This window comes from Zavarzinella sp. (genome assembly GCA_041399155.1).
Taxonomy (GTDB): domain Bacteria; phylum Planctomycetota; class Planctomycetia; order Gemmatales; family Gemmataceae; genus JAWKTI01.
The window spans coordinates 57,672-109,141 of the sequence record JAWKTI010000008.1; the positions used below are offsets into that span (position 1 = coordinate 57,672).

Here is a 51,470-nt window from a genome sequence, read left to right on the forward strand (position 1 = left end):
TAGCCACCCCTTTACTGGACCCGGAAACAGTTACCAGAACGATCCCACCATACCACCTGATTCTGCTGAACGATGACCATCACACAATGGAATTTGTGGTGATGGTGCTGCAGAAAATCATGGGCTTCACGTTAATCAAAAGTTTTGAGCATACCCTGCAGGCCCACCAGGAAGGTCAGTCAATTATCTGGACAGGCAGCAAAGAAGTAGCAGAACTGAAAGCAGAGCAGATTGCCACGGTGCGGGAACAAAAAGGCTCCCGCGATATCGGTCCGGTGGATGTGGTGATCGAACCAGCAAGCTGATCGATTACCGCACGCGTTGCAGTTTTTCTCGGAACAATTGCACCTTGGCGGTGTCGTTATCCTGTTCAAAAATACTGATCAGGCGGGAAAGAGCTTTACTGTGCTCGGAGCTATCCTGATTGTAAACCACATCGACCCACAGATAAGACCACATCGCATCGCGGTTGCGGCCCATCGCCTTGTAGCTATCGCCAATGACGTTGTAGCCCAGTCCACGCAGCCCTTTATCCTGTGTTTTCGCAATGGCGGCATTGATTCTGGCAATCGCGGCAGTGGTCGCTTTTTCGTCTTTGTTTTTCGCTGCTTTCGTAGCAACAATACCTAATTGATACATATCCAGTCGATCTTTCATGCTCGCTGGTGTGGTGCGGTCGGCAATCATCTCTTTAACGCGGGTATCTGCCTCATCCAGTTCCCCTTCCTGAAAATTGACGTTAATCAGCCCCACTTTAGCAGTTAACTTCAAGTCTGCGGGCACATCAGGCGACTTGACGACCTGCTCCAGATACTTTTTCGCGTCTACATAACGGCTCTGGTCGGCATAAAGCAACGCCACTTTTTCAGAAGCGAGTGCGAACATCCACGACTGATCATTGCTGGTAACAAAATCGGCCAGGTTGCGGGTGGCTTCCTGAATCTCATTTTCCGATTCTGCCACTTGTGCTTTCAAGGTGACATCCCAGTATTGCAAATATGCTTTGACATCTGGGGGACATTTCGCGTAATCGGGTGATTTCAGCACTTCTGCCATTTCGGTGTTTGCTGTTTCCAGGTCGCGATCGTTATAGGCATCGTATACTTTCTGCAACTTAAACTGCAGTGCAGAAGGCATGGTCGAATAGTTCACGCGAACAATATCACTGGGGTGCACGACTTCCACTTTGCCTGCTACGCTGATTTTGATGCCAGCAGGTGATGCACCTTCAATCTTGCCGGAAATCGATGAATTCTTGTCCGTCTTCCGATCAATCCGAAAAACAGAATCCTGGGCATCACAGAACACGACACTGCCAAACAAGGCCAATGTGGTGAACAAACTCTTATACATATGCATCTGGTTGTCGCTCCTTATTCGTTTGCTTTCGTTTCTGCTGCTTTCAATAATTCTTCGTAACGTTTTTTCATTGGTTCATTCTTGTTGACCAGGTCTATTACCCTTGCTTTGATGTCATCGCCAATATCCGGATTGGCCGTGACCGCTTCATGTAGCTTATTGGTAATATCTGCCAGTTTGGCATCCCGTTGCTCGGCAGTCATTTTGAGCTGCATTAAATTCAATTCTGTATAAGCACGCACGCTGGCCCGATACGTTTCAAAGAACAGATCGAAGTAAAGCTGGCGCTGGCGGGAAACTTTGTTTCGCTCAGCAATTTTTGCCGGATCATTGGCATCAGCCGCTTCAGCAGGTGGCAATGGGGGAAGTTGTGGGACAAACTGCCTGGTTAACAGTTGCCAGTTCTTGATTGCCACACCGAACTGACCCATGTCTTCCTGCAGCATGTTATATTCTTTGCGGATTTCGATGGAAGAAAAGCCCCAGGGACGCTTGGCGCCGGGAGTAGCTTTTGCCATGGGATCGCCCATGATTTCCATAAAGATTGCTTTCGCTTTCGCAAAGTTTTCCGTACCTTTCGCCTGGCGATAAGCCCGTGCCAGCAGGTACTTCGTTTGCTGAATGAACTGATTGTGGGCAGCCTGTAACTTCGGCAATTCTTCCGGATCAGCCTTTTCCGGTGCTACAAACGGGCGTGCAACCAGCGATTCATACAGAGCAATGGTTTTGTCGTGACGATCTACGGCAGCATACCACTGACCTGCGGAGAGAATCAGGGTATTGGACAGCTTGAGGGGGTCGGCAGTAATTTTATCCACAAACTCAGCGAAACTATTCGACAGTTCTGTGGCTTCATCCGTCTTACCCTGTTCTTTTGATTCCTTGATCTGCAGTGCGACGTTATTTCCTAATTGACGCAGCACGCGAATGTTGGAATCGAGGTCGCCCCCCAATGCCTGCAACAGATCAAGCAGTTCGCCTGCTTTATCAATCTGGCGTGCCTGCACCGCAGCAAACATCCCCGTGGTGATCAGGTTCTTTTGTGCCAGGCGCATCCGGTCAAACCCGGGAGGTGCTGTGGCAGTACCCAACTCTTTGGGCGGCTCTGTGTTGGCGGCAATGTCTTTCAATTCCGCATCCAGCAGTGGGGTCAATTTGGCAAAATCTTTCGTTTTCGCCATTTCGTAGATCCGGCTTTGCTGCACCCCATAACGAATGCTGCGTGCGGAGCAAACCAGATCGACTTTCTTCTGGATGGGCAACTGTGCCACGGGAAGTGGCTCCAACACTTTCAACAGATTTCCGATCGTCAGGTCGGCATTGTTATAATCTTTTGCAAGAATGTAAATCTGTGCCAGCAAGAGTTTGGTGTTGGCGTAAGTATCAATCTCCAACAGAGTGGGCGTTTCTTTCAGAGGAGCGAGATTTTCCAGCAATGCCCGTGTTTGTTGCCACTGAGCACTATAGTTGGTGATATTTTTCTGCACTTCCGCAGTAAACGTCTCCGAGTCCGTCGTGGTGGGACGCAGCACCAGATACATCATCTCGGCCATTTCCCGACGAACTTTGTAAATCTCTTCGTAGCTGGAGGTAATCTCGCTGAGCACCTGCCAGGCCTTCAAATACTGTTTCATCCGCCGTAAATGAAACGCATGCAAGTGGCGGACCGAATTAATCGAAGGAACGTTCTTCCAGGTGGTTTCGGCAAAGTTAGCCAGCGTAAAAATCCGACTGACGTCGGCATTTTCTCCCACGGTATCCAGCCCACCTGTTGAAGTGCTGAACTTCACGAGTGCGGCCTGATAACAGAAGATTGCCAATTGTGCCGCTTTCGCACCCTTGCTGGAACCGCTATGATTGCGGGCAATCGCTTCCGCCATCACCGCTGCTTCCAGGGTTCGGTCCAGTCGATACAGGTTGAAGGCCAACTGCAACTGGGCATTGAACACTTCATTGGGTGGGTCTTTCGGTGAAACAAACTTCAGCCCGCGTTGCAGATAAGCAACCGATTTGGCCGATCGTTCATTGAGTTCCTTTTCAATATCTTCTGCTGTGGCATCTTTGTTTTCCGTCTTGAAACGGTTGAATTTTCCAAGCTGCAATAGTGCCGCTGTCAGTCCCGCATCAAGCGAATTGATGCTGGCAACGGCGGGATCTTTTCCTTTCCCTTCAGCTTCAAAAATCAACAGCAAGTTCTGCTGCCGCTTCTGATTGGCACGCTCGGTATATTCGTTTTCGGTTTCTGCAATCAGCTTGTAAACCTGGTTCGCCAGTTGTAAACGGCGTTTGGCTTCTGCAGGAAACGAGGTGAACTTTTTGGCTTTCTCATCATACTTCACCAGCATCTTACCACGATTTTCGCGCACCTGACCAAGTATGTACATGGTGCTGAGCCCTTCCAGGGTGTTGCGGTAATTGCTGTAATCTTTGAGCCAGTTGACACACGCCACTTCGACATTGGCGGGCACCTGATCTGCACGAAGTTCGCGGAAATTGGGATTCCAGCGTGGTTCGTTATTGGTATGCTCGATGTTGAAATAGCGAGCAATCCGAATGGCGTCCGATGCGCGGGGATTGCGGGCATGTTCCACCACAAACTTCCGCATATCGGTAACTGCTTCGTTCGTACCCACACCCAGCTTGTAGGTGCATTGTTGCCGCCATACGTAAGCCAGAAGGCCATATTTATCTGTTTCGTTGGCAGCGATGATCGCATCAAACGATTTCTGAGCTGCGGTAAGTGAGTCATTTTTCAGTTTGAGTGCTTCATCGCTGTAGGTGGAGTGAATATCGTACTGCGTGGTGGCACGATTCAGTTGTGCTTCTTTTCGCAGTTCATTCAAACTGATTTTGTCTTCGGAAGGCAAGTTTGGGCGATTCTGCAGTGCGGTGAGTGCTTTGATCGCATCATCAAAGCGAGCCACCACCCGTGTATACAATTGTCGCACTTTGGCGAGTTCTTTATACTTCGCTTCATCATCCTGAATCTTGCGTGCGGTGCCAGCGGCAAAGCGGGCTTCTACATACTTCAAATCTGCCAGGTGAACCTGGATTTTACCTGCAAGAACATCCTGACTGTTTGCTTTCAACAATGCATCAAAACTGTCCGATGCACGCTGCAGCAGATCGTTCCGAACATCTTCTTCCGCTTCCTGGTTCGCCAACACAATCATCGTTTGTGCGGTTTCGTACGCCAACAGGCGGGCACCAGCCGGGGTGGTAAACTGGGGCATCTTCTTCAGTTCTTCCAGGCGGGCCATCGCCAGATCGCCCAGGCCAGCATCCCGCAACCCTTTCACCAGGTCGAATTCTGTGGGAGCACCCACCACTTCCACTTCTGGCTCATCCGGAACTTTAGGCTTTGGTGGCACCTTCGGTGTCACTTTGGGTGGTTGTTTCGGTTGAGTTTTCGGCTTTGGCTGTGGTTGCTTGGCCTTGGGATCGACTTTTGGATCAACCTTGGCTTTCGGGTCCACCTTCGCCTTTGGGTCCTTGGGATCCACTTTCTGGTTTGGATTCACCTTGGGATTTTGGCCCAAACTGATTCCCACCAGCAGAATCAAGGTGCTAAGCGATAATAATCCGAACCAGCGACGCATGGTGATTCTCCGGAATTGAAACAATCAAGAATGGCGATGCAGTTCTTTGGAAATTCTAGGAAAAACGCCTTCATTTTCCCGAATTTTCGCCGATACCTTCATCATACTGGCTTTTAGACGTGGGACTCTCGGATTAGTTCCCTGAAAATTTGAAAAACTTGCCAATCATCAGATATTCATATTGATTACTCGCTATTTATATGCAAGGTGTGCTATATATGCATTTGGCTATTTTCTGCCATTAATCTCAGCAGCTTTCGCTTTTTTTGGTTTGAAACTACTTTCTTTGCTGCGAAATTGTCGATAACACATCAACAGTGGTGGTGAATGATAATTTTACCATCAGACAATTATACCATGATACATTGATTAGAATAATTCCCCACCCGTCAATAGTTCGGATACCACCTGGATGAATACCTCTGTTCCACTGTTGGATTTAACCGCACAATACCAGAAAATCCGCGATGAAGTGCTGGCGGCAATGATGCCGATTATTGAATCGCAGTATTTTATCAACGGTCCCGCCGTGGGGGCATTTGAATCAGACTTAAGTGCCTACTGCCAATGCAGTTACTCAATCGGCGTCACTTCCGGTTCTGATGCACTGTTGATGGCACTGATGGCATTGAATATCGGCCCAGGTGATGAGGTAATCACCACGCCTTATTCCTTTTTTGCCACTGCTGGCTCCATCGCCCGCCTGGGGGCAACGCCAGTGTTTGTGGATATCCATCTGGATACCTACAACATTGCACCAGAGTTGATCGAAGCAAGTATTACGAAAAATACCAAGGCGATTATTCCGGTGCACCTGTTTGGCCAGTGTGCGGACATGCCCGCCATCATGGAAATTGCAAATAGGCACCAGATTCCAGTGATTGAAGATGCTGCCCAGGCAATTGGCTCCGATATTGGTGGCACACGTGCTGGCAACTTTGGCTTAATGAGTTGTTTCTCATTTTTCCCGTCCAAGAACCTGGGGGCGTTCGGCGATGCCGGAGCCGTCACCACAAACGAAGCTACAGTGGCGGATAAATTGCGTCTGTTGCGGATGCACGGTTCCCACCCGAAGTATTACCACAAAATCGTCGGTGGCAATTTCCGCATTGATACCTTGCAGGCTGCGGTGCTGCAGGTGAAGTTGAAATATTTAGACGATTGGACAGTTGGGCGTCAGAAAAATGCCCATTTCTATACAGAAGCGATCAAAAATGACCCAGTGTTATCACGCTGGGTAACACCACCAACGGCACAAGAAAACTACCGTCATATCTTTAATCAGTACGTGATTCGCACCGACCTGCGAGACGATCTAAGGGCATTTTTGCAGGAGGCAAAGATTGGCACGGAAATCTACTACCCCGTCCCACTGCACCTGCAGGAATGTTTTGCCTATGTTGGCCACCATGTGGGCGATTTTCCCGCAAGCGAACAGGCAGCAACAACGTCGCTGGCACTGCCAATTTATCCCGAATTGACGCAAACCCAGTTGGATTATGTAGTTACGACGCTGAGGACATTTTTCAGCAGCAAATAGCAATTACTTACCGTCCGGGTAAACAATCGCCCGGATATCAGGCGGAAGCTGATCGGGATAGGGCAGCGATGCGGTAAAATGGGCCAGATCAATTGCCATCTGGTCTGATTTCCCCACCAGTGCCGGCATGTTGGATGGCCCGATACCACCGGTAACACGATGGTAATGATCCTGTACCGATTTGCCACCTTTCCGGCGGGCTTCAATCAGGTTACCGGGACGCACCAACGTGCCCCAGACATCAAATTGCCATTTCCCATCCTGCCCAAACTGTGCATGACATGAAATACAACCCGCACCGTTTGGTTTGGTGAACAATTCATAGCCACGTCGGACACTTTCCTGGTGCTGCGGGGTGCTGACTTCGTAAGCGGTGATTTGCACGGGAACCGATTCTTCCGCCCCCACCCATTCCGACAGTTGACGGTTGAGAATCTCTTTCGGACGACTTTCCCAATCGAATTCGTGAGGATTTTCTAATATTTCACGGATAATTTGGAACTCTACCCGCCCACGAATGCTGAGATAGACCACATAGTGGGCAATTTGCGACAATTCCGCTTCCGGAAGCAATCCGAAGCTGGGCATGGAAGTGCCTGGCAGGCCGTAGGTAAGCGTACGCACCAGATCAGCGTGGCGGGCCTTGCGGGCACTGACACCGGGCGTGGTGACAAATTTGAACACACCCTGACGATAATCTCTGGGGTGCGGGTGAATCCAAGGACCTGTTGGCCCACGTCCATCTCCGTTCATCCCATGGCAATCCTGGCACCGCCGTCGGTAAAGGCTGGCACCAAGTAGCAATTCCTGTGGGCTCAGTTGGAGCTTCGTAGCTGCCTGTTCCGCCTGAGCATCGCCCACAATCGCTGGTGCGGCCGGTATGCCAAAGGTTTTTTCCAGAAAATCGGTCAATAATTCCTGATCAGGTGCGGGAACTTGCTTCGGATCGAGCACCACTCCACCAAATTGCACCACGTTAGCGATTCCTTCTTCCAGTTTCCCGGAAGGTGGCAATTCGGTGGGTGCCTTTTCCGGCACGCGAATCACCAGAAGGTCTTTTCGCTGGTCGTACCGCATGTGGCTGGGGTAGGATTCCACTTTTGGCCCACGAATGCAGCCGTTGCAGCCAGTCAGGCATAGCGAAAAAAAAAGGACCAGCGGGGCTGGTCCTTGGCAAATAAACCTGCTGCCCCAAGGCATTACAGAGCACCCCATTTTCGGGTAAGGAAGTCTGAAAGTGGGAGTGCAAACAGAATCAGCATGAAGAAAAACGCCGAACCAATGGTCAGCCAGGTCAGCGAATCGGACCGCTTCAAGTGCATGAAGTAGTACAGCACCAGCACTGCCTGAACGGTGGAAATAGCCATATGGATGTAGATCGATTGATCGCCCAGTCCGGCCATTGATACGCCAATTGTGGCAATGCAGCCAGCAATCAGGCAGACGTAAATCACAAGTAAGTTCGGCACATTGTCCACATGTGCTGCGGGATTATCTTCCGCATGATGATCAGAATGATGATCAGCCATGAGATCCATTTCCTAAGCAAAAGTTAAAAATGCAAGCCTTTGAGACTATGCGGACCAGCGAGATACAACAACGGCATCAGGAACAGCCAGATCGCATCCACCAAGTGCCAGTAAAGGCTGACCACTTCCACGTGAGCATAGTAGGAAGGTGTCATGGTGCCATTGTAGACCCGCCCCACCAGATACAGAACACACCCAATGCCAATGATTAAGTGAATCCCGTGAATGGCGGTGAGACCATAATAGAAACAGAAAAACAGTTTGATTTTTTCTGGATTCGCACCTTCTGGCAGGTGGGCCTGCGAAAACTTATCGGACCAGGGGATCAGATGTTCTTCCCAGTCGATGTAGTATTCGTAAGCCTTGAAGCACATGAACGCTGTACCCAGGATTGCCGTAATCAGCAGATTGCGGATCAGCTTACTACGTTCACCAAGTTGAGCATTGCGAATTGCCAGTGTCATTGTCAGACTGCTGGTAATCAGCAGAACGGTGTTGATGCCGGCAATCAGCACGTTCAGCAGGCTACTGGCGTGGGCAAAATCGGCAGAGTATTGCAACCGATAAACGGTATATGCAAGAAACGCCCCACCGAAGAACAGAATTTCTGTGGTAAGGAACATCCACATACCAAGGCGTTCGACGCCTCGTTGCTGTTCGATATCCTCAAAGTGGTGTTTCAATGCACCATGACTAGCGGACATCAGCCTTATCTCCGGTTTGGGTGAAGTTCAATGAGTACTCGTATGGTGCACAAACCACCTTCGGCGTTTTGTCAAAGTTATAGGTAACAGGTGGTGAAGGAATGCTCCATTCCAACCCGGTGGCACCCCACGGATTGGGGCCAGCCTTTTTACCAAAGAACAACGACAGCGGCAGGTAGATCGCTGGCATCAGGAAGCCAATCCCCTGAATTCCGTATCCCACAGTGGAGATGATGTTAAAGATCTGGAACTCCGGATTGTAATTGGGATAGCGGCGTGGCATCCCATGATAGCCCAGATAGAACTGGGGAATAAAGGTAACGATGTAGCCAGTGCAGATGACGAATGCGGCCATTCGGCTGAAGAAATCATTGTACATCACACCAAACATCTTCGGCCACCAGAAGTGCAGTGCTGCCAGATAAGCCAGCACCATCCCGCCCACCATCACGAAGTGGAAGTGAGCAACCACAAAGTAGGTGTCGTGCAGGTGGATATCAGTTCCCAATGTGGCGAGCGGCAGACCAGTCAGACCACCAATGGTGAACAGGAAGATAAAGCCCAATGCGAAGATCATCGGTGCTGGAAAAGTCAGTTGCCCACGGTAAAGGGTGGCCACCCAGTTAAATACTTTGATCGCTGAAGGGACTGCCACCAACATGCTAAGCAAGCTGAACAGCAGTGCGGCATAAAGGCTGATCCCTGCCACAAACATGTGGTGAGCCCAGACAATAAAACCGACGACTGCGATCCCCACGCTGGACCAGGCAACTGCAGTGTAGCCAAAGATGTTCTTGCGGGAGAAGCATGTCAGAATTTCGCTGACCACACCCATCCCAGGTAGAATCATAATGTATACGGCTGGGTGGGAATAGAACCAGAACAAGTGCTGGAACAAGAGCGGATCACCTCCCAGAGCCGGGGTAAAGATCCCCACACCCAGGCCAGCTTCCAGCATCAGCAGCACCAGCACAATGGCCAGAACGGGTGTACCCAGTAGCTGAATCAAACTGGTTGCATACATTGCCCAGATGAACAGAGGCAATCGCCCCCACGACATCCCTGGACAGCGCATGCGGTGTACCGTGACAATGATATTCAACCCGGTCAGGATTGATGAGAATCCTGTAATAAATACACCGAATACCCCAGGTAACATCCCTGGTTGGGAAAATCGACTGGAATATGGCGGGTAAAGCGTCCAGCCGGTATCAATCCCACCTGTCAGCAGTGCGTAGACTGCAAACACAGCACCAATCACCCAGATGTAGAAGGATGCCAGGTTCAGCTTGGGGAATGCCATATCCTTCGCACCCACCATAATGGGTACGAAAAAGTTGCCCATCACCCCGGGCACTGCAGGAATCAGGAAGAAAAACAACATGATCACACCATGAGCGGTGAATGCTTTGTTGTAATCTTCATTGGATAGAATCGCGCCGGACGGTGACAGCAGATTTAAACGCACCAGACCAGCGGCAGCACCACCAGCGACAAAAAAGACGCTGATGCCGATTAAATATAACAAGCCAATCCGCTTATGGTCGACCGTAAACAACCACGACCAGAAACTGATACCGTTATTGAGATAGTTTTTACCGGACTTGGGTTGTTCGTCAGGAACCTCATGCCCGGTGCTGGTTTCGAGTGTTGCACTCATTACTTGGAACCTCCCGTGGTCGATGGCGGATCGTTGGGCGCACCGACTGGAGCCGCCTGATTATGCGTGTTGTAACGCATGTCACCGGGTCGCAGTGACTTGATGTACTGGATCACTTGAATTAATTCTTCTTCGGTCACATCGGTGGGGCTATAGGCCGGCATAACTGCCTGCCACCCTTCCCGAACTTTCTTCTTGGGATTGCGAATTGATTCACGAATGTAGTTATCATCCACCGTGTGGGTGTACCCCCCGGCAAATGAACGCTTGCTTCCGTGAATCCCTTCCAGGTTTGGAGCCTTGGGATTTTCGAGATTGTGGCAAGTGGAGCACTGCAGCTTGTGGAACAGAATCCAACCCTGGTGTGCCAGACTGCCGTCAACCGGATTATCTCCGGGCCGGTTCCAGGTGCCGTTCAGCCATTCCTTGTATTCCGATTCTTCGACGACAAGCACTTTACCCACCATCAAGGAGTGGTTAGTACCGCAATACTGATCGCAGAAGATATCAAATAGTCCCGTCTTGGTGGGTTTGTACCAGGTGTGGGTATAACGCCCAGGCAGCACATCAATCTTCTGCCGGAATGCAGGTACCGCAAAGTCATGAATCACGTCTTCGGAAATCAGCGTGATTTTCACCGGCTGGTTTACAGGAAGGACCATCACACCGTCGAAACGGCCCTGACCACCGACGGCTGCTGAATAATCGAAAGAACTCTGACCGATAATCACCCGCTGACCAGTGGGGTACTGTACCTTCCACATCCAGCGTTTGCCAGTGACAAAAATCTCAGGCGCATCCGCAGGGACGCGTAATGCTTGAACGTATACCCAGGCTCCCCAACCGAAAAACACCAGGAACAGGAACATGGGCAATACGCTCCATAACAGTTCCAGTTTGTGCGAACCGAGAATCCGGGGTGTTGCACCTGGTTCCGGGGTCGTCTGACGGTAGGCAAAGCAGAAATAAATTACTGCAATGAACACACCCAGACCGGTGATACCTGTCGTGCCGCAAATGAACCAGAACAGGTAGTCCACATTCCAGGCCATATCGGAGGCATGCGCGGGCAAAATCGATGGTACAGATGGATCAAGAATCATTGATTCGTACTCCCTGCTGCAATGGCAGCCTGTATTTTTCTGGAGCGTGAACGTAAATAGGCAATCAAAAACGCACCTGCAATGGTCACTAGAGTTAAAACACCACCAATCCGGGTCACAAACATTACATCTGCGTAGTATTTCCCTCGAGTCGAATCATATCGATAACAACTCAGGAAAACCTGATCGATGAACGTCCCCATTTTGCCTTCGGAGGCTTCCATCAGGGCAAACTTCACGTCGCGCGGGTTAAATTGATGCCCAGCAAAATATTGCGAAATCTTTCCTTCCGGAGTCAGAATAATCAACCCACTGCGGTGATTGTATTCTTTCAACATTTTGTCATAGCGGTAGCTGAAACCAGCAGCCTCACACAATTGAGTGAGGTGGGGCTCCTTTCCGGTTAAAAATCGCCAGCCCTGATCAGCAACTTCACCACGACCATACTGAGTAACGTAAACTCGCTTTTTCGCCCCAGCCAGTTCCCAGTTCTCTTTCGGATCAAATGAAACCACCACAATGTTAAAATCTTTCCCGACGGTGTAAGATTTCATCTCTTGATCCCGCACCATCGCCAGAGTTCCATCAAAAACCAGACCACATAATTGTGGGCAGCGATAATAGGCAAGAATAAAGACAGTGGGCTTGCCGTTCATTGCCTGCTTTAACGTAATCGCCTGACCATTCTCATCAACCAGTGGGACATCAATCGGCATTGCATCACCGATTTTCTGCTCCACTTTGACACTAGGATCAAAGTTCGGGTCGTCATCGCTTTTAGGCATTGGACGATTCTGGGCAACCAAAGGGCTGCACAACAGAAGACTTCCTATTACCCCAACCAGCAAACGCATCGCCATTACCCTTCCTTCTTGGGTTCATTACCCTTGTTGTTGGGCTCGGGCACTGGCTGTTTCTTTGGTGCCGGAGGAACTGGTGCAGGCTTGCTCAGATCAGCAGCTTTCAACACTTCAGTAATCCGATGGCCAGCATTCGATTCTTTCGCTCGGTCAACAGGCGCATGAACATCAATCGTTGCCGCACCAGCTGCTGCTTCTATCTTGTTGGTGTTTGCCAGCAATTCCAGCACTTTGTCAATCGGCAACTTATATTTGCCACCTTCCAGCGGTTGGAAAGTCATCAGATCTGGCTGCGTCGCACTCCGATCGGACTTATAATTCTGAGGCAATAATTCCCAAGGTGTCACGTAGCGTGAGTTCTTGGATGGCTTGATCTCTGTACCACTGGTAACTGTTGCGTTTTCGGTGCTGAGCCGAAAACCTTCCAGGCGTGGCTGCTTCACCGTTGCATTCGGATCAGTGGAAGAAATCCGTTCCATCCGGTCATTCAACGGTGCGCTGTTGCGTTCCGCCGCCATCTGATTCTGTGCTGGTTCTAATGGATCAGGCCCAAACACATTGGCAAACAGTATCGATGTAATCGCAAAGCCAATAATTCCAGTAATGATCACCACAATTGGCACAGCCAGAATCGGTTTGGAATCAAACTTATCTGGTTCGTAAGGCATTTTGTGGGCAGGCCCCGTTAGAGCGAACTCTTCGCCATGATTAGTGGTCATGATGAGCCTCCAGAATATAGGTTTCGTGCGTCGGCACTAACGGATACTTTTTCAACTGACCAAGGAAATACCAGACCCACAGGCCACCGATCCCTACCCATGCACATACATCGAGAAGCAGGTACAATTTCTGATCCGTGTGCATCGACAGAGGTGCCGGCTCTACCCACCAAAGTACATCGAGGAAGCAGACTGCCATCAGCATCACTGCAATGCGAGTCATCGCTTTCTGACTCGATTTCACATGGCGGAATAACAACAAACCAAATGGCAGGAAGAAGTGGAATACCACCAGCGCAAACGCCAGATATTGCCAGCCACCCCGAGTACGTTTCAGATAATAGGGGATTTCTTCTGCCAGGTTTGCAACCCAGGTCAGCATGTACTGAGCAAAGTTCGTATATGCCCAGAACAATGCAAATGCCAGGAACAAGCTACCCAGGTGAATCTGTTCACTGGTCTTGTAATATGGCATCTGACCATTGCGATTGAGCCAGATCAGCACAATGATTGCAAAGCCAAAGCTGCAGATCATGCTGTTGCCAAAATAAATCACCGGGAACATCGACGAAGCGAATGTTTCTTCCAGCGACATTACCCAGTCGGTGACTGCCATGGTCACGGTAATTGAAAAGACAAACAAACCAATCGAGGCAACATACTTCTGCTTCGCCCGAGCACTGGCATCACCATCGCGTTCGGCTTTCAAACCATATTTGTGCAGGAAAAACGCAATCATGCCCCACAATCCCCAGAACACGAGAGCCCGTGCTGCAGTAAACTTGGGGTTCAGATATTCTTCCACCTTGGCTTCCACATCCGCTTCCAGGTTCGGATTCGCGACTTCTTCGCGATTCATCGCCTCTTTCCATGTGGTGGCTTTGCTGGCTTTCTGTTCTTCCATCAATGCTTTGTCGTGGGTTTCGCCATGATGATGGCCTGCCCACCAGAAGCTGGACTTTTCACCCATGAACATGCTGACAATTACTGGAATAAACAACACAAAGCCCAGCAACATCGTACGTACATTCGCTTCGAATATCCGTCGCATCAGGATACCCCAACGGCCACCGGTGAGGTATTGAATCAGAATCAGGAACATACTTCCGACAGCCAGAAACAACCAATAAAGGATGCCCGACTGATAAGACATGAATGCCTGTTTCGGGAAAGTAATCCCCTTTGCGGAAGCAAGTATCCCTGTCAGGATTGCAAATGCAATCAAGCCACCGAAACCGATGAGTAAGGCCAGTTTTCGTGGCCCCGCCATCAGAGTTTCCAACGCAGAGCTACCATTTTCAGGTGTTTCTGAAGCCGGGGATGGATGTTGTGCTTCACTCATTTGTTACCCCCCAACGACTCCTGCATTTTCTTCCAGACCTCTGGGTCAACGGTGGCACTGTCAAAGTTCTGACTGTACTGTAATGCTCGAACATAGGCAGCAATGCGCCAGCGATCGGTGACCGCAATATCTGATGCAAAGTTTGGCATGCCGCCATAACCTTTGGTGATCACATGGTAGAAATATCCAATCGGAATCTCCCGCAGGGAAACTGGCACTTTGTATAACTGAAAGGCACGCGAATTATCCTTGTGATAATTTGGTGGTGCCAGATAACCTCGCTCCACAATTTTGCCCATGCCATCACCGACGGTGCCATGGCATGGTGAACAGTGAATCTGGTAGCGTTGCTGGCCACGCTGCAAATCCTTTAAGGTCATCTTAAAGGGGGTTTTGCTGACAAAGTTATCCACATTATTGGCAATGCCAGGCCCGGTAACAATATTGTCCTGCGGGTTCGGTCCGATTGCAACGCGCTGTGCTTTTTGGCCTTCAACACTCAACCCGGTTGCCATCGGATCGTCACTCAAGTACTGACTTCGATGAATAGTGCCATCTTCCAGCGGACGTGCGGAACGTTGATCGCTGAAGAAATCACTTTCGGACAATGTTCTGTTTGCTGGCTGGTGGGCCATCCGTTGCTGACACGCGGTAAAGGTCAGAATCAACACGACCAATATGCCGCTTCGCACATATCGGGCTTTTGATGCGTGATTACTCATGAGGCACCTCCGCCAGGGATACAGGCGTTGTTGATTCCATCAACGTACGGGTGGCTGCAAGATTGAACTTCGGATCAGTTGCTTCCACCGCCATAAAAAACTTATCTCTGCTGGCAGCAGCGAACTGTGGCACGTTAAACAGCGGGTGATGCAGTCGGGGCAGGCCACAAATCGCAAACAAACCAAATACTCCGGTTAAAGCACAAGTCAAAATCCCAGTTTCAAAGGTAATCGGAATGAAACTGGGCCAACTGATCAGCGGTTTTCCGCCAATATTCAGTGGATATTCAAATGCAGACAGGTACGACTGCATTACAAAACCAATTACCGCACCGATCACGCCGCCACACAACATGATGGTGGCCATTTCGGAATACTTGAAACCCAGGGCATCTGCTACACCTGCTACCGGGTATGGCGAATAGCCATCCAGTTTGGTGTAGCCTGCTTCCTTCACTTTCGTGATACCAGCAATCAGATCATCAGCCGTGTTGTATTCTGCCAGCAACCCATAGATCGCTGGGCCTTGTTCGTCATGCACGTCGCTCATGGAGGGCCCTCCGCGATTGAATGTCCATCTTGACCACCACCTTTCTTCGGCAGCAATTCACGCATTTCGGTGATGCTGATCATTGGCACGTAGCGAACAAACAGCATGAAGAAGAAAAAGAAGATCCCGAATGTTCCCAGATAGAGCAACCAGTCCCACATGGTCGGAGCATAATGGCCCCACATCGATGGGAGATACTCGCGGGTAAGCGTGATCACAATCACATATCGTTCAAACCACATCCCGATCAATGCAATGATGGAAACGGCAAACAATATCCAGGCATTCATCCGCCACTTCTTCACCCACAATACCTGGGGTGCCACAAAGTTACAGAAAATCAGCACCCAGTACGACCAGCCGTACGGACCAAACAGTCGCTGCCACGTGGTGCTCTGTTCGTAAATGCTATGACTGTACCAGCCAAACCAGACTTCGCTGAAATAGCCATAAGAGACCATCAAGCCGGTCGCCAGCATCACCTTGGCACAATTATCGATGTGCCAGTCGGTAATAAAGTCTTTCAGGCCATAGAGCGATCGCAGTGGGATCGCCAGCACCAGAACCATGGCGAAACCAGAGAAAATCGCACCAATCACGAAGAACGGTGGGAAAATCGTCGCGTGCCAAAGCGGGACAATCGAGACTGCAAAGTCAAACGACACAATCGAGTGCACCGAAAATACCAGTGGGGTTGAAATCCCTGCCAGGATCAGGTAGACCTTTTCATATCGACGCCAATGATACGCCGAACCACGCCAGCCGAGTGCCAGTAAGCCGTAAATCAGCTTCTGAATCCGGGTGGGTGCGGCATCTCGCAACGTTGCAAAGTCCGGAATCAAACCCACGTACCAGAAAATCAGAGATACGGTGAAGTAGGTACTGACCGCAAATACGTCCCATTCCAGCGGACTGCGGAACTGAGGCCACATCCCAAAGTTGTAGGGTGCCGGGAACAGCCAGTACGCCAGCCAGGGCCGACCCGTGTGAAGCAAGGGAAACACCCCGGCACACATCACGGCGAAAATCGTCATCGCCTCAGCAAATCGGTTGATACTGGTACGCCAACGCTGGTGCAACAGTAGCAGAATTGCCGAAATCAACGTTCCCGCGTGGCCGATACCGATCCACCAGACGAAGTTGATAATTGCGAAGCCCCAAGCCGAGGCAATATTCAAGCCCCATACCCCGGTACCGTAAGTCAGCAGGTGGACTACTGTACCAACGAAAACGAGGGAAAAGACTACACCAAAGCCGAACGCCAGCCACCAGACTTTCGGATGCCCTTTGACACCAATAGCAATGTTTCCAATGCTATCCGCTACGGTGCCAAGGTTGTGAGTCCCACCAATCGCTGGTGGGAGTTCTTCCACGTGGGGTGGGTGTGGTTCGAGAACGCCTGTCGCCATAATTAATTACGCCCTCGGCATTTCTGGGTTAGGGTTACGAACCGCAGCCAGATACGTCGTCCGTGGCTGCGTATTTAATTCTGCCAGCAAACCGTAATTCGTGGGTCGACGTTTCCATTCTGAAACGACCGAATCACCATCATCAAGGTTACCAAATGCGATCGCACCGGATGGGCAGGCTGCCTGGCAGGCAGTCAGAATTTCGCCATCCAGAATCTCCCGTCTTTGACGTTCGGCTTCAATTTCTGCCGAGCGAATCCGCTGGACGCAGTAGGTGCACTTTTCCATGACCCCACGCTCGCGAACACTGACTTCGGGATTCCGCATCAGTTTGTAGGTATCAGTTCGCCAGTCTGCGTACGTCAAAAAGTTAAATCGACGAACCTTATATGGACAGTTGTTTGAGCAATAGCGGGTCCCGACGCACCGATTGTACACCATGTCATTCAGACCATCGGCTGAGTGTGCGGTGGCTGCCACCGGGCACACCACTTCGCAGGGGGCTTTTTCGCACTGCTGGCACGGAACAGGCTGGAAGTGCACCTGAATATTGCCTGCATCATCCGGATCGTTGCCAGAGTAGTAGCGATCGACGCGAATCCAGTGCATTTCCCGACCGCGAGTGACCTGATCTTTGCCCACTACGGGGATGTTGTTTTCGGCCTGACAGGCAATCATGCATACACCGCACCCGTGGCACGTATTGAGATCGATTGCCATCCCCCACCGACGTGCTTTCGCGTAGTCGCTGGTAGTATTGATGTGCGGGTCATCGGAATGCAATCCCAGAATGTCATCAGGCAGATTGCGGCTGTCCGGATGCAGTGTCAGTGGGATTAAACGTTTATCATGAACATGGTGTTCATGACCATGTTCATCGTGCTTGTGGCCATCATTCCCATGGTCATGCCCTTTTTTCGAGGGTGCCGGCTGCGGGACAATAATCATGTCCTTTTCCGGTTTGGCGGCATTGGGAATTGATGCAAACGTAGGATTTTTCTGAAACTCTGGCAGATAACCCATCCGTGCGGGCCGACGATCCCAACCCGAATCGTCTTTCATCGCATGGTGGGCCTGCGTACAAGCCAGTGTGTAGCGGTTCGTGCTGGCTACAGGCTTCTCGCAGTTATCCATCCACAAACTGCTCGTGGTGCGGATCGTGAAAGTATTAAAACCTTTCTCATTTCCTACCTGACCAGCATGGGTGCGGCCAAAACCCAGGTGCAGAGTAATCGAATCGTCTGCATGGCCCGGCTGAATCCAGACTGGAATACTTAAGGTCTTACCAGCTAAGGAGATATCGATGAAATTGGCACTTACCTGACCGTGCTCGCCGCCCCCCCAGCGTTCGCTGTAAACAGTAACGCCTAGGTCTTTAGCTGTTTTCGGGCTGATAATTGCTGCGTTGTCCCACGTCAGCTTGGTAATTGGCTTTGGCAATTCCTGCAGCCAGCCATTGTTGGCGTAACGACCATCGTGGATATTCGGGTCCACACGGAAGTTGACCTCAAAAGCAGCCACTTTCGTAACACTTTCTTTGAGATTCGTAATATCCGGAGCTTTTTCAACAGTGGGCCAGGCCGAATCTGGAATTACCCCATCCTGCAGCCAATGTTCCCACGCATGCTGAAACTCTTTGTGCTTTTCAGATGGCTTCCACTGTTTGTGCCAGTAAGCTTTGACCACTTCCATAGAACTGGAAGGCGTCATGGTTTCCACGGCACCCAGTGGACCGGGCACCTGAACCTTGTAGTCAAACAGCCGCACGAACAACTCCAGTGGAGTGCGTGCGCCATGCAGTGGGGCAATCAACGGTTGTTGCAAAGAAACAATACCATCGTAGCCACGCCCATCACCCCATGTTTCCAGATAATGTGCCAGCGGGAAGTGCCAGTCGCACTTGATGGCGGTCTCATCCAGGTGGGTACCCATATGAATCTTCAGGCCCACTTTCGCCAGTGCATCGGCAAAGCCCAGATCCACAGGAGCATCGTAAACAGGATTACTTCCCAGAATCAGCAGTGCATCGACTTTGCCAGACTTCATCTCATCAACCAGTTTGGTGAGATTTGCAGTCTGACTGCCGAATGTTTTGTCAGCCTTCTTCAACGTGACCGATTTGCCAAATGCCTTTAATTCCTGATTGATTGCGTGGGCAATCGCATGAACTGCGGCAGGCTGATGATCGCCTACCACTACCAGGCCTTTCCCTTCATGGGCCTTTAAATCATTGAAAAGCGGATCGAGCCAGCGTTCAGCCAATTCAGGCAGTTTTTCGCCAGAAGCGACTTTCAAACCAAACTTATTAGCCAATGCTCGAATAAACGAATCAATCTGCGTGCTTTTCAGTGCCAGCCGGTGATCTGCAACCGAACCCGTACCAGTGAGGTTCGATTCAACCGCATACAGGCGAGTTAGCTTCTCCTCGGTAGCACCTTCTTTGCTGGTAACCCGTCGATTCACATTAAATTCACGTGAGTATCGAACGGCGGCTTCCCCATGACAAAGGAAGTCTGCATCCACTGCCAGAACGCGGGTGGCCTGAGTGAAATCGTACACAGGTAGCAGTTCTTCGCCAAATGCCAGCTGACTACCCTGGGATACGAAATCTCGGTTGCTGGTTTCGTATTCGTACCATTCGGTATTCTTAAACTGTACTTTGAAATCAGCGATTACCGATCGCAAGGTGGGTGATGATGAAGCCAGCGAAAGAATACGAATGTTTTTGGTTTGCAGCCCTTCAAACTTCGTCCGCAATTCGGAAGTGGCTTCATCCCACGATTTTGCCAATCCCTGAAACTGAATGTTTCGGGATCGATCTGGATCGTACAGATCCAGCAGCGATGCCTGAATGTGGGCACTGGAAGCCCCGACGCTGCCCGGGTGGGTGGGATTGCCTTCGATTTTGATAGGTCGGCCTTCACGGCTTTTCACCAACACACCTGTTGCCACGCCACCTTGCGAAAAGGTGGTTGCATAAAACAGGGGCAGCCCCAGCGTCATTCCTTCGGGCTGACGAACATATGGGAAGATCTTTTTCGGCGATGCCGGACGAGGCGAACAGCCAATGCCAGCCAATGCCAAGGATGCCGCCGAAAGTGTCAGAAATGTCCGACGACTCAGAGGATCCGTCCAAGATTCCGCATCATCCGGAAATTCCCGCTCCAGCATCTCCTGAAATGCAGGAGTATTTGCCAATTCTTCCAAACCAAGCCACTGCTCTTTCCCAGAGGCTGGCGTATTCAACAAATTCGTTGTTTCACCCATGATTACCCCTCGAAATTAACGGTGACAGATTGAACAGTTCGTAATAACCATTGCATCGCGGACACGGTGCAGTTCCTTCAGTTGTTTGCCCAACTCCAGTTGGGTATAAGGCTTCCCTGTGGCGGGGTTTTCCTTCTTACCTGTAGTTGGGTCAATATAATCTTCCGCTTTCCACTTCATGTTGGTGATTTCGGTCAGCGGTCGCAGATGCTCTTCCGGGTTACGGTGACATTTCAGGCACCACTCCATCAAGAGCGTGTGTTTTTGGGACATCAACGGCATTTCATCCACTTCGCCGTGGCAGGAATAGCACCCCACCCCTTTGCCCAAGTGAATCGAGTGGTTGAAATACGCATAATCCGGCAAATTATGAATTTTTTCCCATGGAATCGACTGATTATTTTCAAAGCTGGCCCGCACCGGGTTCAGCATTTGGGAGCCATTCCACATCTGCTGGTGGCATTTCATGCACGTTTCCGTGGGCGGGATGCCAGCGTAGGGGGAAGTTTCGGCCGCAGTGTGACAAAAGCGACAATCGATCCCCAACTCACTGACGTGGTGCTTGTGGCTGAATGGCACCGGTTGATCCACCACTTCGCCTTTGCCCGTGATGTAGCCGGAACGGTACAAAATGGCCCCCGTTGCTCCAGAACCCATGCCCATAAGAGGGAGACCAAACACCAGCATTCGTACGATGGTGTTCATTCCTCGTGGAAAGATTTGTGGCATTGATTATTCCTGTTATCGAAGCCGAGATTCACCCGGATTAAAGACTGACACCATACTCTAGAAACAACATATTCACAAACCGTGCAGTTAACAGTGCATGGCCGATGGAAAACTGTGCAAGAAAGATCGCACCCAGTGCGTAATACAATCCCTTAGCCGGGGTGCGGTTCCCCAGAATGATGCTGAGGGTGGCCAGACCGCACGCTGCCACTGCCAGAAGCATGCCCATGGGGTAAATCCACCAGGTAAACATCGAAAAGACGGCCATGCTGAACGAACCGACAGCAAAACCACGAACCTGGTGACGCAGGCCACCATGTTCCGCACTCGTTTCTATGCAAGCAGATTCAGGACCAACCATCGGGAACTTCTCCACAGACTCGGCAAACAAAGTTATATGCAAATCATGGGCCACACGGACAGTGGGCAACGAAAACGATTGCCGCGAACCACCAGAATGCCACGAAGATTAACCGTAAGTGCTTGTTTTGAAATAATTTAAGTCAGGTGACTTTTTGAAATTTTCAGGAAATCAATCCTGTTTGTGTGCCGCACACCATCGATTCGTTTCTTACTTTCGCATTTTTCATTTCCCACCGCACGCAATTGTGGGAATCAGATGGACATTTGCACAACTAAATGATTGTCCGAAAGTTTGTCTGAAGCTTGTTATATAATCAATTAAATACATAATATATTGATCATAATTCAACATGAAATTCGGTTTGTTGTTCCGTCTGGATAGTCTTGCTCAGCGGACCAATTTTGCTTTGAGTTGGCTGATCATCAGATCAAGTTCATCAAGTGATTTCTGCTGCAACTCGTCCACAGGGGTAATTGACAAGCCGAGAATCTCCTCAAATGCATGAATCTGGCCGATTTTTCGACCTCGATCTGTGCCGATACTGATCCCTTCTTTCACGCCTTCTTGTTTCGCAAGTCTTTCAAAAGATGTAACGTATGGCATTTGGTTCTCCGTCAATAATTCAAATCGGACTTTGTTAAAATCTTCTTCAAGTTCATCTGGTAATTTTAGCAGCCAGTCCAATCGAGTAATTTCCAGGAAAACACCAAAATAAACGATTTTTATCGTGTTTTACAGCCATTTCGCAGCGGTACACCATACCTTGGCTATTCCAGATTTTATCAGATTTTCCACCAATTAGTGCTTTTTCTGTACCAAATTCTGTGCCGAAAGCCCCCATGTTCGATGTGCAAGGGTTTTTGGATACTACAAAAAGGGTAAAAATTTGTGATCTTGGAGGATATCTGTACGAGAGAAAAAACGAAACACGATTGGAAGATTGAAATCGCCAACCTTCTCGAAGGTGGTTATGGCCCAATGCAAGTAAGTCATTCTGGTGTGTGACAATCTCAATACGCATACGAAAAGGAGCGTTTTACGAAGTCTTTGAGCCAGCTCGTTAGTTAGTCGCCTGGAATTACACTACACCCCCAAGCATGGAAGTTGGCTCAATATGGCGGAAAACGAGCAGAGTAGTATGATGCAGCAATGCCTAGTAGCAGGTCGGCGCATCGGCAGCATCGAAGAGCTCGCTTCCGACACCACAGCCTGGCATGAAGATGTTAACAACACCGAGCGCGAGATTGATTGGCAAATGAAAACTGACGACGCAAGGCACAAGCTAAATTTACTCTATCCTAAAATCAAGATGTAACAAAGTACTAGCTAGAAATTACTGACCTTTACCCAAGCATTTCGGCAAACCGGGATTTTTGTTTTGGTGAAGATCTTGCGGAGAACCAAATCCATCTTCTTGGTTTCCCACCTCCGTACCTAAATTCGATTTACAACTCCTAGATTTTGCGAACCGACTTCAGCAATTTGCTTAAACCTGCGAGTGATTGAAGCCGATATACAGAACACTATGTGTCGTGTTTTAACCCTCCTACTCCTGTTTGGTGTGCTACTCTTTCAATGGGTAAACGGCATTCGTTGTTTTGGCTGGTGCTTATCAGTAGGTGAGGACATTAGGTCGCACGTGCATCTACAAGCAGTACTACCCGAGACGCCAGAAGTCAAAAAATGTGGCTGCCATAGATCAGTTCAATTGAGCATTACCGCCGCGAGCCTGCATGCACATGATCAAGTCATCTCGCCTCCAACTGCTGCGACGGACCAAGCACGGTTTCCAAATTCCTACAATAGTATTTTGTATTTGGACTTTAGCCCCACATTTGGCTGTCGAGTGAGTGTTTACGAAAGTGTTGATGTTAGCAACTGTCCTGCTCCTAAACTGGTGTGGGCGTTTAACCTTCATCGCTGGAACTACAACTCACCCAGCTACTTCATCTCGCCGTTGGTCACACAGCAATGTCCAATGGCAATTATCCAGTTTATCTCCGCGTCTGCGCTCTTTTGATTTAGTAGGCATTTTTACTCGCCCGTAACTGGCGAGCAAAATCGCCAGAAGCAGTCTAACAATCTCGTGGTTGTCATCAGTTGAGGGGTCGATTACGCATTCCGTAATTTATTTAGGAGATGATAGATGATGTACATGGTAAATAAAACTCTGCCTGGTGTAGCGTGGCTCACGCTGATCGGGATGGCTGGCTGCGCGACCGGCTTACCCGAAAGGTATGCCACTCAACCCGTCGTCATATCCTCGTCGGTCCTTGTAAAAGATGATCCCTACCCTGTCGTAACCAATCCAGCTCCGGACTTGATCCAAGTCACCTATTCGTCCGGGGATTCGCCTACCCAAAAGAAAGATCAGAAGTTCAATAATGGCGACGGGAAACGGCTTTCGCCTAGAGTGCCAACCGAACTATCGCTTACCGATCTCATCAAGTTGACTGTCGAAAGAAACCCTCGCCTCGCGCAAGTGGGGTGGGCCGTTGAGACAGCAAGGGGTCGTGCAATCCAAGCCAAGATGTACCCGAATCCGACGATCAGCATCACCGGGGACGAACTCGGTGACCGCACGGGTCCTGGCGGAATCTGGACGGCTCCGTACTTCCAGCAGGAGATCGTGACGGCGAACAAGCTCGGACTGAGCCAAGCCGCTGCCCTCAAGGAGGTTGATCAGGCTGCCTTGGCAGTCGTGTGTGAACGTTACCGACTGTTCACCAACGTTAGAAAAACTTATTTCGAGTTGGTCACCCTACAAGAACGGGTGGAAATCCTCGAAAAGTTGGTCGAGCTGGCGGAAAAGTCGGTCGAGAACGCCAATAAATTGTTAAAAGCGAAGGAGGGAAGCGAACTTGACGTAGTCCAACTTGAAGTTGATCTTGAACGGTATAAGGCGGACCTAGAAGCCACCAACAAGGCTTTACCCGCAACGTTTCGGCGGCTGGCCGCAAGCGTAGGCATGGATGACTTGCCCTATGGGAAGGTCGGCGGCGGCCTCGAAACGCCCCTACCCGAGTACGAGTTGGAGCGGATCCGCACTTACATCTTGGGCATCCACCCGGCCCTGAGGTCGGCCCAGATCGGGGTCGAGCGGGCGAAATTAGTGGTGCAGCGGGTGACCGTTGAGTCAATCCCAAATGTTACCCTCGGCACTGGATACGTCCGCCAGAACCAGAACAAGTCGAACGATTGGGTGATCAATGCCAGCATCCCTGTACCGCTGTGGAATAAGAATGAGGGGAATATTTTTGCAGCGAAGGCCCAGGTTGAGGAAGCGCTAAACGAAGTGGGTCGCGTGCAGAACGACCTAGTCGGGCGGCTCGCCACTGCGTATACGACTTTCATCGCCGCAAAAGAGCGAGTCGAGAGGTATAGGATCGCCATCATCCCGAAGGCTGAGCAAAGCTACCATTTGGCCTTGAAAGGGCAAAAAGGTGGCGAGTTCGAGTACTTGCGGGTGTTGCAATCACAACGGGCTGTGGCCGAGACCCGTTTAGAGTATTTGCGGTCGCTAGGAGAGGCGTGGCAGTCCGCGAGCGAGATCGCAGGGTTTATGCTGGAAGACCAGTGGCCGGTGCTCCCGTCCAAATAATAACTATCCATCAAGCGTAAAGACGGAATGGTGACAGCGGGATTTTTTTGCAGGCACATTCAACAAACTTCGAGTCGTTCTTGCCTTGAAACAATGTCGAATAAGCTAGTGCTTTGTCACATCTAAAAAGTCGGATTGGCAATTCCAGTCAAATCTGCGATACTGCATGGTACAAGGAGTTTGCCATGCGGAAGTTGTATATCATTCGACTGACAAAGCAAGAACGAGTCGAGCTTCAGAGTGTCGTCAAGAAGTTGAAGGGAACCGGGCAGAAAGTTCGACGTGCTCAGATTCTGCTGAAGGCAGATGCCGATGGTCCGAATTGGACTGATGAGCGTATTGCCGAGGCGTTTTCGTGTCGGACTAGAACCGTGGAACGGCTTCGCCAGCGGTTCGTCGAGCAAGGATTTGAAGAAACGCTCAACCGAGCTAAACGTCAGCAACCACCCGTGGATAAGCTATTGACGGGCGACCAAGAGGCCCGCATCATCGCGACTCGGCTTGGGCCGCCTCCGAAAGGCTACAACAACTGGACGCTTCGGTTGCTGGCACGCAAGGTCGTGGAGTTGGAAATCGTGGAGTCGGTGAGCTACGAAACGGTCCGACGCACGCTAAAAAAAATGGCATGACGAATCGGAAGATTGAATATTGGGTGATTCCTCCGGAGGCGGACGCCGAGTTTGTCGCCCATATGGAAGATGTGCTGGAAACCTACGAAAAACCGTACGATCCGAACGTGCCGGTCCTGTGCATGGACGAACAACCGGTGCAGTTGTTGAAAGAAACACGCGTTCCTATTCCCGCCACGGCCCAACATGCCAAGCGGGTTGACTACGAATACGAACGAGCGGGCACGGCGGCTATCTTCATGTTTACCGAACCGCTGGTCGGTTGGCGTGAAGTCTCCGTTCGCGAACGGAGGACGAAGATTGACTGGGCCATCGAAATGGCTCGGTTGTTGGAGGGTCGCTATGCGTCATGTGCCAAAGTGATCGTGGTGTGTGACAACCTCAACACCCACACCAAGGGCGCGTTCTATGAAGCGTTTGAACCCGCGCGTGCGCGGACCTTGGTTCGACGGATCGAATTCTGCTACACACCCAAGCATGGAAGTTGGCTGAACATCGCAGAGAATGAACTGAGTTCGTTAACCCGCCAATGTGTCGCGGACCGTCGCTTTGAAGATGTTGCCACTTTGAGTGAAGAAACCGAGGCATGGTCGAACGATGTCAACACCACACAGCGTGGCGTTGACTGGCAAATGAAGATCGACGAAGCACGAACGAAATTAAAATCGGTTTACCCGACAATTAAGTCGTGACAGAGCACTAGAATACCAGTGATGTTTTCTAAAGCGGGGTTGACTGAAGTGAAAATGTTTGATACAAGATTTATAGGGAGTAATTTTCCGGAGACAACATTTTCGATCTTAGACGACTTCTGATTCTGGTGGCCTGTCTGCAGCTGCTCCTACCTCCCAACTTTTGCATGTGCAATTTTGGTGATAATGTCCACTCGGAATTGTCGCAGTTTCAAATTAACAAGTCCACTGTACCTGATCAATCCAAATGCTGTTCCCAACACAACAACAAAGAAGATTACAATCCTGTTCCTGCACATTTTCCTACCCCATCGGAAGACGATCACTCGTCGGGTTGTCCAGCTTCCATAGGTGTTGATAGCTACAAATTGCTCGAATCTTCACAATCGTTTACGCTGAACTTTCTGTCTTACGATATCAGCTTGTTTCTGCCTATCGAACTTATCCTAACCTTCGCTATCCGCCAGATTCGATCATCAATACCTATCTATCTTTCCTGTTGTTCGCTTATCATTTAGTCCTCCCAGTTTCTATAGAAGCCTATAGTTACGGCTTTTTGCTGTTCGTTTCAGCACGCTTTGTCCGTTAATCTAACTTTATTTAATATCGGTCGTCGCTCAGCGGCGGATACCGAGTTTTTTTACAAGACTTATGGGAGCAATAATGTCCGAAAACGCAGTCATGGACTCACCGGAACGGGAACCGGTCGCCACGATTCAACATACGCTAATTATCCCGGGGCATAATTTCATTGGGGCTATCATCGGTTTCGTTGCCGGGATAATCCCTACGTTGCTTGTTCTGTCCGTCGCCGGAGCCATCGGGTGGTGGGGCCACCAGACTGGTTGGAAGTTGCCGAAATTTTCCGAACTCAACGGTAACGTCGCGGACAAGGACGATTGGTGTACCGAACACAACGTCCCCGAGTCCGCATGTGTCGAGTGTGACGACAATCTCATGCCAAAAGACAAAGTCCATGGTTGGTGTAAGATCCATGGCATTCCTGAATGCACCCTCGACCACCCGGAACTTGCACAACTCCCGAAACCACCGAGCGTCGCTTCCGCAGAACTCGCCCGGGCCAAACGGGCTTTGGAATTTTGCGCCCGAACCGCCAACAATCCTAACTGCAGAACTCACCTGCGGCGCATCCAGTATGCCACAGCCTCCGATGCGGACAAAGCTGGCATCATGGTCGAGCCGGTGTGGACGGCCCCGGCGGTTGAGTTCGTTTCAGCACCAGGCGAGATTGGATACGACCAAACAAAGCTCGCACATCTTTCCTCACGGTCGCCCGGTACTGTTTGGAAGGTGTACAGGCATTTGGGCGACGAAGTTAAGGCAGGTGACGTATTAGCGTTGGTAGATGCCGCCGATGTTGGCAAGGCGAAGACGGAGGTTCTCCAGGCATACGCCACGCTTCAGCTAAAAGTACAAACGGTCGCGAGCATTAAGGAATCTGGCGGTGCCGTTCCCGCAGCGCGCGTCCGGGAGGCTGAAGCCGCTGCGCGCGAGGCCGAGATTAGATTAATCGCGGGGTGCCAGGCCCTGACCAATTTAGGTTTGCTACTGAAGGAATCGGAAGTACGCTCGCTCACCGCCGACCAACTCAAGTCGAGGCTTCACCTACTTGGCATCCCTGCCGAGGTAGCTAAAACCATCGACTCAGATACGGCGACTTCGAACCTGCTACCGTTAGTTTCCCCAATGAACGGGTTGGTCGTTTCGCGAGAGATCGTCGCGGGGGAGGTAGTGGACTTGGCCCGCATTCTGTTCGAGGTAGTGGATACGCGGTCTCTGTGGTTGACGTTCGATCTGAAGGGTGAAGATGCCCATCGCGTCAAAATAGGACAGCAGGTCATGTTCAAGCCGGATGACGGGCGAGCTGAGCTTTCCGGATCGATCACTTGGCGGAGTTCTCAGGCTGACCCGAAAACCCGCACCGTCAAGATTCGCGCCGACATCTCCGACCCAGAAGGTCGGCAAGTGGCCAACACCTTTGGTGCTGGCCGAGTAATCCTCCGCGAAGAGGAGAAGGCAGTCTCGGTGCCGAACGAGGCGGTCCACTGGGAGGGCTGCTGCAACGTCGTGTTCGTCCGCGATAAGGACTACCTCAAATCTGAATACAAGGTGTTCCATGTTCGTAAAGTGCGGATCGGGGCCAAAGACGGCAAAAACACCGAGATCGCTGCTGGCCTCCTGCCAGGTGAGCTTGTCGTCACCAAAGGCAGTGGGCTAATCCTGACCGAACTGCTACGCAGTAGCCTCGGCGAAGGTTGCGCTTGTCACAGTAAGAAGTAACAAGGAGGTTCGACCGTGCTAAACGCTATCATCGATTTATCACTAAAGTACCGCTGGCTGGTCATCCTCGGGGCTGTTGCCTTGGCGGTGGCCGGAGCAGCAGCTCTCAGATACCTAGACATTGATGCCTTCCCTGACACAACGCCGGTGCAGGTGCAGATCAACACAGTCGCCCCGTCCCTTGGGCCAGCAGATGTCGAGCAACAGATCACTTACCCCATCGAGCAAGCACTCGGCGGGCTGCCGAAGGTCGTCACAATGCGGTCCATCTCGAAGTTTGGCCTTTCCCAGGTCGTCATCATCTTTGAAGATGGCACCGACATCTATTTCGCCCGTCAACTTGTGACCGAGCGTCTCACGAATGTGCAACTTCCACAGGGGCTAGACCGCCCTAAAATGGGGCCAGTCTCGACCGGTTTAGGTGAGGTGTTCCACTATGTTATCACTGGTAAAGGCGACGACATGACCCAACTCCGCACCATCCACGATTGGATTGTCCGGCCCCAGATGCGGACTGTGAAGGGAGTGGCCGAAGTGAACTCCTGGGGCGGCTACGAGCGGCAGTATCAGGCCCGTATCGACCCCGCGAAGTTGGCCAAGTACGGCCTTACCTTCGATCAGGTGACCACCGCCCTCCGCGACAACAATCAGAACGTCGGTGGCGGAGTAATTGACCAGCGCAGCAGTACGGTGATCGTCAGCGGTGTGGGTCGCACGGTCAATATCCAAGAGATTAAGAACATTCAGATCGCGGTTACAGACGGTGTGCCAGTACTGATCGGCGACGTTGCGGACGTGCGGATCGGCAGCGAGGTCAGGCGTGGGGCAGTGACTGCAGACGGAAAGGGCGAGGTCGTCCTTGGGCTTGGTTTCATGACGATGGGTGAGAACTCACACGAAGTGACATGGGGCATGAAGCGGAAGCTTGACGAAGTTAAGGCATCCCTGCCGCCGGGCGTCAAGGCAGAGCCAGTTTATGACCGCACCGAGTTGATTGACTACGTCATCGACACTGTGAAGGCGAACCTGTTCGAAGCCGGGCTGCTCGTTGTGTGCGTGCTGTTCCTGTTTCTGGGCAACCTGCGGGCCGCATTCATCGTCGCCTTGGCGATCCCGCTGTCGATGCTGTTCGCGTTCTCGGGCATGTTGCGATTCGGAGTGGCTGCCAGCCTATTGAGCCTTGGGGCGATAGACTTCGGCATGGTGGTAGACTCGTCGGTGGTGATGGTCGAGAACTGCGTCCGCCACTTAGCGCACAACCCTGAGGGTAACTCCAAGCGGGACGTGATCCGCGAAGCCGCTGTCGAGGTCCGCAAGCCGACATTGTTTGGGGAACTCATCATTCTGATCGTTTACCTGCCGATCCTTACGCTTGAGGGGATTGAGGGGAAGCTTTTTCGCCCAATGGCACTCACCGTCATCTTCGCTCTAGTCGGGTCAATGATACTGTCGATTACTTTCATGCCAGCGCTCGCAAGTTTGTTGTTACCGAAGAAGGTCACTGAGCGTGAGCCGTTCCTTTTACGGGTTGTAAAATTCTTTTACGTCCCGGTTCTAAAGTACACAATGCACCACAAGGTCGCGGTTCTCCTGTTCGGGGTGACCGTACTGGCCGTGGCATTCGGGCTGGTTGCACCTCGCCTTGGAACAGAGTTCGTACCGAAGCTCTCGGAAGGGTCTATGGCTCTTGGCACAGTGCGGTTGGCTGGCACCAGCCTGGAGGAGTCGATCCAGACGAACACCCAGGTAGAGAAGGCACTGCTAGCCGCTTTTCCCAATGAGATCAACCACGTTTGGAGCCGCGCTGGGACCGCCGAGGTGGCCACCGACCCTATGGGGGTCGAGTTAACGGATATCTTCATCAGCCTGAAACCCCGGTCACAATGGAAGCGGGCGAAGACGCAGGACGAGTTGACGGTCTTGATCGAAAAGGAATTGAGATCGATTCAAGGGCTTAAGTTCGCGTTCTCTCAGCCCATCGAAATGCGAATCAACGAGATGGTAGCCGGCACCCGCTCTGACCTCGCGGTGAAGCTGTTCGGGGATGACCTGGAGGTACTCAGGGTGAAAGCTGCCGAGATTGAGAAGGTGATGAAGACGATTCCCGGTGCTGCAGACCTCGCCGTTGAACAGGTGACCGGTCAGCCAGTGTTGCAGGTGAAGGTGAAACAGGACCAACTCGCCAGATATGGCATCCCAGCCCGTGTCGTCCTCGATCTGATCGAGAGCATCGGGTCGAAACCGATGGGCGAAATAGTGGACGGGCAATTCCGTTTTCCGCTGGTAGTGCGACTACCGGACAAGTGGAGGAACAGCCCGGAATCTGTTGGATCGATACAACTGCCAACAGCGACTGGCGAGCGAGTACCACTATCGCGTATTGCCGACATCGCGGTGATTGAAGGTCCGTCCACCATTACACGTGAATGGGGTCAGCGGAGAATAGTCATCACCTGCAACGTGCGGGGCCGTGATCTGGGTAGCTTCGTGGCTGAGGTGCAGCAGAAAGTGAAGGCCGAAGTGATCCTGCCCCCGGGGCGCTATCACGTCCAGTACGGCGGGCAGTTTGAACAGTTAGAGAGGGCGCAGATGCGGCTGATGATCGTCGTCCCGATCGCTCTTCTGCTGATATTCGGTTTGCTTTACGCTACCTACGGCACGATTGTAGACTCCCTCCGAGTCTTCTCTGGGGTGCCGTTCGCGTGGATCGGCGGCATCTTCGCCTTGTGGCTGCGGGACATGCCTTTCTCGATCTCGGCAGCCATCGGGTTTATCGCACTGTCCGGTGTGGCAGTCCTTGATGACATGATTCTCGTCAGTTACGTCCGCCAACTCCAGAAGCGGGGGCGGACACTGGAGCAGGCGGTCGAAGAGGCTGCAATCACCCGATTGCGGCCTGTGCTGATGACGACCCTTGTGGCGTGCCTCGGGTTCGTTCCGATGGCTTTTTCGACCGGCATGGGGGCTGAGGTGCAGCGGCCCCTCGCTACCGTGGTCATTGGCGGCGTGATCTCGGCGATGATCATGTCCCTTTTGGTATTGCGGGTATTGTTTGTCGTGTTTCGGTTCCCAAGCCGACGAACTCCGCACGCGGCCATCGAGGGCCAGCCGCAAAAAGTGGCCCCGAAGACGATTGTCGCCCAGTGATGGGCATATATTTCCCGGGAGGTTTTGAGATGAACAAGCAGTTGATGAATGTGGCCCTGCTAGCAGGGCTATTTGTGGTGGTAGGGTGCGGACAGAAGTCTGCCGAAACTGTCAGCACGGGCAAGGAGATTGCGAAGACCGGTGAGCAGAAGGAAGAGGGCGGTCACGGTTGGTGGTGCGACGAACACGGAGTGGTAGAGGAAGAGTGCAGCATCTGCCAGAAAGAGGTGTTCACTAATCTAAAGAAAGACGAAGTCTGCCCGAAGCACCCTGACCGGGCGAGTGGCCAGTGCTTCATCTGCAATCCGGACTTGTGGGAGAAGAGTAAAGCCACCTATATCGCCAAGTATGGCAAGGAGCCGCCTGAGCCGAAAGAGAACATGCCCGTGAAGAAGTAACCTGCTAAATTACTTCTTCACGGCGTCGTTAGTGGATCGCGACACGTTACACATAATAGCCTTTAGTGAACTTCAGTGTATACATTTTACGTCCATCATTGGCGACGGCGAAAACAAATCGTCGCCACCACTTGTTAGGCGACGATTATGATTTTAACACCGATTGTATGCGAACTCGCATTACGAAATAATGTGCCAATTTCCGAAAGCCTAGAAACGGGTGTTTCATTTGCAATCGATCCAGCCGAGCTATCAGTTCCAGTTTTGTTACCGACTCGCAGGCTCGATCGGCTGATCCCCAAGAAATCACATAGTCGTCGGTTGCTCAGCGTGGAATGATCTCGGTCCAACTGCTGCCGTTTCCAATCAGCCGAAGTTGGCAACTTTTTTTTTCAACCATTCCAACTCCATTTTCAATCTGCCAATCTGTTCAAATAATTCTGATTTTTCCTCCTCGCTCTTCTTCAAGTCACTTGCCTGGGTAGTTCCAGAAAAGATCGTTGCTGCCTGGTCAAGCATCTGCTTTTTCCAGCCTTGCACCAGCCGAGTGTGGACTCCGAATCGGGCCGCCACCTGGCTGAGTGTCTGATCTCCTTTCATCGCTGCCAAAGCTACCTGAGCCTTGAATGCAGCAGTATGAGTCCGCGGACTTTTACTCATCATCACCCCCTTCATTGGCACGAGTATTTTCTACCAAAAAGGCGCTTCTACTCGTGGTACATTTTTCGGGGTCCAGCATAGTTCAGTAACCGCAGCCCGTTGGAAATTACCAATAGCGATGCTCCAGTGTCGGCCGCTATTGCTGCCCAGAGCGACGAATTGCCCGCAAACGTCAAGACCACGAAGACCACCTTGACCGAAAGCGAAAACCCGATGTTTTGTCGGATGATCGACAAGGTGCGTTGGGAATGCCTGATTAGCCAGGGCAATTTGGACAAATCGTCGGACATGAGAGCTATGTCGGCCGTCTCAATCGCCACATCACTGCCAGCTGCCCCCATCGCAATCCCTAGAGTGGCACGAGCGAGTGCCGGGGCATCGTTTACACCATCGCCAACCATAGCGACTCGACCATACTTGGCGACCAGGGATTCAACTATCTTCACTTTGTCAGTGGGTAACAATTCAGCATGAACCTCGTCAATACCCGTCTCGCGGGCGATGCTGTCAGCGGCCCCTTGGTTGTCCCCCGTCAGCATGACGATGTGCTTCACACCGGCGTCGCGCAACGCTTGGATCATCTGTCTGACTCCTGGTCGTACTGCGTCAGCGAGGGTGATATAGCCGCAGACATGGCTCGCAGTCCCTACTACCACGACCGTGCGACCCGATTTCGCAAGCGTCTCCAGTTGTTGGTGAACATCTTCGGTTTCCTGGCCTCGTTCTTCCAAGTAACGATGCGATCCAAGCCAATATTCCTGCCCGTTGAAATGGCCCGTTGCTCCTTTGCCCTGAATGATTTGATAATCCGTCGCGGGGCGGACCGCGACGCCGCGCTGCTGAGCATAAACCATGATCGCCCGAGCCAGAGGGTGAGTGCTGTGGGCCTCAAGCGCAGCAGCTCGCTCCAGCAGTTCCTTCACGTCGTGGCCGCTGAGGGGCACGACATCCACTACCGACGGCTTGCCCTGCGTCAGTGTGCCGGTCTTGTCCAGGGCGATGGCTTTCAGTCGGGCGGGAGCTTCGACATACAGTCCGCCTTTAATGAGGACACCGTTTCGTGCCGAAGCCGCCAGCGCCGCCACGATACTCACCGGCGTCGAGATGACCAACGCACAGGGGCAGGCGATGACCAGCAGGACGAGCGAGCGGTAGAACCAGTCCTCCCACACCCCGCCTAAGAAAAGAGGCGGAATAAGTAGTATGCTCAGAGCCAGCGCCATGACGACGGGGGTATAAACGCGGGCGAACTTCTCTACCCATTGCTCGGACGGGGCTCGCCGAGATTGCGCTTCCCCGACCAGGCGAATGATGTGGGCGAGCGTAGTGTCCCCGGCGGCTTTGGTGCATTCGACCGTCAAGGCACCATCGCCGTTGACCGTACTAGCGAAAACTTCCTCCCCTGCCTTCTTGGAGACCGGGACGCTTTCGCCAGTGATTGGTGCCTGATTGACTTCGCTCGCTCCACAGACTACTCGCCCGTCCAAGGGAATGCGTTCGCCCGGCCTCACCAGAAAAAGTGCGCCCACGGCCACTTGCTCAGGCGATACATTCTCTTCGATTCCGTCAGCATGTTGTAGGCGCACGGTGGGGGGTGTCAGGTCCATAAGTGCGGCCACGGCCCGGCGAGCACGCCCCACACTCCAAGACTCCAGCGCCAGAGAAACTGCGAAGAGAAAAGCAACGGTAGCCGCCTCAAACAACTCACCGATGGCAACCGCTCCGAATACAGCGACCATCATCAAAAGGTTCATGTCCGGGCGCAGGCGGCGCAGTGCGAACCACGCCTTCGGCAGGAAATACCAGACGCCCGCCAAAATGCTCAGGGTATAGAGACCCTTCACCGCGAGAGGAATGCGATGGACTACACCCACCCCCTCTGAACCTAAAGCAGCAAGGAAACCGCCTTCGACCCAGGCATGAGTGAGAAACCCGAGCATGATGAACAGGCCACTGGTCGTAGTCAGGATCATCTGCCCTCGGCGCAGCCAGAATCCGCCCCGACCTGCGACTTGTTCACCCTGTCGCCAGACCTCTGCTCGCATACCGGTCCGGGCCACAACCTTTATTATAGACTCGGGAGTGATCCCATTTGACTCTGATACGACTGTCATCCTTCCATTTAGGATGTCGAAAGATATTTGTGATTCCTCGCCGATCACCGGGCCCACTTCGCGTTTCAGGATGGCCATTTCCTCGGCGCAATCCATGCCGTGAATCTTGAATTCGAGAATAAGCAAATTTTTCAAAGCTGTAGCCGACTCAAGTGATACCGTTGCCCAATTGCTTTAAAGTATATCAGATTGTCAAGATCACAAAAATGAATTCGGGTGGTTTTTTCCACGAACTAATCAATTGACTTTGTGAATTCCCCCTTCGCACTGCTTAAACTTACGATAGAAAATCAGGCGCATTCCATCATACTCAGATAAGCGGCGTTTCCCTGCTATCAGCAGGCTGTCATAGTGCGGTAAATTTATGGGGGAGAATCCCCCGCGATGGCAAGGCTCCCCTTCGGCTCGGGGACACGGTTTCCTCCCCATCTTCCGCGCTTCCATCCATGGTCGCTTGTGCAGACAGGTCCCCTCCGTTGCCCCTCCGGCCATTGACCACCGCTCCCCCCTTTCCGGTCTGCCTCGAATTCGAGCAAGCGCGGGCGCTTGCCCGACATTTTCGTTACTGGGGAGGCAGGTCATGCACACTGCAAAAAAGGATCACTACCAATTGATTACCAGCCGGATCGTCGAACAACTGGAAGCCGGTGTTCGACCCTGGCACCAACCATGGAACGCCAAGCATGCAGCGGGTTCCATCACTCGCCCTTTACGGTTTAACGGTCAGAAATACCACGGCATTAATGTGGTAGTCCTCTGGCTTTCCGGCCTGGAAGGTGGGTTTTCCTGCCCGATCTGGATGACTTTTCAGCAGGCGAAAGAACTGGGAGCCTACGTCAAGAAAGGCCAGAAAGGCACCACGGTGGTTTATGCCAACCAGATTGAAAAGAGCGAAACCGACCCCGAAACTGGTGAGGAAACCACGCAGAAAATCCCTTTCCTGAAGTCGTACACGGTCTTTAATGTGGACCAGATTGAAGGATTGCCCACCCACTACTATGCCCGCGAGAAGCAAAACACCAACGACCAGGAACGACTGAACCACGTGGAAGAGTACTTCCGGAACACCCTGGCCACTGTCAAACATGGTGGGGAGCGGGCTTTCTATCACCCTCGCGAAGATTACATTCAGTTGCCGGACTATGCCACGTTCGACAACCGGGAGCGATATTACAGCACCTTCGCCCATGAAGCCGTGCACTGGACCGGACACGAACGCCGGTTACATCGTCAGTTGGACAAGAACCGCTTTGGCGATGCTGCTTACAGTATCGAAGAACTCATTGCAGAATTGGGTGCTGCTTTTCTCTGTGCCGATCTGCAGATTACCCCCGAAGTGATGCCGGAACATGCCAGCTATCTGCACTCCTGGCTACGCGTTCTGAAAGAGGATGCCCGAGCCATTTTCACCGCAGCCGCCCAAGCCGAAAAAGCCGTTGAATTCCTGCACAACCTGCAGCCAATGACGGAATAATCTTCCTTTCCTGCCCGCTCCTTTCCTTTCAGTTGATCCCTTGTGCGGGTCATCAGGTTCCTGAAAATGGTTTTCCGCCCGGTAAATCGGTGCTGGCCGGACACCACGGCCTAGTGATGGGCAGGCTTAAAACCGCCGCCGTGCCGGATCAAGGGGAAAATCGGTTCCCCCTGAAGGTTCCCCCCAATTTTCCCCTTGACCGGTACGCTACGCCACGGACTGAAGCGGTTTTTTGTCGCTGCCATCAGGCCGCGGTGGTCGCGGCCCGTCACCCAACCAAGGAGAAAAAACATGTCTCAAGCAACCAACGATAAATCCCCCAGCATGATTGCCTATCAAGTGCGTGACCGGGGCACGGAGAAAGGGATCTGGACCCGCATCGGCAGTGCCTGGTCGCACAAAGATGGCAAAGGCTTCAGCATTCAGCTCGATTCGGTGCCTCTCGATGGCCGGATCACCCTGCGAAGCGCTAGCGAAGCCAAAGCATAAGCAACAGTTCCAGCAACACTTTTTAGGAGAATGATCATGAGCCACTTCGATTTTCATCACGTCCAATCCCGCCTATATGACCTCGCTGTCGAACTGGCCGCAGGCTGCGACCAGGAGTTCGATGCCACCTACGACGAACTGGAACGGCAGTTCGATGAAATCCGCTTTTCCCTGCAACATGCTGAATAAGGAGGTTCCTATGCACTTTCGCCTGTTTGTCACCGCAACTTTTCCGCTGACCGAATCATCGCAATCGGTGCGGGAGCAAGTCTACGACCAGCTCGTCAACGATGAGAGCTTCTGTGGCAGTGGGGGTCGGTTCGGCACACCACTCTGCGACTGGTTCGTCATTGGTGGCCGCTGGAGCGGCCTCTTTTCGCCGAAACCGGAGTTCGAAGCCTACCGCAATGCCATCCGGAAACAGATCCCCAGTCTGGCCCATGACCGCTGGTCAGAAAAGGAGATTTTGCAGCACCGCGATACCCTGGAACAGGTTTGGAAGGATCTGGGTGGGCAGGATTGTTCCCCTTACTTCCGCAACAGCACCTGCCTGATTGGGTACGATGATGATGCCTTCGTGCTGGATCAGGCAACCATGGACCGCTGGCTGGAACCCTATCTGGGCACCGAAATCTACCGGGATGCCAGTCACTGTGAGTTCGTCGACCTCGATGAAGACCTCCTGTTACGTCATTCCGTTGGTCAGAAATGGCTGATTATCATCGATTACCACAGCTAAGGAGAGTGCCATGAAGATTACCGTTCAAGAAATTGCCCGTCATCGCAATGGCATTAGTGGGGAACCGTTCCACGTGATCTGCTTCACCGACTCCACGGAAGGCCCGATGCTGGGCATTGTTTTCCAAAAGCCCCACCATGTGGCGGTGCTGCAAATGGAGCAGTTGGCCAAGGGCAATATCGCCTTCGGCAGCAATTCCTGGCGTGGCGACCAGTACGAGCCACTGCTGAGACAAGTGATTGAGCAGTGGGAAAGAATCGAATTTGTAACCCTTTTCGCAGGAGAATAACCATGCAATCCAACATCATTGTCAATCCGTTCTACTCTGCCCGAACTGGCGATCAGTACGAGCCACAGCTTAGGGCTGTCATCGACCATTGGGAAAGGAGGGACTAATGAACCAGGCACCCCAAATTGCCATCGTCTGGCAGATCGAGGATGTGCGGGAAGTTCGCCCCGATCTCAGCAATGACCAATGCTGGCAGGTGCTGCAAGCCTGTAAACGGTACCATGATGCCTCAGTCGGCATCAACTGGGACGTAATCCGCAGCACCGCCGACCATCTGTTTGAACCCCAATCAGGAGAATAACCATGCAATCCAATATCATTGTTAATCCGTTCTATGCTGCCCGAACTGGCGAACTCCCTACTCCCAATCTGCAGTATGCCCGCCTGCCAGCAGTTCCGCTCAATGGCAGTCCGGTTCCCCACTTAACCAGTCTCTACCATTGGCACCGTGCTGGAGAATATGGCGACCGACGTTACCCTGGCAACTGTGGTGGTAACCTGATCAAAGACCTGCTGAACTATTTTCAGCCCCGCCGAGTGCTCGACCCGATGAGCGGATCGGGCACCTGTGCCGATGTTTGCCGTGAATTGCAGATTCCCTATCTGGAATTCGATATTCACCTCGGCTTCGATGCCTGTGACCCCGAACATTTTGCCAAACTGCCCGAGGTAGATTTCATCTGGAGCCATCCCGCTTATTGGCGCATGAAACTCTACAGTCCCGACCCACGGGACCTATCGCGGGCCGCTACGCTGGAGCAATTTCTCCAGCGCTATGGGCAGTTCATCCGCAATTGTGCCAGCAAACTGACCCCAGGTGGAAAGCTGGCTATCCTGATGGGTGACTACCAGGACAAGGAAATTGGCTTCGTCCCCCTCACCTATCACACGAAACGACTGGCGTTTGCTGCCGGTTTGCAGCAGCACTGCACTGATATCATCCGATTCAGTCATGGTGCCAGCAGCAGCCGAAAACGCTACCGTTCCGCATTCATCCCCGGCCTGCACGATACCTGCATGATTTTTCAGAAAGAAAGGACTGCCCAATGACCATCATCACCCTCACGGAAGACCAATTCGACGACCAGTTTCCGTTAATGGTCAACCACTTGAACAGCATGGCAGGCTGGGCCATCGGTGAACAGTCTGGCTGCCTGTTCGAAACCTATGGGCCAGAACTGGTGTTCGTTCGGCAACAGCCTACCAACCACATCTGGACGCTGGTCGATACCGACCACGGCCTGGTGCTGCTCAGTGGCTTCCACACCATCAACCGCGTGGGCTACCTGATTAGCACAATGCCGGTGCCCGCCGGTCACCAATATGAGGTGCCACTCGACAAGTAGCACTCAACCGCAAGGAAACACCTCAGAGGTGGGCCATCGGCTCACCTCTTTTTTTGTTCCCACGTGCGGGAAATTCACCAGAAGAATGAGCGAATCTTAATCTGTACGCCCATTCAGATATGTGCAGCTTCTCAGATTTTGCATAATATTCCAACGAGCATGAGAATATTGATAGCCCGACGAGGAGATAGCACATAAATGTGTCAGACATCTTCCCTATGCAGGGCATAGGACGGTTTTCCACTGGAAAACTGGCGGTTGGTGCGGCCAACCAGCCCGACTTTCCACTGGAAAGTTGACAACAAAACCTGCCAGCCAAATGCACCGCCTGCCATCTGGCATTCTGGATTGCCAACTTGCTGGCAAGCATGTTGGCATGCTGACAAGATTGTTTTTCCAATAACAATTCTACTTGCAAACAACCCAACCAGCCAACAAACTGGCCAGCTTGCCCCGTGGCATTCTGGTCACAGTGCTGGCCATTCCGCTGGCAACGGTGTTTTTCAGCTTGCTGGAAGGACAGTTTCTCGGCAAGCTGCCAGTCATGATTATTGCAATTGCCAATTCAAAAGGTGGGGTGGGGAAGAGCACGCTTGCAGTGCATCTTGCCGCCTGGCTACACACCCAGGGACACAAGGTCATTCTGGCTGACTGCGATACCCAGCAGTCATCTTCGGTCTGGATCAAAGAGGCAGCACCCGAGGTAACCACCATTCGGTTGCAGGATCCGGAAGATATTTTGCAGGAATTACCGCAACTTCGGAATGAAGCCGATTTTGTCATCGCGGATGGGCCGGGGAGCAACACGGAAACCAGTCGGGCATTATTATTGCGAGCCGATCTGGCACTCGTACCTTGCAAAGCCTCCATGCTCGAAGTGCGGGCACTGGCCAAAGCCACGGAAGTATTACGCACCAGCCAGGATATCCGCCACGGACGACCGGAAGCGATCATTATTCTCAGCATGGTGGGGAAAAATTATCGGCTCACCAAAGATATGCAGGATGCTGCCCAGGCCTTAAATCTGCCGGTAGCGAAACAGGCGTTGATTTTACGGCAGGTCTATGCGGATGCCCCCGGTCAGGGCACGGTTGTCTGGCAGATGGGAAGCAGAGCAGTGGATGCTGCCAAAGAGGTGCAGGCGATCTTCCGAGAAATCCTGCCCCAGGCAGTCAAAACCAAAAGGAGGGCATGATGGCTGAACGTCGACCGCTGGTAGAAGGCCTGCAAACCATCGAAGAGGTGGAAAAATCGTTCGTTTATGGTGGGAAGGTGAAAAAAGAAGAAGTGGCAGCTCCAGTGGCCACGACAGCACCCATTACTGCACCAGCTCAGGCTCCGGTTTCCATGTATGGTGCGGGACGCATTCCACTAACCACGCGGGTGAAACCGGAATTAGCCAGCAGTCTCAAGCGTATCTCGCTGGAACGCCAACTGGCTGGCATCCAGCCATGCTCGATGCAGGACATCGTTGAAGAGGCCCTCGAACTATGGCTGGTGAAACAAAATCAGGTCGCATTGTGAAGAAATCTTCACTCAAAACGGAAATTTTCAAAATATTTGGAAAGATTTTCTGAATTTACTTTGACAACGGGAAAACAGATCGCGTAACCTACCCACATTCAACAACATAATGTGTGTTGTGCCTTCGTATCCGTTGCCTAACTCTCTTTCAATCCGATCGTTTGCCAAGGCAACTCGTTGGCGTTTCCTCATGGTCCCAGAGGTACAGTCGGATGCCCCGACCCAATCGCACTACGCTTCTTCGATGTGAACAGTTAGAACAAATCGTTGCTCCCGGGTCGATCCTGGAAGGCCTCCTCGTGGGGATGACCGGTGGGGATCCGATCCCACCGGACGATTTTGGCGTGACCCAGTTTCAGGCAGGTTTGCCCGAAATTGTGGTGCCGGAAGTGCCTACAAAGCCGGACCCACTGTCGGAAACTCCCGAATCGCCGATTCTGGGGGTGATTGAGGAAGAGCCAACGGTCAATCATTTCCGCCAGGCCCAAATTGATACTTCGACATGGGCGCAGCACCAATGGCGGCAACATGTCACGGAAGAACAGATCGAGGTGACGGAACTTCCACAACTGCAAACTCCTTTAGGAACGGAATCTCCAGCTTCAGGCTATGTGGAACCACCCACTCCGGAAACGACATCCCCGCTGTCGCTCTCGGCCCAACCTGTTGGTGGTACAGCGGGACTGGTGACACAAGACCAAAGTGCAGCACCGACCGCTGGTGAAAGCACTCCAGAAACATCCACTCCATTTGCAATTGATCCCGTCGCCGTGGGTGCGGGGTTCATTGCAGGATACAGTGAAACCATTGCCAGTGGCGATTCTCCTTCATTAGGACGCCGACAGTTAGTAAAAGGTGAAAAGACTTCACAACGTTGGTTGCAGGAAACACAGGCGAAGCAGATCATGCGTTTCGAAGAGAACGTGGGTCAGACCGCAGACGAGGTGGACTTTGTCGCACGAGGCCAGAATTTCGCCTTATTTCTCAAAGCGGATGAGGCTGTACTCAAACTGACGCAAGTGACGACCGAGGGCAAGCAACCGAAATTCCAGCAGCAGTTATTGCGGATGCAGTTGGCCGGTGCGAATGTGGAAGCATCCGTGTCTGCTGGGGATTTACTGAACACCCGCAGTAACTATTTTGTGGGAGATCAGCAGTTTTCTGATGTGGCGAATTACGGCAAAGTAACGTACTCCAATGTGTATGAAGGAGTGGATGTCGTATATTACAGCACCGCTCAGGGGCAATTGGAATACGATTTTGTGGTTCACGAAGGTGCCGATCTGGAACAGGTGCGGATGCGCTTTGCAGGGGCCAATACTTCCTTTATCGACCGCCAGGGGAATCTGCTGTTACGCACCGATCTGGGTACCGTAACGCAAAAAGCTCCGATTTCTTTTCAGCATGATGAACGAGGCGAAAAGCTTGCCAAATCGAGCCGCTACAAGCGTTTTGAAGATGGTAGCATCGGTTTCGAAGTAGACAATCATGACCGTGGTAAGAAGCTCTTTGTAGATCCCGTGGTGATCTATTCCACGATTATTGGTGGCACCGGCGATGATGTGGGGACAGAAATTGCCGTAGATAATGCTGGAAATGCGGTCATCACTGGCTGGACCACTTCTTTAGAGTTCGTTGGGACAGGCACGGGTACAGGAACTGGGACGGGGACAGGAACTGGGAGTGGTACGGGTAGCGGTACTGGTTCAGGTACGGGAAGTGGCACAGGTTCAGGAAGCGGTGTTATAGGAAATTATGTTTGGCATGATACGAATGCCAATGGGATACTAGAATTCGGTGAACCACCATTAGCTGGTGTTACCATCAATTTATTAGATTATAGCCACAATATAGTCGATACAACCACATCAGGAATAGGCGGTGATTATGAATTCTCGATTTCATCTAGCGGTAGCTATTTTGTAGAGTTTATCGCTCCTTCTGGAATGAACATTACTACGCAATACGCTGGAAGTGATGATCAATTGGATAGCAATCCCAATCCAATTACTGGATTGACAGATGTTCTTAACGTTACGATCGGATCTGGTTCCTTTTCAATCGATGCTGGTTTCACTGGGTCAGGTACTGGATCCGGCTTTGGTAGTTTGGAAGAAGATGAAGTAGAAGTGCCTCCTTTTGGAAGCGGCACAGGAACTGGGACCGGCACAGGAACTGGAACTGGGACTGGGACGGGTACCGGAACTGGCACAGGTACTGGGTCATACCTGTATACCATCGGCGATTGGGTTTGGAATGATGTCAATCAGGATGGTATTCAGGATGTTGGAGAATCTGGGGTCGCAAACGTTACAGTAAATTTGCTTGATTCGTTTGGTTCGCCTTTATCGACAACTTCAACGACTTCCACTGGATCTTACTCGTTTACAGTTGCACCGGGTAGTTACATCGTTGAAATTGTCAGGCCTCAAGGAACTAATTTCTCGCCCTATAATCAGGGATCAGATCCAGAGAAAAATAGCAAAGTTGACAACAATGATGGCTGGATAGCTGTTTCAGTAGGTAGTGCCGGCTACTCGAATCTGGATGCTGGTATCTACGTTCCACAAACCGGTTCTGGGGGTGGGGTTGATGCCTTTATCAGCAAATTATCTCCCACTGGAGAGATGCTCAGTTACACCATTTTTGGTGGTACTGGTGATGATTACGGCTTAGGAGTGGATATTGGGCTGGATGGCTTTATTTATGTCGCTGGCTTGACATCTTCAAACAGCTTTGCTGGACTCACGATCCCTGGTTTATCCGATATTTTTCATGTGGTATTTGACCCAACAGGAAGTGAAATCACCCATGCCGAGGTAAAGAACGGTACCTCCGCTTCCCACGTCCTGACGGAACTACCCACCGTAACCAATTCCAATCGACTTGGGGCAATTGATGGAGAGGTGTATGTGGGTGGCCCTGGGAATCACGGCGTGACGGTTAGCCAAAGCGGAACATATTATGCCTCTGGAACTCAGGTCGATGTAGCTATCGATTCCAGCGGAACGGCTTGGTATCTCGATGAATACGGTCAAATCAGCGGCGGAAATACATTCAGCACTAGCTTAGCCGTGGGTCGTTCAATCGCTATCGATTTCGAAAATACGATCTGGGTTGCAGGTGATTCCAACCTGTTGCAATACAGCACCACGGGCAGTTTATTGGCCAGTTACTCAACTACAGGTCAGGCCAACAGCGTTGCCGTGGACCTGGCTGGCAATGTATTTGTAGGCGGCACCAGTGGCGGTGATGCGTTCGTTCAGAAATTCGGCATTCTGCCTCCAGCTCCAGTTGTCACCAGCATTTCCGATGATACTGGTAGTGCCGATGGTCGAACAACTGATACCACCCTGGAAATCCATGGAACGGCACTGGCAAGCAGTCTGGTAACGGTCTATTTGGGGAACACCCTGATCGGTACTACCACTTCCGATGTCAGTGGAGATTGGACCTTTGATTACACTGGAACAACACTGGCAACCGGAGTGCATCGATTCAAAGCAACCACAACCGTATCGGGAAACACAAGTCCTGATTCACTACCCTTCCAGGCCACGATCATTGAAGCTCCCAAAGTAATACTGGAAGCTGAAGACGAATACACCACATTCCGACCGGAAGTACGGGTGAGAGCAACAGATTTCCCTGGAATTGCCGCTTCGGGAACTGTGACAATCGATATTGATCTGAACGGAGACGATGATTACGATGATGCCGGTGAAACTGGTTTCAGTTCAGGAACCCTTGTCAATGGCTTCGTAGACATCCGATTAGACGAACTTCCAGGACTCGGTACCTACAAAGCTCGGGCTCGGTATACCGATGATGCAGGGTTAGAAGGATTTGGTGAAGACACATTCGAAATTATTGCAGTGGGTGCCAGTCTGGTGGGTGGGCAGGTAGAACAAGACCCCAGTGCGGTGACCGAATTCATCAGCCTGGACCTGGATCAAAACCCCGGGAACGGCGCAAGCTCTTATCCCACGATCGGTTACAGTTCCAGCTTTGCCAAGGGACCCATTATTCAGGCAATTTTGCAAACGGATAATTCTTTGGCAGTACCTGCCAGTGTTGATGTCGAGTTTTTCTGGAATGGCTCCAGTCTTGGAACACAACCATACAACCTGTCCAATGTGGCACGTGGCGACAAGGTCACACTGGCATTCCAGGCCCCCTCTGCATTGGCAACTGGCCGCTATACCTGGGATATGGTGGCTACCTTCACTGGTTCTGGAGTAGGTACCCAAAGTGCCAGTGGGGTTGCCTTTATCGTGGATAAAAGCGATAGCCCCTTCGGTGCAGGATGGGATTTCTTTGGGTATGACATGCTTTACCCGGTGACCGCTTCCGGCACCCTGCCTGCAGGTGTCTACCGTGTTTATGGCGATGGGGGATTTGATTTCTACGAGGGATCGGGAACCTACAGCAGTCCGGATGAGGATGCAGGGACCTTAGCAGTAGGAAGTGGAGGCTGGACTTACACAACAGTTGATGGCCGTATCGGATACTTCAATGGTTCTGGTTCGATGACAGGATGGGTCAGTGCGGATGGCGAACATGAAATCACGATGACCTATAACGGGACTGGCATCGCTACTTACACTGCTATCGATGGTACAGTTTCTACTTTCGACTATACAGGAAGCAAAGTTACGAGCATTACCACCATCACTGGTACTGGTGATCGAGTTGTTTCACTCAACCATAATACCAGCGGTGGAATGATCTCAGCAGCGATTGACTCTTTACTTACCAAAGATTTTTCCTATGACACTGACAATTTACTACTCAGTTCGACTCAACAGGGAAGTGTAAGTTCTTTTGATTACGATAATTACGGTTTACTTTCCCAAATCACTGTTGGCACTGGTGCCGAAGCCATTGTAACTGACATTACGCCTTCAGCAGGGTTTGGACTGGGAGGTGCTGTAAATGTAACATCTCCAAAGAACAAGAGCACCAACAGTTTAGGTCAGGAAACGACAACTCAGACTGATCTAAAAGGGCGAGCTCTGGAACAGTCGAACACCGATGGGACACGCAATCGCTTAAAACGCGACTCTGCAGGCAACATCCTGACCAGCACAGATGAGTTGGGCAATACCACGACCTACACATACAACGCCCGCAATCAGGTAACAACGATCACCAACCCTGACTTGACGACCACTACGTTTGTCTACCAGACCAACAGTCACGGGGTTAGCAATGAATATGGCCTGTTGCTTCAACAAATTGATGCGAACGGCAACAACACCTACTACGAGTACGATACTTTTGGTCGGTTATTAAAGACAAAAGACGACAACAACGATGTGCAGATGGAATACCTGTACAACAGCGATGGTCTGGTGGAAACCGTCAAAAATGATGATGGGGATATCCTCACCACCTATGTCTACGATGCTTACAAACGTTTAATCGAAGAAATTGATGCGAATAGTAAAAGTACCGAATACACCTACACCGACCGTGGGGAAGTGGAAACCGTTACCGATAAGAACGGTAATACCACTACGTACACCTATGATGCCGTGGGTCGGGTGACACGGACCGATTTTGCTGATAGCACTTACACTACAAGCACTTACAATGAATTCGACCAACTGGTTTCCACACGGGATCAGGCGGGGATCATCACCAGCTACGAGTACGACAGCCTGGGCCGGAACTATCGCACTGTATATGGCGAAGGTACCAGTTATGCTCAGGTCAGCCTGACCAGCTACGATGAATTGGGGCGTTCCATAGGCCAGCGCGATGCAATGAACCAATGGACCTCGGTAGAGTACAACACTCGCGGCCAGGTGCAGTACGCAATCGATGTAGATGGGGTTTCCAGCGAATCGTACTTTGATGAACGTGGCCAAAGTACCGTATCGGTCAGCAAATCGGGTGGTAGCAGCAGTTCGGAATATAACGAGCGGGGTTGGATGGTCAGCTCCACCGATATCTTTGGCAATACCACCAGTTATGTCTACGATGATGTAGGCAATCGTATCGAGACCATTGATGCCCTAAGTAACACCACCACCACGGTTTACGACAATCTCAATCGGGCGGTCGAATATATCGATGCGTTGGGGAATAGCACCACCACGGTTTACAACAACCTGGGCCAGGTATCGGCCAGTATTGATGCCTTGGGTCGCGAAACCCGCTACAGTTACGACTTGCTCGGTCGGCAGTATGCGGTAACGGAAGCCTTTGGTACCAGTTTGCAACGCACCAGCAGCACCGGCTTCGATGATCAGGGCAATGTGGTCACCAGTACCGATCCCGCCAGCAATGTCACGACCACGGTATACGACACGATGAACCGGGCGGTGGCCTATATCGATGCTCTGGGCAATACCACCACCACCGTTTACGATGCGGTGGGCCGGGTAGAAAAGACCATTGACCCTCTCGGTGAGGAGACCTTGTACAGTTACGATGTGTTAGGTCGCACCATCGCAGTCACTGATCCCAATGGTAATACCACCACTTCCGTATACGATGCCCTGAACCGCGTGGTACAGAGCATTGACGGTGAGGGCAATGTTTCTGAAATGGTCTATGACAATGCTGGACGGTTGATTTACAGCATTGATGCGGAAGGGGGTATCACCGAACGGCGATACAACAGCAGTGGGCAACTGATTGAGTTGATCGATCCCGTCGGCAATTCGAGCCGTTGGGAATACGACATCGGTGGTCGGTTGGTGAAGGAAACCAACGCTCGCGGGCATAGCCGGGATTACGGTTATGATGAACGTGGCCAGATGGTCTGGATGGAAGACGAGGCAAACGAGCGGGCAACCTACGTTTACGATGCCCTCGGTCGCACGATTGCCACCATTGATCAGTTGGGCAATCGAACTACGACGGTCTACGATGCTTTGGGGCTCACCGTCGCCAATATTGATGCCAACTCGAACACCACCAGTTACATCTACGATGAATTAAACCGACTCGTCAAAGTGGTCAATGCCGATAACGACCTGACAACAATGACCTACGATCTGTTGGATCGGCAAATTGCCCAGACCGATGAATTGGGCAATACCACCAGTTATGTCTACGATGCGATTGGCCAACTCCTTGCAACAGTGAATGCCCTCAATGAGATCAGCACCACGGTTTATGATGCCCGTGGTCAGGTGATTGCCAACATTGATGCCAATAATAGCATCACCAGTTATGTGTACGATGATGGTGGTCGATTGATCTCTGTGGAAGACCCACTGGGTAACCTGACCACCTCGGTCTACGACAATGCAGATCGGCTCATCGCCACCATTGATGCTCTGGGCAATCGCACAACTTATATTTACGACGGTAATCATCGCCAAATTGGCATGATTGATGCCCTGGGTCGGCAAACGACAACTGTGTACGATGCTGCAGGCCGCAGAATCAATTCGATTGATGCCCAGAACAACATCACCACGTACAACTACGATGCAGCTGGCAATCTGGTCAGTATGGTGGATGCTTTAAGCAACACATCAACGTATGTTTATGATGAACGCAATTTAACAATTGCTTACATTGATGCACTCGGCAACACCACCACATCGGTTTACGATGAACGTGGTGCACAAATCGCTACGATTGATGCCCTTGGGAATCGGACGACTTCGGTTTACGATGCGGCGGGGAATCTGATTGAATCGATCAATGCCCTCAACAACACCACGACATTCATTTACGACAACCTGAATCGCCGGGTTGCGGTGATTGATCCCTTGGGTAACCGCACTACCTCGGTTTACGATGCGGCCAGCAATACCATTGCCCAGATTGATGCACTCGATTACAGCACTACCTACCATTACGATGCCCTCAATCGGGTCGCAGCGATGGAAGACGCCCTCGGCAATCGCAGCACCACGGTTTACGATGCAGTGGGGAATGTTCTTGCCAGTATCGACCCACTGGGTAACACCACCAGTTTCGTTTACGACGAACGCAATCAGCGGGTGGAAACCATTGATGCTCTGGGTAATCGCACTACGGCGGTTTATGATGCACTGGGTCGTACCATTGCCCAGATTGATGCCTTAAACAATACCACCACGATGGTTTACGATGAAGTGGGCAACATGGTGGCTCAGATCGATGCCTTGGGTAACCGAGTCACCCAGGTCTACGATAGCCGCAATAACCTGGTCCAAACGATCGATCAGGAAAATAATACCACAACCTACGTTTTGGATGCCCTCAGCAGAACCATTGCCACCATCCGGCCCAATGGTGCCACAACCACGACCGTTTACGATGCGGTGGGGAATGTGCTCGCTAGTATCGATCCCCTGAACAATACCACCAGCTTTGTCTACGATGCCCTGAATCGGCAGTATGTCACCATCGATTCTCTCGGTTACAGGACAACCATGGCCTTTGATGCGGTGGGCAACATAGTGTTGCTCACCGATGCTTCCAATAACACCACCACGTACGTCTACGATGATCGCTCGCAGGTGATTGAAGAAATCGATCCCGTCGGTAACAGTGCCACCTTTGCTTACGATGCTCGTGGGCTGCAAATTGGCGTGACGGACCGTTTAGGCAGGTCGCGGGAACTCAGTTACGATGCCCGCGGTCTGAAAACCAGTGAAGTTTGGAAAGACGAACTCGGTGTCGAAGAGGATCGCAGCACCTTTACTTACGATGATGCTGGCCGCATGCTCACCGCTGACGATGGGGATTCAGGCTATAGTTTCAGTTATGATGACCTAAACCGAGTAGTGAATGTCGAACAGCCATTCGGTCTGGAAGTGACCTTTACCTACGATGCGGTTGGCAATCGTAAAGGAATTATTGATTCGGAAGGAGGCCTGCAAACCAGCACCTACGATGCCCTGAATCGATTGGAATCACGGCAACAGACCGCTGGCAGTGTCGAACTGCGGTTCGATTACAACTACACCGATCGTGGTCAGATTGAACAATTGGTGCGGTATGCGGATATCGCGGGCATCAATCAGATTGGCCAGACCGATTCCATTTATGATGCCAACGGTCGGCTGATCAATGTTCAGCATGTGGATGGAACCCCCACGGTCTTCCACGAAACCACCTATACCTACGATCTTAACAACCGATTAACACTGGAAGAAGAGAACGGCACGCCCCGCACCTTTACCTACGATACCGTCGATCAGTTGCTGGCCGATGGTAGCACTACATTCACCTACGATGAAACCGGCAATCGCGATAATGGCGGCTATGCCACCGGGTTGGCCAATCAGATTACTACCGATGGTACCTGGACATACAGCTACGATGATTCCGGCAATCGCACAAAAAAATCGCTGGGAAGCAGTGCTGAAACCTGGACCTACGAATATGGCCACAATAACCATCTTGTTCGGGTAGAGCAGCGGTCTACCGATGGTACCCTGTTGGTACGTATCGATTACACGTACGATGTCTTCGGCAATCGGTTGAGCATGGCTTGGCTGATACTGTTACACTTCTTGAAGGTTATGGCGTTAAAATTAAGGATGTCAATCATAATATTGGTATACCACTTAGAGAAGTAGACATCGAACTTGAAAATGGAATCATTATTCAAGTAAAAAACCTAGGCGGTGCAAAGAAAATGACGAGGCAGCTAGAAGATACACAGAAGGCAACTGGCAGAACTGTGATTGGCTACATAGTTGAAACTCACGAAAATTCTACTGATATTATCAACAACATAGACAAGGGAAATCAAGTTGCAACAAATAGCATAGATGATTTAATTGATTTGGTTAAATAAAGGTGATACATCCATGGGCGCTCCGATAGTAACGGTTTTTTTGCCTGATAAATGTGAATATAATTCTCTATTGGATTACATTGTGCATCAATTATCTTTGCACGTTGATGAATTGCCTCCGGGCTTTCCATTTTCTTTTTGCGCTCAAACTCTAGGCCGCGACTATTTTCTCGTTCAATTTGACAATGACTCATTAGAGATTATAGAAGAGATGTTATTATGGGATAAACCTACTGATTCTTATAAGAAACTTCTTGCAGATTGCAAGCCCAGCATAAATATACACTATAGAAATATTGACTTTGCAAAGCAATGTTTGCTTGTAGTTGCCAAATTTTTAGACAAATTATCTTGCATTAGTATTTTTGAGAATGGCTTAGGATGTTTATTGCTTCTCTCTGATGTGTCAGAATCATTGGCATCCGATTCTACTTGGACATGGGAACGACAGACTTTTAGTGACATTCCAGGAGTTGCCGATTCAGAATGGCTTGAATAGTCTTATGCAAAAAAAAACTAATTCTTAGCAATGGCACTATGCTTCATGCATTCTTAAACACGTATTTCGATACACGATTTTAGTAAGCATATGATTCAATATTTAAATTTCTAATTTTTCTAATATTGGCTTTATGAGTGCCATGATTATTATACGTAATAACAGGTCTGATCAACCTTTTGCATATCTGTTGCTGGCCGAAGGATGCATCCGTGGTGAACGAGAATAGGCCATTGAATTGTTTTGAGAAATGCCCATTCAATTGGCAACTTCTTGCATCGATTTCAATCTGCGCGATAGTTGGTGATCAGAATGACCGTTCTATCGTAAGTAGGAGCAAAGAAATTGAACCCAGAAA

41 protein-coding genes (1 of these 41 only partly in view) are annotated in these 51,470 nt (G+C 51.2%); 22 read left to right on the forward strand and 19 right to left on the reverse strand.

Annotated features, from left to right (window positions below):
• Positions 1-305, forward strand: partial view of an ATP-dependent Clp protease adaptor ClpS gene (locus tag R3B84_24690; protein ID MEZ6143776.1) — the 3' portion only. The gene continues 19 nt to the left of window position 1, outside the view; the window shows 305 of its 324 coding nt (coding positions 20-324); its start codon lies beyond the left edge, outside the window; the stop codon is at positions 303-305.
• Between the two features lie 4 nt (positions 306-309).
• Here the strand turns inward: R3B84_24690 and R3B84_24695 are convergent, their stop codons facing one another.
• On the reverse strand, positions 310-1,359 hold the full coding sequence (locus tag R3B84_24695; GenBank protein MEZ6143777.1) for a hypothetical protein: 1,050 nt from the start codon (positions 1,357-1,359) through the stop codon (positions 310-312).
• 14 nt (positions 1,360-1,373) lie between these two features.
• Entirely contained in the window at positions 1,374-4,958 is a 3,585-nt protein-coding gene (locus tag R3B84_24700; GenBank protein MEZ6143778.1) for a hypothetical protein, read from the reverse strand.
• Positions 4,959-5,370: 412 nt separating this feature from the next.
• Here R3B84_24700 and R3B84_24705 point away from each other — a divergent pair, with 412 nt between their 5' ends.
• Positions 5,371-6,498, forward strand: coding sequence for a DegT/DnrJ/EryC1/StrS family aminotransferase (locus R3B84_24705; GenBank protein ID MEZ6143779.1), 1,128 nt, complete (start codon positions 5,371-5,373; stop codon positions 6,496-6,498).
• Positions 6,499-6,501: 3 nt separating this feature from the next.
• Here the strand turns inward: R3B84_24705 and R3B84_24710 are convergent, their stop codons facing one another.
• The 15 genes from R3B84_24710 to R3B84_24780 form a co-directional block, all read right to left on the reverse strand.
• The gene (locus R3B84_24710; GenBank protein MEZ6143780.1) at positions 6,502-7,596 is read right to left on the reverse strand and encodes a c-type cytochrome; all 1,095 of its coding nucleotides are present in this window, start codon (positions 7,594-7,596) and stop codon (positions 6,502-6,504) included.
• 101 nt (positions 7,597-7,697) lie between these two features.
• Positions 7,698-8,027 carry a cytochrome C oxidase subunit IV family protein gene (locus tag R3B84_24715; protein MEZ6143781.1) on the reverse strand — a complete coding sequence of 110 codons (330 nt, stop codon included), beginning with the start codon at positions 8,025-8,027 and terminating at the stop codon, positions 7,698-7,700.
• Between the two features lie 23 nt (positions 8,028-8,050).
• Entirely contained in the window at positions 8,051-8,731 is a 681-nt protein-coding gene (locus R3B84_24720) for a cytochrome c oxidase subunit 3 (GenBank protein ID MEZ6143782.1), read from the reverse strand.
• The gene (locus tag R3B84_24725) at positions 8,721-10,391 is read right to left on the reverse strand and encodes a cbb3-type cytochrome c oxidase subunit I (protein MEZ6143783.1); all 1,671 of its coding nucleotides are present in this window, start codon (positions 10,389-10,391) and stop codon (positions 8,721-8,723) included. The genes R3B84_24720 and R3B84_24725 overlap by 11 nt, the downstream gene beginning before the upstream one ends.
• On the reverse strand, positions 10,391-11,494 hold the full coding sequence (gene coxB / locus R3B84_24730) for a cytochrome c oxidase subunit II (protein ID MEZ6143784.1): 1,104 nt from the start codon (positions 11,492-11,494) through the stop codon (positions 10,391-10,393). The genes R3B84_24725 and coxB overlap by 1 nt, the downstream gene beginning before the upstream one ends.
• Positions 11,491-12,348 carry an SCO family protein gene (locus R3B84_24735; protein MEZ6143785.1) on the reverse strand — a complete coding sequence of 286 codons (858 nt, stop codon included), beginning with the start codon at positions 12,346-12,348 and terminating at the stop codon, positions 11,491-11,493. Before R3B84_24735 ends, coxB begins: the two co-directional genes overlap by 4 nt.
• A gap of 5 nt (positions 12,349-12,353) precedes the next feature.
• Positions 12,354-13,073, reverse strand: coding sequence for a hypothetical protein (locus R3B84_24740; protein ID MEZ6143786.1), 720 nt, complete (start codon positions 13,071-13,073; stop codon positions 12,354-12,356).
• The gene (locus R3B84_24745) at positions 13,063-14,415 is read right to left on the reverse strand and encodes a hypothetical protein (protein MEZ6143787.1); all 1,353 of its coding nucleotides are present in this window, start codon (positions 14,413-14,415) and stop codon (positions 13,063-13,065) included. Before R3B84_24745 ends, R3B84_24740 begins: the two co-directional genes overlap by 11 nt.
• Complete coding sequence (locus R3B84_24750; GenBank protein ID MEZ6143788.1) at positions 14,412-15,137, reverse strand: cytochrome c; 726 nt, start codon at positions 15,135-15,137, stop codon at positions 14,412-14,414. The genes R3B84_24745 and R3B84_24750 overlap by 4 nt, the downstream gene beginning before the upstream one ends.
• Entirely contained in the window at positions 15,130-15,687 is a 558-nt protein-coding gene (locus R3B84_24755) for a DUF3341 domain-containing protein (protein ID MEZ6143789.1), read from the reverse strand. The genes R3B84_24750 and R3B84_24755 overlap by 8 nt, the downstream gene beginning before the upstream one ends.
• A complete protein-coding gene (gene nrfD, locus R3B84_24760; protein MEZ6143790.1) occupies positions 15,684-17,096 on the reverse strand; it encodes an NrfD/PsrC family molybdoenzyme membrane anchor subunit in 1,413 nt (470 codons plus the stop codon). Before nrfD ends, R3B84_24755 begins: the two co-directional genes overlap by 4 nt.
• Positions 17,097-17,102: 6 nt before the next feature.
• A complete protein-coding gene (locus R3B84_24765) occupies positions 17,103-20,363 on the reverse strand; it encodes a TAT-variant-translocated molybdopterin oxidoreductase (protein MEZ6143791.1) in 3,261 nt (1,086 codons plus the stop codon).
• A gap of 15 nt (positions 20,364-20,378) precedes the next feature.
• Positions 20,379-21,092: a cytochrome c3 family protein gene (locus tag R3B84_24770; GenBank protein ID MEZ6143792.1), complete on the reverse strand. Its 714-nt coding sequence runs from the start codon at positions 21,090-21,092 to the stop codon at positions 20,379-20,381.
• 37 nt (positions 21,093-21,129) lie between these two features.
• Positions 21,130-21,453: a hypothetical protein gene (locus R3B84_24775; protein MEZ6143793.1), complete on the reverse strand. Its 324-nt coding sequence runs from the start codon at positions 21,451-21,453 to the stop codon at positions 21,130-21,132.
• A 390-nt stretch (positions 21,454-21,843) separates the two neighbouring features.
• On the reverse strand, positions 21,844-22,059 hold the full coding sequence (locus tag R3B84_24780; protein ID MEZ6143794.1) for a hypothetical protein: 216 nt from the start codon (positions 22,057-22,059) through the stop codon (positions 21,844-21,846).
• 469 nt (positions 22,060-22,528) lie between these two features.
• Here R3B84_24780 and R3B84_24785 point away from each other — a divergent pair, with 469 nt between their 5' ends.
• From R3B84_24785 to R3B84_24815, 7 genes are all read left to right on the forward strand, one after another.
• Positions 22,529-22,771 carry a hypothetical protein gene (locus R3B84_24785; protein ID MEZ6143795.1) on the forward strand — a complete coding sequence of 81 codons (243 nt, stop codon included), beginning with the start codon at positions 22,529-22,531 and terminating at the stop codon, positions 22,769-22,771.
• A gap of 831 nt (positions 22,772-23,602) precedes the next feature.
• Positions 23,603-25,057 carry a TolC family protein gene (locus tag R3B84_24790; GenBank protein ID MEZ6143796.1) on the forward strand — a complete coding sequence of 485 codons (1,455 nt, stop codon included), beginning with the start codon at positions 23,603-23,605 and terminating at the stop codon, positions 25,055-25,057.
• Positions 25,058-25,242: 185 nt separating this feature from the next.
• Complete coding sequence (locus R3B84_24795; GenBank protein ID MEZ6143797.1) at positions 25,243-25,686, forward strand: helix-turn-helix domain-containing protein; 444 nt, start codon at positions 25,243-25,245, stop codon at positions 25,684-25,686.
• Positions 25,683-26,378, forward strand: a complete 696-nt coding sequence (locus R3B84_24800) for an IS630 family transposase (GenBank protein ID MEZ6143798.1) — start codon at positions 25,683-25,685, stop codon at positions 26,376-26,378. The genes R3B84_24795 and R3B84_24800 overlap by 4 nt, the downstream gene beginning before the upstream one ends.
• Before the next feature lie 663 nt (positions 26,379-27,041).
• Complete coding sequence (locus R3B84_24805) at positions 27,042-28,679, forward strand: efflux RND transporter periplasmic adaptor subunit (protein MEZ6143799.1); 1,638 nt, start codon at positions 27,042-27,044, stop codon at positions 28,677-28,679.
• A 15-nt stretch (positions 28,680-28,694) separates the two neighbouring features.
• Positions 28,695-31,826 carry a CusA/CzcA family heavy metal efflux RND transporter gene (locus tag R3B84_24810; protein ID MEZ6143800.1) on the forward strand — a complete coding sequence of 1,044 codons (3,132 nt, stop codon included), beginning with the start codon at positions 28,695-28,697 and terminating at the stop codon, positions 31,824-31,826.
• Positions 31,827-31,855: 29 nt separating this feature from the next.
• Positions 31,856-32,224 carry a hypothetical protein gene (locus R3B84_24815; protein ID MEZ6143801.1) on the forward strand — a complete coding sequence of 123 codons (369 nt, stop codon included), beginning with the start codon at positions 31,856-31,858 and terminating at the stop codon, positions 32,222-32,224.
• Between the two features lie 366 nt (positions 32,225-32,590).
• On the opposite strand, the gene R3B84_24820 is transcribed toward R3B84_24815, so the two are convergent.
• Positions 32,591-32,887, reverse strand: coding sequence for a helix-turn-helix domain-containing protein (locus tag R3B84_24820; GenBank protein MEZ6143802.1), 297 nt, complete (start codon positions 32,885-32,887; stop codon positions 32,591-32,593).
• Positions 32,888-32,931: 44 nt separating this feature from the next.
• Positions 32,932-35,133, reverse strand: a complete 2,202-nt coding sequence (locus R3B84_24825) for a heavy metal translocating P-type ATPase (protein MEZ6143803.1) — start codon at positions 35,131-35,133, stop codon at positions 32,932-32,934.
• Positions 35,134-35,578: 445 nt separating this feature from the next.
• Between R3B84_24825 and R3B84_24830 the strand changes: the two genes are divergently transcribed.
• The 13 genes from R3B84_24830 (at position 35,579) to R3B84_24890 (ending at position 51,112) form a co-directional block, all read left to right on the forward strand.
• Positions 35,579-36,472, forward strand: a complete 894-nt coding sequence (locus R3B84_24830) for a zincin-like metallopeptidase domain-containing protein (GenBank protein ID MEZ6143804.1) — start codon at positions 35,579-35,581, stop codon at positions 36,470-36,472.
• A 291-nt stretch (positions 36,473-36,763) separates the two neighbouring features.
• Positions 36,764-36,961, forward strand: coding sequence for a hypothetical protein (locus R3B84_24835; GenBank protein ID MEZ6143805.1), 198 nt, complete (start codon positions 36,764-36,766; stop codon positions 36,959-36,961).
• Positions 36,962-36,997: 36 nt separating this feature from the next.
• The gene (locus R3B84_24840) at positions 36,998-37,150 is read left to right on the forward strand and encodes a hypothetical protein (protein ID MEZ6143806.1); all 153 of its coding nucleotides are present in this window, start codon (positions 36,998-37,000) and stop codon (positions 37,148-37,150) included.
• Positions 37,151-37,160: 10 nt separating this feature from the next.
• Positions 37,161-37,700, forward strand: coding sequence for a hypothetical protein (locus R3B84_24845; protein MEZ6143807.1), 540 nt, complete (start codon positions 37,161-37,163; stop codon positions 37,698-37,700).
• A 10-nt stretch (positions 37,701-37,710) separates the two neighbouring features.
• The gene (locus tag R3B84_24850; protein ID MEZ6143808.1) at positions 37,711-37,989 is read left to right on the forward strand and encodes a hypothetical protein; all 279 of its coding nucleotides are present in this window, start codon (positions 37,711-37,713) and stop codon (positions 37,987-37,989) included.
• Between the two features lie 106 nt (positions 37,990-38,095).
• A complete protein-coding gene (locus R3B84_24855) occupies positions 38,096-38,290 on the forward strand; it encodes a hypothetical protein (protein ID MEZ6143809.1) in 195 nt (64 codons plus the stop codon).
• A gap of 2 nt (positions 38,291-38,292) precedes the next feature.
• Positions 38,293-39,039 carry a hypothetical protein gene (locus tag R3B84_24860; GenBank protein MEZ6143810.1) on the forward strand — a complete coding sequence of 249 codons (747 nt, stop codon included), beginning with the start codon at positions 38,293-38,295 and terminating at the stop codon, positions 39,037-39,039.
• Entirely contained in the window at positions 39,036-39,335 is a 300-nt protein-coding gene (locus tag R3B84_24865) for a hypothetical protein (GenBank protein ID MEZ6143811.1), read from the forward strand. Before R3B84_24860 ends, R3B84_24865 begins: the two co-directional genes overlap by 4 nt.
• A gap of 412 nt (positions 39,336-39,747) precedes the next feature.
• Positions 39,748-40,530, forward strand: coding sequence for an AAA family ATPase (locus tag R3B84_24870; GenBank protein ID MEZ6143812.1), 783 nt, complete (start codon positions 39,748-39,750; stop codon positions 40,528-40,530).
• The gene (locus tag R3B84_24875; protein MEZ6143813.1) at positions 40,527-40,859 is read left to right on the forward strand and encodes a hypothetical protein; all 333 of its coding nucleotides are present in this window, start codon (positions 40,527-40,529) and stop codon (positions 40,857-40,859) included. The genes R3B84_24870 and R3B84_24875 overlap by 4 nt, the downstream gene beginning before the upstream one ends.
• Positions 40,860-41,071: 212 nt before the next feature.
• Positions 41,072-50,392 carry an SdrD B-like domain-containing protein gene (locus tag R3B84_24880; protein MEZ6143814.1) on the forward strand — a complete coding sequence of 3,107 codons (9,321 nt, stop codon included), beginning with the start codon at positions 41,072-41,074 and terminating at the stop codon, positions 50,390-50,392.
• On the forward strand, positions 50,305-50,613 hold the full coding sequence (locus tag R3B84_24885) for a hypothetical protein (protein ID MEZ6143815.1): 309 nt from the start codon (positions 50,305-50,307) through the stop codon (positions 50,611-50,613). Before R3B84_24880 ends, R3B84_24885 begins: the two co-directional genes overlap by 88 nt.
• A 13-nt stretch (positions 50,614-50,626) precedes the next feature.
• Positions 50,627-51,112 carry a hypothetical protein gene (locus R3B84_24890; protein ID MEZ6143816.1) on the forward strand — a complete coding sequence of 162 codons (486 nt, stop codon included), beginning with the start codon at positions 50,627-50,629 and terminating at the stop codon, positions 51,110-51,112.
• Positions 51,113-51,470: the final 358 nt, after the last annotated feature.

What these genes read in the sequence shown, in the direction of transcription:
- R3B84_24695 (MEZ6143777.1), bottom strand. Translation starts at nt 1,359, where the DNA reads ATGCATATGTATAAGAGTTTGTTCACCACATTGGCCTTGTTTGGCAGT.
- R3B84_24700 (MEZ6143778.1), bottom strand. Translation starts at nt 4,958, where the DNA reads ATGCGTCGCTGGTTCGGATTATTATCGCTTAGCACCTTGATTCTGCTG.
- R3B84_24705 (MEZ6143779.1), top strand. Translation starts at nt 5,371, where the DNA reads ATGAATACCTCTGTTCCACTGTTGGATTTAACCGCACAATACCAGAAA.
- R3B84_24715 (MEZ6143781.1), bottom strand. Translation starts at nt 8,027, where the DNA reads ATGGCTGATCATCATTCTGATCATCATGCGGAAGATAATCCCGCAGCA.
- R3B84_24720 (MEZ6143782.1), bottom strand. Translation starts at nt 8,731, where the DNA reads ATGTCCGCTAGTCATGGTGCATTGAAACACCACTTTGAGGATATCGAA.
- R3B84_24725 (MEZ6143783.1), bottom strand. Translation starts at nt 10,391, where the DNA reads ATGAGTGCAACACTCGAAACCAGCACCGGGCATGAGGTTCCTGACGAA.
- coxB (MEZ6143784.1), bottom strand. Translation starts at nt 11,494, where the DNA reads ATGATTCTTGATCCATCTGTACCATCGATTTTGCCCGCGCATGCCTCC.
- R3B84_24735 (MEZ6143785.1), bottom strand. Translation starts at nt 12,348, where the DNA reads ATGCGTTTGCTGGTTGGGGTAATAGGAAGTCTTCTGTTGTGCAGCCCT.
- R3B84_24740 (MEZ6143786.1), bottom strand. Translation starts at nt 13,073, where the DNA reads ATGACCACTAATCATGGCGAAGAGTTCGCTCTAACGGGGCCTGCCCAC.
- R3B84_24745 (MEZ6143787.1), bottom strand. Translation starts at nt 14,415, where the DNA reads ATGAGTGAAGCACAACATCCATCCCCGGCTTCAGAAACACCTGAAAAT.
- R3B84_24750 (MEZ6143788.1), bottom strand. Translation starts at nt 15,137, where the DNA reads ATGAGTAATCACGCATCAAAAGCCCGATATGTGCGAAGCGGCATATTG.
- R3B84_24755 (MEZ6143789.1), bottom strand. Translation starts at nt 15,687, where the DNA reads ATGAGCGACGTGCATGACGAACAAGGCCCAGCGATCTATGGGTTGCTG.
- nrfD (MEZ6143790.1), bottom strand. Translation starts at nt 17,096, where the DNA reads ATGGCGACAGGCGTTCTCGAACCACACCCACCCCACGTGGAAGAACTC.
- R3B84_24765 (MEZ6143791.1), bottom strand. Translation starts at nt 20,363, where the DNA reads ATGGGTGAAACAACGAATTTGTTGAATACGCCAGCCTCTGGGAAAGAG.
- R3B84_24770 (MEZ6143792.1), bottom strand. Translation starts at nt 21,092, where the DNA reads ATGCCACAAATCTTTCCACGAGGAATGAACACCATCGTACGAATGCTG.
- R3B84_24775 (MEZ6143793.1), bottom strand. Translation starts at nt 21,453, where the DNA reads ATGGTTGGTCCTGAATCTGCTTGCATAGAAACGAGTGCGGAACATGGT.
- R3B84_24780 (MEZ6143794.1), bottom strand. Translation starts at nt 22,059, where the DNA reads ATGCCATACGTTACATCTTTTGAAAGACTTGCGAAACAAGAAGGCGTG.
- R3B84_24790 (MEZ6143796.1), top strand. Translation starts at nt 23,603, where the DNA reads ATGATGTACATGGTAAATAAAACTCTGCCTGGTGTAGCGTGGCTCACG.
- R3B84_24795 (MEZ6143797.1), top strand. Translation starts at nt 25,243, where the DNA reads ATGCGGAAGTTGTATATCATTCGACTGACAAAGCAAGAACGAGTCGAG.
- R3B84_24800 (MEZ6143798.1), top strand. Translation starts at nt 25,683, where the DNA reads ATGACGAATCGGAAGATTGAATATTGGGTGATTCCTCCGGAGGCGGAC.
- R3B84_24805 (MEZ6143799.1), top strand. Translation starts at nt 27,042, where the DNA reads ATGTCCGAAAACGCAGTCATGGACTCACCGGAACGGGAACCGGTCGCC.
- R3B84_24815 (MEZ6143801.1), top strand. Translation starts at nt 31,856, where the DNA reads ATGAACAAGCAGTTGATGAATGTGGCCCTGCTAGCAGGGCTATTTGTG.
- R3B84_24820 (MEZ6143802.1), bottom strand. Translation starts at nt 32,887, where the DNA reads ATGATGAGTAAAAGTCCGCGGACTCATACTGCTGCATTCAAGGCTCAG.
- R3B84_24830 (MEZ6143804.1), top strand. Translation starts at nt 35,579, where the DNA reads ATGCACACTGCAAAAAAGGATCACTACCAATTGATTACCAGCCGGATC.
- R3B84_24835 (MEZ6143805.1), top strand. Translation starts at nt 36,764, where the DNA reads ATGTCTCAAGCAACCAACGATAAATCCCCCAGCATGATTGCCTATCAA.
- R3B84_24840 (MEZ6143806.1), top strand. Translation starts at nt 36,998, where the DNA reads ATGAGCCACTTCGATTTTCATCACGTCCAATCCCGCCTATATGACCTC.
- R3B84_24845 (MEZ6143807.1), top strand. Translation starts at nt 37,161, where the DNA reads ATGCACTTTCGCCTGTTTGTCACCGCAACTTTTCCGCTGACCGAATCA.
- R3B84_24850 (MEZ6143808.1), top strand. Translation starts at nt 37,711, where the DNA reads ATGAAGATTACCGTTCAAGAAATTGCCCGTCATCGCAATGGCATTAGT.
- R3B84_24855 (MEZ6143809.1), top strand. Translation starts at nt 38,096, where the DNA reads ATGAACCAGGCACCCCAAATTGCCATCGTCTGGCAGATCGAGGATGTG.
- R3B84_24860 (MEZ6143810.1), top strand. Translation starts at nt 38,293, where the DNA reads ATGCAATCCAATATCATTGTTAATCCGTTCTATGCTGCCCGAACTGGC.
- R3B84_24865 (MEZ6143811.1), top strand. Translation starts at nt 39,036, where the DNA reads ATGACCATCATCACCCTCACGGAAGACCAATTCGACGACCAGTTTCCG.
- R3B84_24875 (MEZ6143813.1), top strand. Translation starts at nt 40,527, where the DNA reads ATGATGGCTGAACGTCGACCGCTGGTAGAAGGCCTGCAAACCATCGAA.
- R3B84_24880 (MEZ6143814.1), top strand. Translation starts at nt 41,072, where the DNA reads ATGCCCCGACCCAATCGCACTACGCTTCTTCGATGTGAACAGTTAGAA.
- R3B84_24890 (MEZ6143816.1), top strand. Translation starts at nt 50,627, where the DNA reads ATGGGCGCTCCGATAGTAACGGTTTTTTTGCCTGATAAATGTGAATAT.